The 57,671-nt window shown below is 57.9% G+C and carries 36 protein-coding genes, 1 tRNA gene and 2 pseudogenes (2 of these 39 running past the window's edge); 15 read left to right on the top strand and 24 right to left on the bottom strand.

Annotated features, from left to right (window positions below; all coding sequences use genetic code 11):
- Positions 1–781 carry the 5' portion of an MBL fold metallo-hydrolase gene (locus TBK1r_RS02365; protein WP_145207353.1) on the bottom strand. The gene continues 32 nt to the left of window position 1, outside the view, so the window shows 781 of its 813 coding nt (coding positions 1–781); its start codon is at positions 779–781; its stop codon lies off the left edge, out of view.
- A gap of 356 nt (positions 782–1,137) precedes the next feature.
- Here TBK1r_RS02365 and TBK1r_RS02370 point away from each other — a divergent pair, with 356 nt between their 5' ends.
- From TBK1r_RS02370 to TBK1r_RS02400, 7 genes are all read left to right on the top strand, one after another.
- Entirely contained in the window at positions 1,138–1,722 is a 585-nt protein-coding gene (locus TBK1r_RS02370) for a 50S ribosomal protein L25 (RefSeq protein WP_145207354.1), read from the top strand.
- A gap of 50 nt (positions 1,723–1,772) precedes the next feature.
- Positions 1,773–2,420 carry an aminoacyl-tRNA hydrolase gene (gene pth, locus TBK1r_RS02375; RefSeq protein WP_145207355.1) on the top strand — a complete coding sequence of 216 codons (648 nt, stop codon included), beginning with the start codon at positions 1,773–1,775 and terminating at the stop codon, positions 2,418–2,420.
- A 97-nt stretch (positions 2,421–2,517) separates the two neighbouring features.
- Positions 2,518–2,934, top strand: coding sequence for a 30S ribosomal protein S6 (gene rpsF, locus TBK1r_RS02380; protein ID WP_145207356.1), 417 nt, complete (start codon positions 2,518–2,520; stop codon positions 2,932–2,934).
- 150 nt (positions 2,935–3,084) lie between these two features.
- The gene (gene ssb / locus TBK1r_RS02385) at positions 3,085–3,594 is read left to right on the top strand and encodes a single-stranded DNA-binding protein (RefSeq protein WP_145207357.1); all 510 of its coding nucleotides are present in this window, start codon (positions 3,085–3,087) and stop codon (positions 3,592–3,594) included.
- Between the two features lie 98 nt (positions 3,595–3,692).
- Entirely contained in the window at positions 3,693–4,226 is a 534-nt protein-coding gene (gene rplI, locus TBK1r_RS02390; protein ID WP_095738695.1) for a 50S ribosomal protein L9, read from the top strand.
- A gap of 104 nt (positions 4,227–4,330) precedes the next feature.
- A tRNA-Leu gene (locus tag TBK1r_RS02395) sits at positions 4,331–4,412 on the top strand.
- 321 nt (positions 4,413–4,733) lie between these two features.
- Positions 4,734–5,060, top strand: coding sequence for a hypothetical protein (locus tag TBK1r_RS02400; protein ID WP_145207358.1), 327 nt, complete (start codon positions 4,734–4,736; stop codon positions 5,058–5,060).
- Between the two features lie 28 nt (positions 5,061–5,088).
- Here TBK1r_RS02400 and TBK1r_RS02405 read toward each other — a convergent pair whose 3' ends face one another.
- The 3 genes and pseudogenes from TBK1r_RS02405 to TBK1r_RS38150 form a co-directional block, all read right to left on the bottom strand.
- The gene (locus TBK1r_RS02405) at positions 5,089–5,553 is read right to left on the bottom strand and encodes a hypothetical protein (protein ID WP_145207359.1); all 465 of its coding nucleotides are present in this window, start codon (positions 5,551–5,553) and stop codon (positions 5,089–5,091) included.
- 789 nt (positions 5,554–6,342) lie between these two features.
- Positions 6,343–7,308: a transposase gene (locus tag TBK1r_RS38145; protein ID WP_419581516.1), complete on the bottom strand. Its 966-nt coding sequence runs from the start codon at positions 7,306–7,308 to the stop codon at positions 6,343–6,345.
- A 54-nt stretch (positions 7,309–7,362) separates the two neighbouring features.
- Positions 7,363–7,908 (bottom strand): annotated as a pseudogene (locus TBK1r_RS38150) (IS110 family transposase); the annotation flags it as partial.
- A gap of 146 nt (positions 7,909–8,054) precedes the next feature.
- On the opposite strand from TBK1r_RS38150, the gene TBK1r_RS02415 reads away from it, so the two are divergent.
- The 3 genes and pseudogenes from TBK1r_RS02415 (at position 8,055) to TBK1r_RS38160 (ending at position 10,109) form a co-directional block, all read left to right on the top strand.
- On the top strand, positions 8,055–8,423 hold the full coding sequence (locus TBK1r_RS02415; RefSeq protein WP_145207361.1) for an endonuclease domain-containing protein: 369 nt from the start codon (positions 8,055–8,057) through the stop codon (positions 8,421–8,423).
- Positions 8,424–8,705: 282 nt separating this feature from the next.
- A pseudogene (locus TBK1r_RS38155) lies at positions 8,706–9,089 on the top strand (IS110 family transposase); the annotation flags it as partial.
- Between the two features lie 54 nt (positions 9,090–9,143).
- Complete coding sequence (locus TBK1r_RS38160) at positions 9,144–10,109, top strand: transposase (protein WP_419581516.1); 966 nt, start codon at positions 9,144–9,146, stop codon at positions 10,107–10,109.
- A gap of 685 nt (positions 10,110–10,794) precedes the next feature.
- Here TBK1r_RS38160 and TBK1r_RS02425 read toward each other — a convergent pair.
- The 5 genes from TBK1r_RS02425 to TBK1r_RS02445 all read right to left on the bottom strand — a co-directional run bounded on the left by TBK1r_RS02425 (position 10,795) and on the right by TBK1r_RS02445 (position 17,764).
- Positions 10,795–12,297 (bottom strand): HIRAN domain-containing protein, encoded by a 1,503-nt coding sequence (locus TBK1r_RS02425; protein ID WP_419580890.1) that lies wholly within the window; start codon positions 12,295–12,297, stop codon positions 10,795–10,797.
- A gap of 17 nt (positions 12,298–12,314) precedes the next feature.
- Positions 12,315–13,289: a YifB family Mg chelatase-like AAA ATPase gene (locus TBK1r_RS02430; RefSeq protein ID WP_419580891.1), complete on the bottom strand. Its 975-nt coding sequence runs from the start codon at positions 13,287–13,289 to the stop codon at positions 12,315–12,317.
- Between the two features lie 583 nt (positions 13,290–13,872).
- Positions 13,873–15,624, bottom strand: coding sequence for a sugar phosphorylase (locus TBK1r_RS02435; RefSeq protein WP_145207364.1), 1,752 nt, complete (start codon positions 15,622–15,624; stop codon positions 13,873–13,875).
- A 47-nt stretch (positions 15,625–15,671) separates the two neighbouring features.
- Complete coding sequence (locus TBK1r_RS02440) at positions 15,672–16,883, bottom strand: glycosyltransferase family protein (protein WP_145207365.1); 1,212 nt, start codon at positions 16,881–16,883, stop codon at positions 15,672–15,674.
- Positions 16,884–16,897: 14 nt separating this feature from the next.
- The gene (locus tag TBK1r_RS02445; RefSeq protein WP_145207366.1) at positions 16,898–17,764 is read right to left on the bottom strand and encodes an HAD-IIB family hydrolase; all 867 of its coding nucleotides are present in this window, start codon (positions 17,762–17,764) and stop codon (positions 16,898–16,900) included.
- A 278-nt stretch (positions 17,765–18,042) separates the two neighbouring features.
- Here TBK1r_RS02445 and TBK1r_RS02450 point away from each other — a divergent pair, with 278 nt between their 5' ends.
- Entirely contained in the window at positions 18,043–18,348 is a 306-nt protein-coding gene (locus TBK1r_RS02450; RefSeq protein WP_145207367.1) for a hypothetical protein, read from the top strand.
- Between the two features lie 41 nt (positions 18,349–18,389).
- On the opposite strand, the gene TBK1r_RS02455 is transcribed toward TBK1r_RS02450, so the two are convergent.
- From TBK1r_RS02455 to ggt, 7 genes are all read right to left on the bottom strand, one after another.
- Positions 18,390–18,974 (bottom strand): DUF922 domain-containing protein, encoded by a 585-nt coding sequence (locus TBK1r_RS02455; protein WP_145207368.1) that lies wholly within the window; start codon positions 18,972–18,974, stop codon positions 18,390–18,392.
- 113 nt (positions 18,975–19,087) lie between these two features.
- Positions 19,088–20,482, bottom strand: a complete 1,395-nt coding sequence (locus TBK1r_RS02460) for a serine hydrolase domain-containing protein (RefSeq protein ID WP_145207369.1) — start codon at positions 20,480–20,482, stop codon at positions 19,088–19,090.
- Between the two features lie 69 nt (positions 20,483–20,551).
- Positions 20,552–21,301 (bottom strand): carbohydrate-binding family 9-like protein, encoded by a 750-nt coding sequence (locus TBK1r_RS02465; RefSeq protein ID WP_145207370.1) that lies wholly within the window; start codon positions 21,299–21,301, stop codon positions 20,552–20,554.
- A gap of 723 nt (positions 21,302–22,024) precedes the next feature.
- The gene (locus tag TBK1r_RS02470) at positions 22,025–23,473 is read right to left on the bottom strand and encodes a DUF1501 domain-containing protein (RefSeq protein WP_145207371.1); all 1,449 of its coding nucleotides are present in this window, start codon (positions 23,471–23,473) and stop codon (positions 22,025–22,027) included.
- 39 nt (positions 23,474–23,512) lie between these two features.
- Positions 23,513–26,401 (bottom strand): PSD1 and planctomycete cytochrome C domain-containing protein, encoded by a 2,889-nt coding sequence (locus TBK1r_RS02475; protein WP_419580892.1) that lies wholly within the window; start codon positions 26,399–26,401, stop codon positions 23,513–23,515.
- 244 nt (positions 26,402–26,645) lie between these two features.
- A complete protein-coding gene (locus TBK1r_RS02480) occupies positions 26,646–27,692 on the bottom strand; it encodes an alkaline phosphatase D family protein (protein WP_145207373.1) in 1,047 nt (348 codons plus the stop codon).
- Positions 27,693–27,892: 200 nt separating this feature from the next.
- Positions 27,893–29,599, bottom strand: a complete 1,707-nt coding sequence (ggt, locus tag TBK1r_RS02485; protein WP_419580893.1) for a gamma-glutamyltransferase — start codon at positions 29,597–29,599, stop codon at positions 27,893–27,895.
- 403 nt (positions 29,600–30,002) lie between these two features.
- On the opposite strand from ggt, the gene TBK1r_RS02490 reads away from it, so the two are divergent.
- A complete protein-coding gene (locus TBK1r_RS02490) occupies positions 30,003–31,409 on the top strand; it encodes a N,N-dimethylformamidase beta subunit family domain-containing protein (RefSeq protein WP_419580894.1) in 1,407 nt (468 codons plus the stop codon).
- Between the two features lie 243 nt (positions 31,410–31,652).
- Here TBK1r_RS02490 and TBK1r_RS02495 read toward each other — a convergent pair whose 3' ends face one another.
- Positions 31,653–32,831: a DUF3592 domain-containing protein gene (locus TBK1r_RS02495; RefSeq protein ID WP_145207375.1), complete on the bottom strand. Its 1,179-nt coding sequence runs from the start codon at positions 32,829–32,831 to the stop codon at positions 31,653–31,655.
- On the bottom strand, positions 32,828–42,253 hold the full coding sequence (locus tag TBK1r_RS02500) for a DUF1583 domain-containing protein (protein ID WP_145207376.1): 9,426 nt from the start codon (positions 42,251–42,253) through the stop codon (positions 32,828–32,830). Before TBK1r_RS02500 ends, TBK1r_RS02495 begins: the two co-directional genes overlap by 4 nt.
- A 376-nt stretch (positions 42,254–42,629) precedes the next feature.
- On the opposite strand from TBK1r_RS02500, the gene TBK1r_RS02505 reads away from it, so the two are divergent.
- A complete protein-coding gene (locus TBK1r_RS02505; RefSeq protein WP_145207377.1) occupies positions 42,630–45,992 on the top strand; it encodes a protein kinase domain-containing protein in 3,363 nt (1,120 codons plus the stop codon).
- Here the strand turns inward: TBK1r_RS02505 and TBK1r_RS02510 are convergent.
- The 4 genes from TBK1r_RS02510 to TBK1r_RS02525 form a co-directional block, all read right to left on the bottom strand.
- A complete protein-coding gene (locus TBK1r_RS02510; RefSeq protein ID WP_419580895.1) occupies positions 45,957–47,171 on the bottom strand; it encodes a hypothetical protein in 1,215 nt (404 codons plus the stop codon). The two genes, TBK1r_RS02505 and TBK1r_RS02510, sit on opposite strands and share 36 nt — an antisense overlap.
- Entirely contained in the window at positions 47,168–48,535 is a 1,368-nt protein-coding gene (locus tag TBK1r_RS02515) for a DUF1552 domain-containing protein (RefSeq protein WP_145207378.1), read from the bottom strand. The genes TBK1r_RS02510 and TBK1r_RS02515 overlap by 4 nt, the downstream gene beginning before the upstream one ends.
- A gap of 9 nt (positions 48,536–48,544) precedes the next feature.
- Positions 48,545–50,986, bottom strand: coding sequence for a DUF1592 domain-containing protein (locus TBK1r_RS02520; RefSeq protein ID WP_145207379.1), 2,442 nt, complete (start codon positions 50,984–50,986; stop codon positions 48,545–48,547).
- Between the two features lie 443 nt (positions 50,987–51,429).
- On the bottom strand, positions 51,430–52,074 hold the full coding sequence (locus TBK1r_RS02525; RefSeq protein ID WP_145207380.1) for a hypothetical protein: 645 nt from the start codon (positions 52,072–52,074) through the stop codon (positions 51,430–51,432).
- A gap of 240 nt (positions 52,075–52,314) precedes the next feature.
- Here TBK1r_RS02525 and fae point away from each other — a divergent pair, with 240 nt between their 5' ends.
- Positions 52,315–52,863, top strand: coding sequence for a formaldehyde-activating enzyme (fae, locus tag TBK1r_RS02530; RefSeq protein WP_095738669.1), 549 nt, complete (start codon positions 52,315–52,317; stop codon positions 52,861–52,863).
- A 213-nt stretch (positions 52,864–53,076) separates the two neighbouring features.
- Here fae and TBK1r_RS02535 read toward each other — a convergent pair whose 3' ends face one another.
- Complete coding sequence (locus tag TBK1r_RS02535) at positions 53,077–53,454, bottom strand: hypothetical protein (protein ID WP_145207381.1); 378 nt, start codon at positions 53,452–53,454, stop codon at positions 53,077–53,079.
- 398 nt (positions 53,455–53,852) lie between these two features.
- On the opposite strand from TBK1r_RS02535, the gene TBK1r_RS02540 reads away from it, so the two are divergent.
- Positions 53,853–54,164 carry a hypothetical protein gene (locus TBK1r_RS02540; RefSeq protein WP_145207382.1) on the top strand — a complete coding sequence of 104 codons (312 nt, stop codon included), beginning with the start codon at positions 53,853–53,855 and terminating at the stop codon, positions 54,162–54,164.
- A 151-nt stretch (positions 54,165–54,315) separates the two neighbouring features.
- Here TBK1r_RS02540 and TBK1r_RS38165 read toward each other — a convergent pair whose 3' ends face one another.
- On the bottom strand, positions 54,316–57,671 hold the 3' portion of the coding sequence (locus tag TBK1r_RS38165; RefSeq protein WP_419580896.1) for a family 78 glycoside hydrolase catalytic domain. 1,435 nt of this gene lie beyond the right edge of the window; only the last 3,356 of its 4,791 coding nucleotides appear in the window; its start codon lies off the right edge, out of view; it ends in the stop codon at positions 54,316–54,318.

The following is a 57,671-nucleotide window of genomic DNA, read 5'->3' on the forward strand; positions in this document are numbered from 1 at the left end:
AGGCCATGTCGATTCCCTCGGGCAGCCAGTCGCAGGTTTTGTGGTAGTCGAGTTGATGGCCGGTGTGGGTCAGCAGCGTGCGTTCGGCACCCACCGCGCGGGCCACATCGATGGCTTCCTGCAAATTAAAATGAGTCGGATGGGGCTCCATCCGAAGGGCGCCGACGACGAGGGTTTTCACGCCCTGGAGTCGTTCCAGGGAGGTCGGCGGGATGAAGTTGGTGTCGGTGCAGTAGGCGAAATCCCCGATGCGAAATCCGAGCACCTTGAAATGCGGGCCGTGCTTCATCGGGATCGGAATGAATGTCGTCCCCAAGACGTCAAACGGCGCCTCGTCGATGCGAGTGAACTCCAGCTTCGGAGTCGCTCCCGGGTGCGTGTCTTCTCGATCGGCGAAGGCGTAGGCGTAGGCCCGGCGGATGTTCGATTCGACCGTCTCGTTACAGAACAACGGAACCGCATGGCCGAGCCGAAACGGGATCAAACGCAGGTCGTCGAGTCCGAAAATATGGTCGGCGTGCTCGTGGGTGTAGACGACCGCGTGGACCAGCCGGATCCGTTCGCGGATCAGCTGGACCCTCAGATCCGGAGGGGTGTCGATCAGCACCGTGCCACCGGGCAGCCGGACCGTGATCGCGCAGCGGGTTCGATTGTTCCGCGGATCGCTGCTTTGACAAACCTCGCAATCGCATCCGATCGCCGGGACGCCGACGCTGGTCCCGGTACCCAGGAAGGTGACCAGGCCTTGGTGGGGACCGCTGGATTCGGGGACAAACGGCATGGATGCGGATCAAATCGGGGGCGGATCGGGCGGGGGACAACAGACAGCGAGCCGGCATCCTACGACAGCGGTGATGACGATGCGAGAGGCGGGAAACGCCGCGATGCCGTTCAAATCGGCTGGTCGACGCCCCCGCGGTGAGGCCGGCAGCGGGCCGGTCGGTGGCTGTATCCGACGTCTGTTCAGGCTCCGGTTTGCTCGCAACGCCTGTTTGGGCTTGCAGAGATCGTCCGCCCTGACATACTTACCCGCTTCGCCGTAAACGTATCGGCGTGCCAAACGCACCCCAAATGAGAATTTTGGTGGCGTTTGAGGGAACAAAACACAAGAAATTAACGACGTCAGGGTGATCCGCAATGGCGGAAGTGGTACAGGTCCAGAAACGTGATGGCAGCCTAGGAACGGCAGCGTCACGCCGGTTACGAAAGACGGGCTCCGTCCCGGCCGTTTTGTACGGGCACAAGCAAGAGAACCAGCATCTCGCGATCTCGCAAAAGACAGTCGAGTCGATCTTGCGACATCACAGCAGGATCGTCGAGCTGCAAGGCGATGTGGTCGAGACCGCGATGGTCAGCGATCTGCAATTCGATCCGCTGGGGATCGAGGTGTTGCACATCGACCTGCAGCGAGTCGACATGAACGAAAAGGTCACCGTGACGGTGCCGATTCGATTCAAAGGCGAGCCGATCGGTGGCAAGCAAGGCGGGATCGTGATCGAAAACGCTCACGAGGTCGAGGTCGAGTGCCCCGTGGTGGCGATCCCCGACTTTGTCGAATTGAACGTCACTAGCGTCGGCTTGGGCGAACACCGCTCGGCGTCGGACGTCAAGCTGCCGGAAAATGTCGTCTTGGTCACCCCCGGCGAAACCGTGGTTTACCACGTCGAAAAAGTGAAGGGTGAGGAAGTCGACGAGACCGAGGAAGAGGGCGAAGAAGCGTAGTCTGCGGACTCAGCGACAAGGCCAACCGGTCTTGGCCCTTCGACAGTGCGATGAAGCTAATCGTTGGACTGGGGAACCCCGGTCGAAAATACGAACAGACTCGACACAATGTCGGTTTCATCGTGGCCGAAAAGGTTGCCGTCCTGACCCGCGCCGGAACGCCGAAGATTAAATTCGAAGGCGAACTGGCAGAGTCTTCGATCGGCGGGGAGAAAGTCGTGATTCTTTGTCCCCACACGTACATGAATGCGAGTGGACAAAGTGTCCGCAAAGCGTTCGACTTTTATAAGTTGGAGTTGAGCGATATCCTGGTCGTCTGTGATGATTTGAATCTCGACAGCGGCCGGTTAAGGATCAGGCCATCGGGCAGTGCCGGTGGCCAAAACGGGATAAAGGATATCATCCGGCATCTCGGTTCGGAGTCGTTTCCGCGGCTTCGCGTCGGCATCGGACGGCCTCCGGCAGGTTGGACGGTGACCGATTATGTCTTGGGGAAATTCTCCAAGAGCGAAAGCGAGACATTCGAAGCGGCGACAACCCGCGCGGCACACGCCGTGATCAGCTTTGTCACCGATGGAGTGGATCGCACGATGAGTCAGTTCAACGGTGACCCGGCGGCTGACTCGAAACCGAAACAAAACAAAAAGTCCGATCGGTCCCAAAGCGATCCGCGATCCGTCGGCCAGCAGCAACCCTAATTCAAGTCATCGTCCCCGTTTCATAGCACCGCCTGCCCGATCGCGTTTCGCAATTCGGGCCGGAGCCAACCGTAGCAAGTAGAAAAGTAGAACAGTCGTGGCCAAAAACACTTACGAAACACTCTGCATCCTCGACAGCAACCACTACGCCCGCGACCCCGGCGGAGTGAGCAAGCAAATCGAAGATCTGATCACCGAAGCCGGCGGAAAAGTCGAAGTCAATCGTTTGTGGATGGAGCAAAAGCTCGCCTATCCGATCGACGGTCACCAAAAGGGCACCTACTGGTTGACCTACTTCGAAATGGAAGGCAGCGAAGTTCCCAAGCTGGATCGTGCTTTCCACCTGTGCGAGCCCGTGCTGCGTCAAATGACCCTGAAACTGGATCCCCGATTGGTCGAGCCGATCCTGGCCAACGCCCGCGGTGCGACGCCCGTCGTCAGCAAGGACGCCGCCGCCGAAGCCGACGATTCCGGCGAAGCGAGCACCGACAGCGACAGCGACTCGGATTCCTGATCGAGCTTTCCTGAGCGGGCTTTCCCAATCGGGGCCTCCCCTGTCAGGCGGTTGGTCCCTGGCCAGTGGCCGCGGTTTGCCTACAATGAATCCCACGGCGACGCAGCCGTTTGACCTCCTTTCACTTTCCCAGCAACTCACAGGACAACGATGGCCAGCTACAACCGCGTCATTCTGGTTGGGAATTTGACGCGTGATATCGAATTGCGTTACATCCCCAGCGGTCAAGCCGTTTCGGACGTGACCGTCGCGGTGAACGATCGCCGCAAGACCGCCAACGGTGAATGGGTCGATGAACCCACGTTTGTCGATGTCACCTTGTGGGGACGAAACGCCGAAGTGGCCAGCGAATTCCTGTCCAAGGGATCGCCGGTGCTGATCGAAGGCCGCTTGAAACTCGATCGCTGGGAAACCGACGGTCAGAAACGAAGCAAGTTGCGTGTGATCTGCGAAAAAATGCAGATGCTCGGCGGGCGTTCCGGCGGATCCGAACAACGCGGCGACCAACGTCCTGCCCAACGGTCCGGCGGACAGACCGCTGAAAACCAAGTCAGCTACGATGCGCAATCCGTGGAAGACTATTCCGCCGATTCGGGGGCACGCGATGCCCAGCCGACCGGGAAGGGTGCCGGTTACGAAGACCCCAATATTCCGTTTTAAACAAAACAACAGTATCGTAGACGTCCCCGGGCATTGACGCCCCGGTTCGTCCTCTTTTGTCAACAACCATCCACTTAAACAATCGCCAGAGCACAACGATGTCACGCAACGGCCGAACCATTAAACGACCCTACAAACGATTGCCCAAAGGCGAACACGGTGGGATCCAGCTCCTGTTGATTCACAACGTCGAACACCTCGGCAAGCAAGGCGACATTGTCGAAGTCAAAGCCGGCTACGCACGCAACTACCTGTTGCCCCACGGCATGGCGACGATCGCGACCGATCACCACAAGCGAATGGTCGAAAAGCACCGCGAAAAATTGCGTGCGATCGAACTGGAAAAACTCAAGAGCTACCGCGATCTGGCGGACGAACTCGGCAAGCAATCGATCACGATCGAAGCCAACGCCAACGACGAAGGCCACCTGTACGGCAGCGTCGGACCGCACGAGATCACCGCGGCACTCAAAGAAGCCGGCTTCAGCCTGGCCAACGACCAGATCCGCTTGGACGGTCCGCTGCGTGAACTCGGTCTGTACACCGTTCGCGTCTACTTGCACAGCGAAGTCGAAGCGAGCCTGAAGGTTTGGGTCGTGCCCACCGCCGCCGAAGACGCCGCGGTTTCCTGATCCCAGCCGCAGCGAGACGAAGGTCGCCAAGGCCTTCGTCCGACGGCACCCAACCATCGCCGCCCACACCCGGCGGCCGATGCCACGACGTAGATTCCTCAATCGGGGCTGTGGCGGAACTGGCAGACGCGCTGGATTTAGGTTCCAGTTTCTTCGGAAGTGCAGGTTCGACTCCTGTCAGCCCTATCGTGACTCAAATCGATTGAACGCGACCCTGAGGCGGTGCCGTGGTCACCAGCACGTGGCGTTAGCCAGTGACGCGTGTCTGTCGTCGATCCAACCTCTTCACGCGACGCTCGCTCACGCTTCCCGCTGGTATTCAAACGCTGCTATCACACGCACCCACCCCGGATACCCCGGTGCCTCAAGTTGCGTCGGAACTGCCTATCAGCAAAAATGCCGCGAGTGTTTTCACCGCGCGATGCGTACACGGTGGCGACCCGTCGTAATTGACTGACGAAACTTGTCTCGTCTTCCACGGCCTCTCTGAGACAACACGATCCTGCGATGCGTCCACCTGGCGGAGAACTGACGTTTTACACGGCGCTGGGGATGCTTTACGGAATTGGCGCAACAATCGCGGGATTTGTGTTTGCGTTGCCAGGCTACTTTGCCTTTGCCGCCGTCATTGGCCTGCCATCGCTCGGCGTCTGGTTCGAGCAGCGATGGGCTGGCCTGTTGCTTGCTGTCGTTATCGCACTTTCCATTCCTCTCGCGTTGATGGCGTTGGTTTTTCTCGATGTCACGCTGGCCGAACGCGCAGTGCGGGTACTTCGGATTGTCATCGGCTGCCACTTCGCGTTTGTGGCGTATCAGTGGTCCCAAGATGACTAGCCGTCTCGCGCGAGCGTACGGGCGCCCCTCAATGGAACGAGGGCGAGATCAACGCGACGCGAAGCAGCGTGGCATCACGCACCGTGATCATCCCGCTCCGTCTGGCCTCACGAGACGCCTTGATCACCGCCCGCCGAAACCCATCCGACGCCTCCGTCTCGATCAAGCCCTCCGCCGCATCAAACGGCATTGCCCCCGCCGCCGGCGCTACAAGCGCCGGGGTTCGAGTCCGCGAAACCACCTGCGGCGATGGTGTAGCAAACACCACCGGAGCCGCGGCCACGGGAACCGATTCGCCGACAACCCACGGCGACGTTTCCGTCAATTGCGCCGCCGGGGTGCTCGCACAATTCGACCCGGTACAAACGTTCCGTTCCACCTGCCGAGAAACAGACGAGTTACGAAATAGCAGCCGCCTGATCGGCCCATCGGGGAAACCGACGGCACCGAAGACGACAACGACAAGCAGGACACCGCAGAGAGCCCGACGCATAATGTTGGCCTGAAGATTCAAAGAGAGAGAGGCTTACCAAAGTCACATCTCCCGAATCCTACAAAACCCACCCCGCCCCCTACGCGTCAGCACGCGGAGAGCGATTTTGTTGGAAATAGGGCACAAGCCAAGGTATCGTGGAGCAGCCGTCTATGGAGCAAATGCCAGGAAACTGGGACGCCCCAGAAATGCTCCGGAGTCGGCCACCGGAGCGCTGGTGGCGGTGCGGCGGAAACGCGCGCCGTTCTCGGGCAGCGAATGCATTTGGCGACACCCACAACTGCGCGAGGATGGTCCAACCGAAGCGGTGAACGAACGTTCGAGACTGCCTTCGGTTTCAGATGGAGTACAAAATTGCAGCTCCAATCCGTGGCCTGCCTACTCTACACTGGCTCCCTTCTCCCCCTGCAATGAAAGCGAGTCGTGCTCGCTTTCATTGCAGGGGGAGAAGCACTGTCATGGCCGAACTTGATTTAGCTCGCATTGGCGAGGTGCGCGCGAACGCCTAGCGGCATTACCTTACGGTAACTTTTTTTAGTCTTAAAGTCCAATGGCTTGTCGGCTTGCTGAGCACGTCTCAGTCAGCATGAATGGTTCAGTCTCGCCACCCTGGTAGATATCCGAAGCTTAGGAGCCTCACACTGTCTTATCCGGCGTTTGAACCGCTGACAGAGCATCACACTTCTTCCACGGGCTTGTTGACTGCAGCTTCGAGAAGCCGCGTCTGCCCTCGGGCTGTAGACGATGTTATCAGTGTGCAAGTGAAAGCACGACAAGTCAACGCGGGCCCTAAGCTTCGGACGAGTTTGATTCTACCTTAGATGCCTGACGAACTCCAAGTCGAACCAGAAGAGGAATGAGCAGATCGCCGATCGATACGGCTCCGCGGCGTTTTTTATTTGCCAGCTTGGCGAAGGGTTTTGCTTCTTCGCTATAGACCGACTTGGGAAGCCACTTGAGAGCTTCATTCATATCAGCAACCGTTTGATCAAGCGGCGTGCCGTGTTCGATATAAAACTTCCATAGCTTTTTCAGCAGGCACTCCCGGTCGACGTGCTTACCTCGCCACACTTGGCGTCCGCTGACGATCTGGAAAACCATTCGGTTAGCTCGGTTAGCCATTCGACACTGGCGATCGAGCGTGCAGATATCTTTGCTCTTCCACAAAGCAGCCAAGCCACGGTAGTACGGATGGCATTTGATCAAGTTCTTTGCAACGAGAATGCAAGCGGAACGCAGTCGACGATTGCAGTTTTTGGCGACGGAACCGCTTCGGTCAATTTCATCACTTTGGTATCGAGCAGGGTAAAGCCCGGCGCGTCCGTTGATCGCAATGGCAGTTGCATAGTGCTCGATCGGTCCAGCTTCGCCCGCATACTCACCTGCGGAAACAACGTTGATCCCAGTGACAGAGAGAAGCAATATATATGGCGTTTTCACGAGAAAATGCGCCGTTTCTTGTTCAATCTGGCTGATCTGTTCGTTGAGCAATTCGCGTATCTCATTTAGCTGTTTCCATTGCTTGGTCAACAACGGGTACAACGGATCGGGTTGAACTGCCTGAGCACTCCACGCAAAGATCTTGTCGAGTGTTGTTTTTTGAACTCGAGTCTTGTTCTTGCGAAGGTACTTTGCCATGCCGGTTTGCTTCGCTTTTTTGATCGCCTCGTCAGACGGGAATTGTTTCGCGATGATCATCGCAATCGATCCGTTGAAGAGTTTGTCATCATCCCAAAGATCCGCGTAGCCAGGCATGGATTGATGCAATAACGCTCGCAACTGTACTTGCACCCGTGCGCGTTGCTTGACCAAATTGCGACGCTGCCGACAAAGACGTTGCAGTGACAGGTGGGTTTCATCAACGGGCAAGATCGCCAATCCGTATCCGTTGATGGCGGCGTGAAAAATCGCTTCGAGATCGTTAGGGTCAGTCTTATTGTTGGGGTGAAGCGTCTCTCGATAGTGCGAAGACGCGAAGGGGTGAACCGTCCTTGTGTCGTACCCCGCTTTGCGAAACGCTTGCTGCACGGGTTTGTGGTAGACACCGGTCATCTCGACGGCGACAATGGAGTCGAGGATCCCTTCGGCTTGACAAGCTGCATCAACGAGTTGGACCATTGCTGCGAGAGCGCCAGCACTGTGCTCGACCGAAGTTGGTTCGACAATGACACGACCAAAGAAGTCACAGAGCATCCAGATCGACCGTCGCTTGGCACAGTCCACCGAAACGATACCGAATTTCTGAGGGCCTGCCTGTTGGACTCGTTCCTGGATGACACCGGATGGCTTTCCGATGTAGCGTCGCTTGGTAGCCTTGCAGGCGGATTTTCGACTAGATTTTTTCGTAACGGCCATTTGAGTTCTCTACAAATTGGAAGTGTTGAAAAGTTCTTCCAATTGAGCACTCGAATGGTCTTTGTCTAGATTTTTCACGATCTAGGGGCATACCAGGGTTGGGGATGAGGGGGCAAGCAGACGGCACCAACGAATCTTAGGGAAGCATGAATCGAAGACCTCGACGGGACCCAGAGGCAACTTCGTTCGCCCGCGAACAACGGGTTCGCGCGAACGAGTTTGCTCAGGATGTTTGGCAGATGTTGCGCAATCGTCGTTGTCGCAATCAGAAATTGCGGCGCGAACACCCAATTGCACCGTACACCGTTGACTTCTGTTGCGTGAACTTGAAGTTGATCGTTGAGGTCGATGGCAAGCAACATCAGACGGATGAAGGCCGCCAGTATGATCATCGCCGCGACCAGTTCTTGGCCGATCAAGGGTACCGAGTCGTGCGGATCCCGGGCTACGAGGTCGTGCGTAATCCGACTGCGGTGCGGCACCAGATCGAACAGGCAATTGATGCACGTCTGTAGTACATTGCCCCCTCATCCCCGGCCCTGGTATGCCCCTAGATCGTGAAAAATCTAGACAAAGACCATTCGAGTGCTCAATTGGAAGAACTTTTCAACACTTCCAATTTGTAGAGAACTCAAATGGCCGTTACGAAAAAATCTAGTCGAAAATCCGCCTGCAAGGCTACCAAGCGACGCTACATCGGAAAGCCATCCGGTGTCATCCAGGAACGAGTCCAACAGGCAGGCCCTCAGAAATTCGGTATCGTTTCGGTGGACTGTGCCAAGCGACGGTCGATCTGGATGCTCTGTGACTTCTTTGGTCGTGTCATTGTCGAACCAACTTCGGTCGAGCACAGTGCTGGCGCTCTCGCAGCAATGGTCCAACTCGTTGATGCAGCTTGTCAAGCCGAAGGGATCCTCGACTCCATTGTCGCCGTCGAGATGACCGGTGTCTACCACAAACCCGTGCAGCAAGCGTTTCGCAAAGCGGGGTACGACACAAGGACGGTTCACCCCTTCGCGTCTTCGCACTATCGAGAGACGCTTCACCCCAACAATAAGACTGACCCTAACGATCTCGAAGCGATTTTTCACGCCGCCATCAACGGATACGGATTGGCGATCTTGCCCGTTGATGAAACCCACCTGTCACTGCAACGTCTTTGTCGGCAGCGTCGCAATTTGGTCAAGCAACGCGCACGGGTGCAAGTACAGTTGCGAGCGTTATTGCATCAATCCATGCCTGGCTACGCGGATCTTTGGGATGATGACAAACTCTTCAACGGATCGATTGCGATGATCATCGCGAAACAATTCCCGTCTGACGAGGCGATCAAAAAAGCGAAGCAAACCGGCATGGCAAAGTACCTTCGCAAGAACAAGACTCGAGTTCAAAAAACAACACTCGACAAGATCTTTGCGTGGAGTGCTCAGGCAGTTCAACCCGATCCGTTGTACCCGTTGTTGACCAAGCAATGGAAACAGCTAAATGAGATACGCGAATTGCTCAACGAACAGATCAGCCAGATTGAACAAGAAACGGCGCATTTTCTCGTGAAAACGCCATATATATTGCTTCTCTCTGTCACTGGGATCAACGTTGTTTCCGCAGGTGAGTATGCGGGCGAAGCTGGACCGATCGAGCACTATGCAACTGCCATTGCGATCAACGGACGCGCCGGGCTTTACCCTGCTCGATACCAAAGTGATGAAATTGACCGAAGCGGTTCCGTCGCCAAAAACTGCAATCGTCGACTGCGTTCCGCTTGCATTCTCGTTGCAAAGAACTTGATCAAATGCCATCCGTACTACCGTGGCTTGGCTGCTTTGTGGAAGAGCAAAGATATCTGCACGCTCGATCGCCAGTGTCGAATGGCTAACCGAGCTAACCGAATGGTTTTCCAGATCGTCAGCGGACGCCAAGTGTGGCGAGGTAAGCACGTCGACCGGGAGTGCCTGCTGAAAAAGCTATGGAAGTTTTATATCGAACACGGCACGCCGCTTGATCAAACGGTTGCTGATATGAATGAAGCTCTCAAGTGGCTTCCCAAGTCGGTCTATAGCGAAGAAGCAAAACCCTTCGCCAAGCTGGCAAATAAAAAACGCCGCGGAGCCGTATCGATCGGCGATCTGCTCATTCCTCTTCTGGTTCGACTTGGAGTTCGTCAGGCATCTAAGGTAGAATCAAACTCGTCCGAAGCTTAGGGCCCGCGTTGACTTGTCGTGCTTTCACTTGCACACTGATAACATCGTCTACAGCCCGAGGGCAGACGCGGCTTCTCGAAGCTGCAGTCAACAAGCCCGTGGAAGAAGTGTGATGCTCTGTCAGCGGTTCAAACGCCGGATAAGACAGTGTGAGGCTCCTAAGCTTCGGATATCTACCAGGGTGGCGAGACTGAACCATTCATGCTGACTGAGACGTGCTCAGCAAGCCGACAAGCCATTGGACTTTAAGACTAAAAAAAGTTACCGTAAGGTAATGCCGCTAGGCGTTCGCGCGCACCTCGCCAATGCGAGCTAAATCAAGTTCGGCCATGACAGTGCTTCTCCCCCACGACGAGAGCGAGCACCACTCGCTCTCGTCGTGGGGGAGAAGGGAGCCATAATAAAGGAGTGCGATCACACCGAACAGAGAAAACGCGATTTCTTCGCGTTGGCGGTTGCATCGACTTCTCGCAGCTAGCGATTTCACCGACGCGCCGAATCACTGACGGAGATCGACACGCGGTTGCATCGAACGGAGCGTTTCACCGCGTGCTGCGGTGGCCGACGCCGGTTGATTGCAGATTTGTTTCAGTTTCAACGCCTGCGTGCACGTCTGCCAGGTTGTGCCTGCGACGGTGCATTTCACATCGACGCGGACTTTCCGTGATTGCGTAGTCGCCTTCGGTCATAGATATACTCCCACAATCAAGGACCCTTCCGACGAAAAGCAATGAACCTTTGCCGTTGTTTCTGGCTTTCGCCTCAGAAGGGGTGAGAACCAATAGGCGACATCGCGTTTGAGGTAGCCGAGTTGGTGATGTGCTGAATCATAGACTGCGACAGCGTGCGGATCGTGTTCGTTGGTTGGCTCTCGAACGAGCACAATCGGGGCCCCTGTGCGGAGCTTGCGGATGTAGGACTCGCGATTCCCGACGAAATCACCTACGACTCGAAACGTGTACCTGGGATCTGCACCCGATTGCTGGATCCTTTGTGACTGCTTGGGAACGGTCGCGCCGGCATCGACAGTGGCGGTCTTTGGAATGAATGCCGCCGATGGCATCACGCCAAGCACCGGTTCACCGCTGCATGCATGTTCGGCAATCAGTGCGAATCTCGCTGGTGCCTCGGAATCCATCGGCATTTTGACAAAGACACTTTTCCCAGAGGAGCGGTTGAACAAGACGCCGTCGGTGTATCGGGTGACGCGCTGCACCGATGACAACGTGAACTTCTTCGACTGGAGCGCACCGACCATCGAAACTTGTTTTGTGGTCAGGTAGGCAATACCAGATCCGATTTCTTTCAGGTAGTTGTCACCTCCCAGCGGAATGCCAGCTGGCCGCTTCAGCGTCACAACCTCGTGCCAGTGGACCTTGGATTGGGCCAAGAGTTCCTCCTTTGCTCCCATCTTGAACGGAGCTGAACCGGAATCTTGCGGCACAAAGTTCCCAGAATCCAATTCATAGGCCAAGCGACACACCGAGATTCGAAGTTCGTCCTCCTTTGCAAACTCCAGTTCAACGCCTAGCGATATCGCCAATTGGCTTAACTGTTGCTCTTCCCTCGGTTCCAGAATTCCGTCTTCCAGGGCTTCTTCAAACACCTCTCTGATAAGCTGTTTGCTTTGAGACGCAATAGTCTCCTGCACCTCGTCTTCGGGAATCCCCGCTGCCAATGCAAAGTTTTCGATCGCCTGTCGATGTTGCGATGAAATGCGGCCGGATTCAATCGCGGACCGAATCCCGCGTTTCAGCTTCGCACGGTTTTCTTGATCCGCCTTTTGCCGACGGATCTGCGCGTTCGCCCTTCGCTTCCTTTCGGCGTCACGTTGGTTGATTCTTTCGCTTACGACGACGAGTTTCAATTTGGAGACATCGACCCATTTTCCCTTGGTCAACTCGGGGCTCTTCACTTCATCGCCCGCAGCAATGTGCCCCTTTTTCACCATCTCGAGAAACTCAATGTCCGAGATTGGCCCAACATCCTCACGACCGCGGAGAAGCCGCATTCTTTGATAGAACCAGGAGCTCGACAAAGCGTCATCAACGACTTTGCTTTTGTTATCGACCAGCACAACAGGCTTTTCGCACTTCGGGCACTTGCCGCGACGCCCTTGTTGGGCCGCCTGATACCGAATCGCCTTTTCGCAATACGAGCAGATAAAGACCAGCATTTCCTCTGACATCGACGGATCCATCCTCGTTATTCCTGACCAAGCTTGATCATTAGCTTTTCTGCCTCCAAGACATCCGACGACTCGATTTGCGGGTGATCTTCGAGGTCGGCAATTGTCCTTGAGACCCGCGCGAGTCGGTCTGAAGTCCTGGTGGTCACGGAACTTTCTTCCAGTACCCTCTTGTATTCGGAGAATCCGTCTTCGGAAAACTCACAGTAATCCGCGACTGCACCACCTGGGATCGCCGCATTGCAGCTGATCGAAGTGTTTGCGAATCGTTTGGTTTGCTTGTCGCGAGCCGCTTGCACGATTGCCCGCAACCGCTTGGATTCACCCTCTTTCGTTTTGGCGAAACGCTCATCTGTCGTGAGGGGGCGCATCGCGACTTGCAAATCAATTCGGTCGAGTAGCGGCCCACTGATCTTTTGTTGGTACTTGTCGACTTCTTTGGCCGCACAGGTGCATCGTTCGCTGCCCGCGTATCCGCACGGGCAAGGGTTCATTGCGGCGACAAGTGTGAATTGGGCAGGGAATTCGAGGCTTGCTTGAACTCGAGTGATCTGAACGACTCCCGACTCAAGTGGTTGCCGCAGCGCTTCCAGGGTGCGGCGAGAGAATTCCGGAAGCTCGTCCAAGAATAGAACGCCATGATGCGCGAGCGTGATTTCGCCAGGACGAGGGACGCCAGAACCTCCACCGACCAGCGCGGGCATGGAGACGCTGTGGTGCACGTTTCGAATCGGTCGTCGCGTCACCGCATTGCCGTCGTCACCCAGCAAGCCGACCGCTGAATAGATCCGTGTCAGTTCAACCATTTCGGATTCCCGCAATCGGGGCAGGATACCGGGGATCGCTGACGCGAGCAGCGATTTCCCTTCGCCCGGCGGCCCGATCAGAAGCAAATTGTGCCCGCCGGCCGCTGAGATGACAGCTGCCCGTTTGGCTTCCTCTTGGCCACGGATCTTCCCGAAGTCGACGGGCCTAACCCCATCGAAAAACAAAGAGCCCCGAATTCTAGCATGGGGATTTGGGCGAATAAATCAGAGTGGTCCTTGTTGCCTGCCTGGGGCCACCAGAGTGAGTAGGTCGTTGGATTGGTACGTCACGAAACATAACGATGTTGTTTTAAAGGGCGTCGAACGAAACATGCACTATCCTCCAACCAAAACCGCTGGTCGTTCAAGCTGCTAAGGAGAATATCGCCGCGACCTTAGGAGTTGTGCCCTGTTTCGGACCTATTTCCGATGCACCAGAAACGCGATTTTGGTGGCGGATCATCGTTCCCGAAATACCGGAGGGCTCGCGCCCTACCGCTAAAAAAATGAGGTGTTAGCGGCAGGGCGCAAGCCCTCCGGTCCCTCATCGTTCCCGAAATACCGGAGGGCTCGCGCCCTACCGCTAAAAAATGAGGTGTTAGCGGCAGGGCGGAAGCCCTCCGGTCCCTCATCGTTCCCGAAACACCGGAGGGCTCGCGACCTGCCGCTCGCAGATCGGTATCCGCTTGACCGGATGGGCCGACCCTCGCTGCGAGTTGTCTTGTTCAGCTCCGTTGTGATTGCCGGCGTGCAGGTGCCACGATCTGGCTCATCGAGACGTGGGGCGATTGGTGATCCAGAGCGATTGGTAGGGTGCCACATTCAGCACTGCGTTTTGATCGTCGAAGCGGGTTCCTGAAATGGCGTCGTGCCAGGCGTCCATCGCGATCAGATTTAGATCGGATAGTCGTAGTTCCTGCACCGAATCGGTCATGTTGTGCACGCAGAACACGCTTTGGCTGCGGTCGGTGCTCTGGCGCCAAAACGCAAAGAACGGTTCGTGCAGCTGCAGGGTGAACTGCGTCGCGTTTGGGTGGAACGGTAGCATCTGACGACGTAAATCGATGCGGCGGATCAGTTCGTGGAACACCTGATGGTGCACCGACCCTTTGTCGCTCAGTTTCCGTTGCAGGTCCTGCCAATTCCATTTGTGGCGATTGATGCTGCGGTTGTGCTTGGTCGCGTCCACGCCGGCTTGATCGTTGGGGGTGGCCAGCAAGCTGTGAATGTAGAAGGCGGGGATGCCTTCGAGTGCCATCATCACGGTTTGCGAGCACAAGAAGCGTTCCACCTGCCAAGGGTCTTCACCTTTAACCGTTCCCCGCAACGCATCAAACAGCGCCACATTTAGTTCGTAAACGCGTTCGCCGCCGTCGGGCGTGCGGCGGGTCGACACGTGGCCGCCGAAGCGTCGCACGGTTTCCACCAGTTGCAATTGTTCTTCGTCGGACAACAAGCCTTCGGCCGGCCGCATGCCGATGCCGTCGTGCGAGGCGGTGAAGTTCAGGTAGGTGCAGCCCACCGGCGCCGGAGGCATCGTCATCATCCAACGCTTTAGGTATTCCGTTTTTCCGGTCAACAACGCGTGCACCAGCAGCGGCGCCAGGCTGAAGTTGTAGATCACGTGGGCTTCGTTGCGGTTGCCGAAGTACGTCAGGTTTTCGTGGTTGGGGACGTTGGTTTCGGTGATCAGCAAGGTTCCCGGCGCGAAGAAATCGGTGACCGTGCGGATCAGCTTGACGACTTCGTGCGTCTGAGGCAGGTGCATGCATGTGGTGCCCGGTTCCTTCCACAGAAACCCGACCGCGTCGAGCCGAAAGATACTGACGCCGTGCTCCAAGTACAGCCGGATGATTTTGAGAAACTCCATCAGCACTTGAGGATTGCGGAAATCCAGGTCGACTTGATCGTGGCTGAAGGTGCACCAGACGTGTTTCAGGCCGGCGGACGTTTCGGTCGGTCGCAGCAGTGACGATGCACGGGGGCGGACGACTTCGGAGAGATCGTCACCGGCGTTGGCTTCCATGATGTAGGAGGCACCGGGCTCGATCCCCTTGCGGTAATTCTCAAACCATTGACTTTCAGAAGACACATGGTTGATGACGATGTCGGCCATCAATCGATAATCATCGGCGATCTGCGAGATCTCCGACCAATCGCCCAGCTTGGGATTGACTTGGGTGTAATCGATGACGGCAAACCCGTCGTCGGAGCTGAACGGGCAAAACGGCAGCACGTGGACGGCCGAGATGGAGTCTTTGACGTGCTGTTTGAGAAACGCGTGCAGCGTTTCCAGCGGAACCGCGTTGCCATCGACGATCGAATCGCCGTAGGTGATCAACAGGCAATCTTCTTGCGACCACAATTGGTGAAGCGGCAGTGGGCGTTGTTCTTCGAGATGGTCGAAGATCGCGATGACCTCGTCGGCCAGTCGCTCGGCATTGGAGTCGGGGTAGAGGAAACCGAGGTGTTGAGCAAGTTGCGCGCGAACGGGCGAGTCGTCAGTGTCCGTTGAAGCCATGGAATCGATTGCTTGTAGCGGGATAATCGAGGTTAGAGAGAATCGTTTCAGGCATTGTCTGCCTCCACCGCGCCCAGAATCTGGTCATAGATGTCTGGCACCGCGCTGGTCACACGGGACCAGTTGTGAATGAAGGGGCTTTCGTCTGGACGATTGAGGAATTCGTCTCCCGCCGCAACGATGACACGGCTGAATAATTCAACCGTGGTTTCCTCTCGGTGTCGATCCAGGTTCAGCCCACTCATCACGGCGTCGTTGTGGTAATGGTCCACGACGTCGAGCGCTGTACGGTAGTAACAGGCTTTCAAAGTTCGCAGCATGCTGTTGCTGATCACGAATCCTTGAACGGCCAGTTTTCGAATGAAGGCTTTGCAGATATCGGTCGCCATGCGATGCAACCCGCTCGTGCGATCGTCTTCGGAAACCGGTTGATGTTTGTGATCGTAGGCGTCGGCGATGTCCACCTGACAGATCCGATTCAAGTTGCAATTGCGGTACATTTCCGACAGGGTGCCGATTTCCAGTCCCCAGTCGCTGGGGATCCGCAACGAAGTCACGATTTCGGAACGCATCGAAAACTCACCCGAAAGCGCGTAGCGAAAGCTTCCCATGTAGTCGAGATACTCGACGCGACCGAGCACGGTCTTGAGGGCTCGGATCAACGGAACGACCAGCAACCGAAAGACGCGGCCGTTGAGTTTGCCGTTGGCGGCGCGATAGTAATAGCCTTTACAGAACTGGTAATGGAACGACGGATGGGCCAGCGGGTACAGCAGTCGCGCGGGTATCGAACGATCGTAAGTCAGGATGTCACAGTCGTGCAGCGCGATCGCTTTGGATTGTCCCGATGCCAGGAAGTACCCCAGGCAATACCAGACGTTTCGCCCCTTGCCCGGGTCCATCGGCGCCAGCCCTTCGGCTTGCAGGGCGGCATCGACGTGTCGCAGTCGTGTGCCGTCATTCCAGAGCACGACATGGTTTTGCGGCAGTTTGTCGAAGAATCGTTTGGCGGCGTGGAATTGTTGTTCGTTGGCTCGATCGAGCCCGATGATGATTTCGCTCAGGTACGGAATCTTTGCCAAAGCCTCGACGATTGGTCCCATCGCCGGGCCTTCCAGTTCCGAGTACAGGCACGGCAACAGCAACGCCATCGGAGTCTCAGCGGAAAACTGCACCAATTCTGACTCAAGCTCGTCAGTGGAGCGATTTCGCAGGTTGTGAAGTGTTCCGATAATTCCGTTCTGCGAAAAGTCCGCCATGGTGTTCGCCTAAATCAGTGAAGGGGAGATTGGGAGGGAGGAGTCGCGTCGCGTTCCAGCCGTGTTAGCAGTTGCGAAACGGCTTCGGCCCAGCCGGCGGCTCCTTGCGCGGTGGCAACGATCCCCCGGCCGGCGGCCACGTGGACTCCCAGTCCGGAAGGAGTCGGGATGCCGATCGGCACATCGGCCAAATCCAGCATGCTCTGGTCGATCGGACTGTCACCGATCGCTGCGAGAATCGGTGGACCGGTGCGGTGCGACGATGGATCGGAGTGCGCCTCTTGATCGGAGTGTGACAGACGCTGTGCGACAGTCTGCATCGCCCGCCCCTTGCTGGTCTGGCCGGCGACGTGCCAAAAACGACCACCGCGGGTCAGGGTGAGCTGGTGATCACGCAACGCTTGTTCGAACTTGGCTCGCTGCTCGTCGCTGTCGTCCCAAAGCAGCGGCTCGGTTCCTTGACGCGCCAACGCCATGCGGGCGCTGTCTTCGGGCAATTGGGTTTCCGCAGCGACGCCGGCGAGCCCCAAGTCGGCAAACGAGCGGAAGCGATACTGGTGCTTCAGCGACTTCAGCACCTCCAGAATGTGATCTCGCGACGCACCGATGATTTCAACGTCGCCGGGCGTTGGGCCGGTTTCGCCGCCCCAGCAGATCACGGAGCCGTTTTCGGAGATAAACGGATAGTCGGCCAACCCCAGTTGCCGGGCCAGTTGGCTCATCTCCGGCACCGTCTTGCTGGAATTCATGACCACGGGGATCTGGCGATCTCGCAACGTTTGCAACGTCGCTGCCGCCGGGGACCAGTCGTAGTCGTGCTTGTTGAGCAAGCATCCATCGAGGTCCGTAAACAGAATCAGCGGTGACGCGGTTGGCAGCATGACGCCAAGTTTATGGAATCAGCGATGCCGTCGCCACCGCGTCTGCGGGCCGGGCGGGTTCGCTGACCTCGTGGAACGCTAAGGGGAAAGTTGTCCTTGCTGTGGCGGGAATCCGCCATCGTAAAAAAATCTCTGGCGGGTTTCGTGGCGACGTTTTGATCTACCAAGAGATCCCTTTCCGGAGCGGCGGACCGGTCGGGGAAACAGAAGATCGCTGCACCTTGGACGCACGCGATCCTGTTTTATTGACGCCAAATTGACGCCGAATCAGTTGGGCTATGTCGATCTACCATGTCATCGATTGTCGGAGAATTGAACGTGCCGCCGGCAGCGGATGTGTTGTCGCAATCATCAACTGGGACGATGGGCGATCCATCCTCGTCCGCCAGACGCTCGACGAGGACGGCGTCTATTCCTGGGACCGAATCATGATGTACGGCATTCGCTCGACCGATACGCTTGATTCGTTGATGCCGACCATCGATCGTTTCTTCGACAGCAGTGACGTGAATCGCCGGATGATGGTTTCTTCGGCACAGCTCAGGCATGAGCTGATTGTCGCGACCGGTCATCTGACGGGCTGAAGCTCGATCCAGCCAACTCGCTGTTGCCCCGACGGGCGACGTCAGGGTTTGATCCCATGCTTGGCCAAGACGTCCAGCAGCGGAATCTTGTAGGCTTTTCCGTCCGGGGCAAACACGGCGGGGCTACGCGGTGTCGTGAAGGCCTCCTTGATCATTCGATTCCACTTGTCCTGGCCCGTCGCGCTTTCCCCGTGGTCGGACTCGGTCGGCAAGTCGTACTTGTCCATCAACTTCTTTTCCACTCCGTTATACTTCGTGAGAATCGGGCGAACGTCGTTATTTAACTCCGCCTGGTTTTTGTAGGTATTCCCTTTCAGCTGCATCAAATCGATGAACAGGTCGCGGGCCAGCAAGGCGACAATGTCGTAGTGTCCCTGTTCGTGTTTCAAGATCTGGTCGGGCGTGCGATTCTTCTTCTGATTGATCTCGTCCATCTTCTTCCAGCTCTTCGATGCATTGAACGTGACCGTCACGTTGATGTTGTCGTGGACCAGTGACGAGAGCAGGATGTTCGGAACGGAAAACGAAGTGCTCGTGAACGCGAGGTGGTGGCTGCCGGCGTCTGGCGTGCCAACGAAATCGGACCACCTGAGAGTCTTGAAAAGGCCGGTAAGCTTTGACGGCATCGGAGTGTCTCCAATAGAGGGTTGCGGGTCGCGAATGCGACCGTCGCAGCTACGATTATCGTTCCGGCGGCAAAATAGTTGTGCGGAAAAGAGGACGGAAATTTCTGCCCAGGTCAGTCCGTCTGATCAGCCGGCCAGTCGGTCACTGCGTCGGCAGCCTGGTGCAGCAGCCGGTCGATCGCCGATCCCAGATGCGACGCAGAGGGGCTGACCCGGGCATTGAGCAACGCGATCAAGTTCTTGCCGTCATGGCGGCGGATCATGATCGTGGCGGTGCCGTCCAGCGAACCGGTGTGCCAGTGGTTTACCTTGCCGGGCCCCACCGTTCGGTTGCTCCATCCCAGCGAATAGTAACGCGACTTTTCCTTTCCGTCCGCATCGTTCCCCGCCAGTCCCGGCGGGCGCCGATCCATCCACTCGATCGATTCTCGGCTCAAGATCGGGCACTGGTCCGGATCGTCAAACGCGGCGGCAAACTTCGCCAAGTCGGACGCCGATGCGATCCATCCGCCATGTGAATCCATCGCCTGCAAATACCAAGCGCCGTAAGGCCACGGCACTTCTTCGCCGCGATCCGATGCGAACACCGACTTGCCGGTGCCGGGCTGATAGTACCGCACTTCGTTCTCAGCCCGCCCTTCCAGTCGCGTCGCCCCGATCCGCATGGACGTCACGCCGAGCGGAGCCAAAACGTGCTGTTGAACGTAGGCTTCGTAGCCCTGGTTGGTTAGCGTTTCGATCACCCGGCCCAGCAAGCAATAACCGAAATTAGAGTAGGCGTATCGCTGTCCGGGATCGAAGTCGAGCGGCTGGGACAGCATCGCTTTGATGACCGTTTGCTGATCCGCCGGTGGCTCCGTTCCGACTTGATCGGCGAACCCAGTGGATCGAAACATGGCGTCAAAGGACACATCGCGGTCCCAGCCGCCGCGATGTTCCAACAGATGGCGAATCGTGATCTCGCGCAGCCGCTCGTCGAATTCCTCCGTCGACGCGATGTCCGATTCAAAGTCCAGCACGTCAAAGACCTTGTCATCGAGCGTCACTTTTCCCTGCTCGATCAGTTGCAACACGGCGACGGCGGTGATCGGTTTCGACAAACTGGCGATTCGAAACAGACTGTCCGGTTGGACTGGCTGCTGCTGGGCGATGTCGGCGTAGCCGTAGCCTCGGGCAAAGACGACCTTGCCGCGATCGGTCACGGCGATCGAAGCTCCGGGGACGCGGTGCTCGGTCATGAAGTCACGCATCATTCGATCGTAGCTGGCGAACCGTTCGTCCGCCTCGCCTGACGCAACATTCGCCGGTGCCGCGGACGGGCGATACCCCGGTCCTCGCAGGAAGATCTTGCCGTCATCGATGCCGACATCCGCCTGGTACCACGGTGTTCCCGATCCGTCGACGATCTTGCCGTTCTTGATGACGATGTCGAATTCTGGTTCGTCGGCGCCGCCGACGGACAGCGTCGCGACGAAAAGTGCTGTGAACAGAGCCAATGATCGGGACATTCCGTTCGCCCATTCTCTCGGTGGCGGGTGGATTTCAAATGACAGATGACCGGGGCAGGTCAAGACGCCCTACTGGAAGACCAGCGTGCCGAACTTCTTGAACTCGTGAAAGCTTTCACCGACCCGGGCCCAATCCCATTGCGTGGTTTTTTGGCGGTCGTAATCGACGCGATAGAAGTTTGCCCGCCAACGGGTCCCCGGCTTCGGCGGCAGATTTCGTAGCGGCTTGAGCAACGCGTAGGGGATGAAGACCTCGGCGCGCCAGCCGGTGACAGTGGCCATCGACTCGTTTTTTCCGCCGCTGGCTGAAACGGCTTTCTGGATCTTTCGATCGCCCTCGTAGTGCCACGGTCGCCAGCCCAGAAAACGGCCGTCCAGGTTGGGAATCAATATCGGAAGCTCAAAGCCGAGCGGGGAGATTTCATACTCGAAATAAACCGGATCCTCTTCGTGGGGCCAAAAGAAACACTCGTAGACGTCTTCGTTCCAGAGGTCCATAAAGTCTTCGTTCATCGTTGCGGTCAGCGTCTGGTCGCTGCCGTCAAACAGCACGTAGACTCCGGTTGCGGAGTACAGCATTTTGATCCGCGACGTGTAGTCATGGCTTCCCTCCGCGCGACGGTTCAGGCTCACCCAGTCGGCCGAATCCCAAGCCGCCGCGTCGCCTTTGCCGTTGACGGTGAAGTCGTCACAGCGGTTGACGTTCATCGTTGGCGCCGGTTCGTCGGCGCGTGATGGGGGAGGCACCAGAACATGCAGCGCGGCGATCACGAGTAGCCAAATAGCTGGTGTGCAGGCGTTTCTATTCTTGAGGGTCATGCTGATTTCCGAAACAGGGACTGGAGTTTGTAAGTATCGATGAACGTTGTGTGTGACGTCCCCTGGTCGGCATTGTACGCGAAACGGATTCCGCAGCGCTGCAGCGCAACTCGGGACACCTCGCGACCCCGTAGGCGACAAGTGAAGGAGCGACCCTTCTTGAGAGGGGCGCTTACACCGAGTGGAGGGGCGTTGGTCGTCGCGGAGTGATCTTCCCCCTTGTTTCCGGGTCCAGCCAGGGAACACGCTGCCCATGGAGGCTCCTGCCTCCCGACCGCCTTCGACGTGTGGCGAGCGGTCACACCGGCCTCGCGTTCAAAGGTGGGGGACGGGACGTGAAAAGTATTGCTGATGCATCTTGCTCCCCTTGTCGCCATGGGAACACTCACCGACGCCAACCACGTCGCGGTTTCACGCCAGCCAAACCCCGGGGTGCGCTTCGCGACCCCGGGCTGTGTTGTGGCACCGCTCTGCGGTGTGGCGCCGATCGGCGCGAAGCGTATCAGTACTGTAGATTCCAGCGAGGGCAATCAATTGATATTGACCGGATAGAGCGCACTCCTCGTTGCTTTTCAAGCAATAGCGATTTGCGTTTACAGCAAAGAAATTGGTCAGCAATTCCTTTCACGTCCCGAGCCTTGGAACGAGTCCATTCCAACCGGATCTGACACGCAACAGAGGTGCAGACACCAACGCCCGCTGCAGTTGCGTCGCCGAAACCCACTACGCAATGATGTCTTGGACGACTTTACCGTGGACATCGGTCAGTCGAAAATCGCGGCCGGCGTAGCGGTAGGTCAGCCGTTCATGATCGAATCCCAGCAGGTGCAAGATGGTGGCATGCAGATCATGGACATGCACTCGGTCCTCGACCGCCTGGAAACCGAACTCATCGGTCGCGCCGTGCACGTGACCTCCTTTCACTCCGCCACCGGCCAACCACATCGTGAACCCATAATGATTGTGATCGCGACCACTGTTGGTTCCGGCATTGGCGCCCGGCTTGGGCAGTTCGACCGTCGGCGTGCGTCCGAATTCGCCGCCCCAGACCACCAGAGTGTCGTCCAACAACGAGCGCTGCTTTAGATCTTTCAACAAGGCGCCGATCGCTTGAGAACACTCGCCGGCGAGTCGACGATGGTTGTCTTCGATCTTGTCGTGACTATCCCAGGGCTGTCCCGCGCCGTGCCAGAGCTGGATGTACCGCACGCCCCGTTCGACCAATCGTCGGGCGATCAAGATCTGCCTGGCCTGGATCGAATCACCATACATGTCGCGAATGGATTGGGGTTCGCTGCTGATGTCAAACGCATCGGTCGCCTCGATCTGCATCCGGTAGGCAAGCTCGAAACTTTGCACGCGTGATTCCAACTCGGCATCCTGCTGGCGAGCCTGTTGGTGACGCTCGTTCAGCTTTTGCAGCAGGTCCAGTTGCCGACGCTGTTCGTCGCGGGGCAGGCCGGCCGCATTGCGGATGTTCGCGAGCAGTTTTTCGATTTCCTGGTGTTTGCTGTCGATGTACGTCGCCTGATACGCACCGGGAAGAAATCCGGCTTGCCAGTTTTCGGCACCCTTGATCGGATAACCGCTGGGGCACATTGAGATGAAGCCCGGCAAGTTTTGGTTTTCGCTGCCCAGTCCGTACGTGACCCACGATCCGACCGAGGGACGCACCAACTGGCCGTTGCCGCAGTTCATCAGCATCAACGAGGGTTCATGATTGGGCACGTCGGCGTGCATGGATCGCACCACGCAAACCTCGTCGATCATCTCGCCCACGTGCGAAAACAACTCGCTGACTTCGATCCCGCTTTCGCCGTACTTTTTGAACTTGAATGGCGATCGATAGGCGGCCCCGGTTTCACGTTCGGTGCGCAGATTCAACGGAATTGATTTGCCGTGGTACTCCTCGAGCGCCGGCTTGGGATCAAACGTGTCGACTTGCGACGGACCACCGTTGAGGAACAAGTGAATCACCGCTTTGGCTTTTGGTGCAAAGTGCGGCGTCTTGGGAGCCATCGGGTTTGTCGCATTCGCAGCGTGCAACAGGCTGGACGTGTCGTCGGCCATGACGCCCGCCAAGGCAAGCGATCCGAGACCGATCCCGCTGCGACGCAGAAAGTCGCGGCGGGTGTGGGGCAGTTGGTTCAGTTGGGAAATGAAATCGGACATCGTGTGATCCAAATTGGAATTCGCTTCCAGGCTGGTGGCTTAATCGACAAACGCAAATTCATTGCTCAGCAGCAAGACTTGCGCGAGTTGAACCCAGGGATCCAACGTGGCGGCCGATTCAGGTGTGACAAACTCAATCGCTACGTCTAATTCGGCCGGGGCCGGGTCGCGTGCGAGGGCCAGATGATACAGCTGCTTGATCCGCTCGGCCGCTGCTTTGTTTGAGGCGTCATCGCCACCGCCGGCTGGCGGGGATTCGGGTTCGCTGCGAGCCGCCAACGCTTTGGCCTGCTCGATGACGAATCCGGAATTCATCAGGTAGAGCGCCTGCTGGGGAACGGTTGTTTTGGCGCGTTTGGCTTGACTGGCATCGGGGCTGGGAAGGTCGAAACTGGCCAGCAGACCGGGCAGATCTTCGCGATCGATGTAGGCGTACAGGGCGCGTCGCGTGGCGTCCTGGTGGATCATGACGGAACGACCGCCCACCGATTCGTCCAATCGTCCGGCGACCGCCAACAAACGATCACGCAGTGGTTCGAATTCCATCCGCCGTCGTGGCATGTGCCATAGCAGTCGGTTTTCGGGATCGGTCTCGATCGCGTCTGGGCGTGTGTGGCTGGATTGTTGCCAGGTTGCTGAGAGCATGATGCGACGTTGCAGCCGTTTGATGGACCAGCCATCGGCGATCAGCTCTGCGGCGAGGTGGTCGAGCAGTTCCGGGTGTGTCGGAAGTTCACCGCGAATCCCAAAGTCGCTTGGCGTGCGAACCAGGCCTTCGCCGAATTGGTGTTGCCAGACGCGGTTGACAATTACCCGAGCGGTCAACGGATTCTCGGGATCGGCAATCGCTTGGGCCAATTCCAGTCGACCGCTGCCGTGTTGAAAGGGTTTGCCGCCATCGACGTGCGACAAGACCTGTAGAAATCGTCGTGGGACGCGGTCGCCCCGATTGCCGGGCACACCGCGTCGAAAGATCACCGGTTCGACCGGATTGGACTTGTCCACCATCACCATGCCACGCCCCGGTGCGCCCGGATGTGTGACGCTGACTCCGTTGACGCCGTTGAGCAACTGGTTGTATTTGCCACGTTCGGCCTGATCCAAATGCGCGATCGCTTGGCCGGTATCCAGGGTCGTCGGTGCGTTGGCGGACCACAGCACCTGTCGCAACGTTTCGTCATCGGCGTCGGGCATCTGTTCCAGACTCTCGTCTTTCTTGCGGGCTTCAAGCCACCGTCCGTAAACCGCTTCCAATTGATCGCCCACGACTTGCGCGGCATCCGGCAAGGATTTCGGCTGGGCCTCTCGCAACGCCTTCAACAACCGCTCGGGCACCGCCGGCTTGGCTTGTTGGTAGACCGCTGCTGCTTCGTTGGCGAATGTTTCGGGCGGCAGCGCGGCCAACTGGCGAAGCAGTTCCCAGACGGGCAGCGACGACTCGGACGGTTTAAGCAAGTAATCTTGCCAGCGTCGGACCGCCGGCAAACGCAACGCCCCTCGCTTCCCTTGGGGCTGTACCTTGCCTTTGCTGTACTGGGGCAGTGACTTGGCGATGTAAACCAGATAATCGGCGACGCGTGAACGCAACTCGTTTTCGATTCCCTGGCGGCGTTCTTCGACCCACTGGTCGACTTCTTGTTGTTTTTCGGCTTTGGCTTTGAGGAAAGCGTCGTATTGCGGCGAGGGTTCGGGATCGCCCAACAACGGCAGCATTGCAGGTTCTTCCGAGCTGGCAAACACGCCGTAGAGTGAGTAGTAGTCGGCCGTCGGGATCGCATCGTACTTGTGGTCGTGGCATCGGGCACAGGCGACGCTCATGCCGAGGAACCCACGGGTGACCACGTCGATTTGGTCGTCAATGATGTCGTGTTGACGGTTCATGAATCGCCGACCGACGGTCAAGAACCCCATCGCGGCCAGCGCGCTGCGTGCGTCATCGGCCAAGTTTAATTGGTCGGCGGCAAGCTGCTCGATCACGAATTGGTCAAAGGGCTTGTCGCTGTTGAAGGCATCGATCACATAATCGCGATAGGTGAACGCATACGGGTAACGCGTTTCCATGTTTCCGGCCAAGTAGCCTTTCGTGTCTCCGTAGCGGGCGATGTCCAACCAGTGCCGCGCCCAGCGTTCTCCGTAGTGTGGATTGTCCAACAGACGGTCGACGAGCCGGGCAAAGGCGTCGGGCTGCTCATCGGCGACGAACGCCTCGACCTGTTCATAGGTCGGCGGCAATCCCAGCAGCGTGTGGTAGGCCCGATGAATCAGCGTGCGGCGATCGGCTCGCGGGTTCGGCGCCAGCCCGCCCTCGGCCAACCGAGCCAGCACGAATCGGTCGATCGTCGTCATGCCGTCGCCACCAAACGCGTCCAGCTGCTCTTGCCCCACACGCGTCGCCAGCTCCGCAATCGTCGGTGGGTCGGTGGGTGAAATCGGTTGGTAGGACCAATGCGATTGACGTTGCGCCTCGAGGTGCTCTTGCGGCGATAGATTGACGGTCGGTTGTGTCTCCGTCGCTTCCTCCGGCCAATACGCTCCCCTGCGAACCCATTCGGAAAGAACATGAATCGCTTCCTCGGGCAACTTGCTGTCCGGCGGCATTTGCAAGTCGTTGTCTTGATAGCCGATCGCACGAATCAGTCGACTCGCGTTGACATCGCCCGGAACCACAACCGGTCCGCTGCCGCCGCCTCGCTTGAAATGGTCGTGGCGATCGAGTCGCAATTCACCCGACTGATCATCCGGCCCGTGGCACTCGACACAGTGCTGCACCAATAGAGGACGCACCTCGTTCTCAAAGTACTTCTCTTGTTCGGCTGAGGTTGCGGTCTTGTCTTGGGGGGTGGCGGTAGAAACGCCGAAGGGCGCGGTGACAAACAACAACACGACGGCCAGCGGTCTGGCGGCAAGAAACCGGCGACGAGGAGACACGGCAGGCATCGTTTCTCGGGGGACCCAAGGGGAAAGGCGGGAAAACACGGTGGAAAACCGGGAGGCTTTCACGCGGGTTTCGATTGGGGGGAAGGCGGGCGGGTTCTATTCTACGCGACAATGCGGGTCAGAGCGAGTCTTGATCGTCGCGGAAGCCGCCAACGGTTTGTCGTTTGTATCGGCCGTTTGACACCAAATGGGGTAGTTATTGTTAGCGTCAGGCCGCGAGCCGCCCTGCCCCGCCTCACCGACCACGCAGGTCGGAAAGTTTTCGCGTTTGTTCGATCACTGAATCTCCCTCGATGTCGCGGATCTCGAAGCTCAGCGTCGGATCGGCTGATTCCCAATCGATCGTCAGTAGGCCGTAGTTCTCTTGATGGTACGTCGACTTGCTGACGCGAAAGACGTTGTCGGTGGGAGTGCCCCGCGGGTGCAACTGGTTCAGACTGCTGCACGTGATGTCGTAGATCGGATATGGCGTCTTCTCGACCAATGCCGACACCTCGGACCAATGACGGTCGCCGCTGATGAAGACGACTCCGTTAGCATTGGTGTCGCGGATCAAATTCAACATGCGTTCTCGCTCCAGCGGCAGATTCGCCCAGCATTCCTGGCCCGCGTCCTGGGCGACGAATTGAATGCTGGAAACGATCAGACGTACCTCGGCGGGCCGGCGCAGTTGTTCATCAAGCCACCGCCACTGGGAGTCACCGAGCATCGTCTTTTGGGTATCTGCATCAGGGTAATAAGGACCGCCGACACGTCGTTCGCCCTTCTTCAACGGAGACCGAAAGAATCGCGTGTCCAGCATGATGACTTGCAACCGTTTCCCTTCCGGCCCGAAGATTCTCGCGTCATAGATGCCCGGCCGTTGGCGGAGCGGCGAGTTGGCCGGGACGTTCCAAAAGTCGAGGAATTCCCGCTGTGATGCCTCGCGTTGGGGATAGTCGGCGCCTCCATCGTTGACACCAAAATCGTGATCGTCCCAAGTGGCCATGACCGTGCAAGTATCGACCAGCGATGCAAAACCGGGGTTGTCCGACAATGTCTGGTACTTGTTCCGCATCACCGTCATGTCATCGGTGTCGGCATAGATGTTGTCGCCGGTGAACAGCAGCAGCTGAGCTCGCTCGGCGGCCATGGCGGAAAAGATCGGCGTGGGTTGATCCTGTTTGATGCAGGAACCAAACACGACCCGCGTGACTGCCGAGGAGTGGATTGGATCCGCAGCAAGGGCGGACGCCGCCGCAGGTATCAAGAGCGAGGCGGCGAGAAGGAGGGTTTTTAACATGATGGGGGAGGAACGGTGGGGGCAAGACGATGGGGGCAAGACGATGGGGGCAAGACGATGGGGGCAAAACGATGGAAGGCAGTAGGAGGGAAGGCAGAATGATACGGGGCAGAATAATGGGGCGGCAGGTGGATGGGGTGGCAGGTGGATGGGGCGGTCGATCGCTGACGTTGGGAGGGGGAATGCCGCGGGGGAAGAGTTTAATAACCCAATGCGATGCCGTCCTTGCGAGCTTCGGTGGCTCCATGCAAGACGTTGTGTTGCCAATCAATGAGAATTCCTTGGTATCCACCATAGCTGCTTCGTTCACGCGAAACGCTATGCCCCTTCGCTTCCAACTCTGCCACCGCCTCGTCGGTGATTCCTGATTCGACATGCAGCACTCCGGCTCCTTCGGCTGGCGTTCCCGTCGGGCGGGCACTTCCGACGTGTCGCACGCGGGCGGCGTCACCGGCGGCTTGAACGTTCATCCCGAAGTCGATCAAGTTGACGAGGAGTTGGACGTGCCCCTGCGGTTGCATGTCACCGCCCATCACGCCGAAACAGAAATAGGGTCGATCGTCTCGCGTCACCATGGCCGGAATGATCGTGTGAAACGGACGCTTGCCAGGTTCAAGTCGATTCAAATGGTCCTCGTCGAGTGCGAACAGGGCGCCGCGATTTTGCATTGCAAATCCCAGGTCACCGACGGTCATCTGGCTGCCGAACCCGTAATAGATGCTTTGGATCAACGAACAGCAATTCCGATCCTTGTCGACCACCGTCAGATAGACGGTATCGCCGGAGATCAATTTCGGATCGCCGGCGGGAACATCCGCGAGCGATCGGTTGGGATTGATTCGAGCCGCTTGCCGGCGGCCGTATTGCTTGGAGATCAGTTGATCGACCGGGACATCGGCAAAGTCCATGTCGGCATAGAATTTGGCTCGATCGGCGAAGGCAAGTTTTTTGGCTTCGGTCAACCAGTGCAGGTATTCGGGGTGTCCCGGGGAATACTTGGAGAGGTCGACGGTTTCCAGAACGTTCAGCATTTGCAATGCCGCGATGCCTTGACCGTTGGGCGGTAACTCCCAAACACGATAGCCCCGGTAGTCGGTCGAAACCGGATCGACCCACTCGGCGCTATGGTCACGCAAATCGGCTTCGTCAAGAAAGCCTTCGTTGCGTTTGCTGAACGCGGCAATCTCATCGGCGACTTCACCACGGTAAAACGCATTGCCGTGTGTGTCGGCAAGTTTCTGATACGTCGCTGCTAGATTCGGATTGCGGAAGATTTCACCGGCCTTCGGCGCACGCTTTCCATCGATCAAATAGGTCGCGGCGCTGTCGGGGTACTTGAGCAGGGATTCGACCGAATTCGCCCAACCGCCGGCGATGATTTCCGTGACCGGAAAACCCGCTCGAGCCGTTTCGATGCTTGGCGCGAGCAAACGGGATAGATCCCGCGTCCCGAACCGTGATCGCAATGCTTGCCAGCCGCTGACACAGCCCGGCACGCTCCACGACAACGGACCTTCGATGGGGATTTCGTCCAGCCCGCGATCGACGAAGACCTGCCGGTTGATGCGTTTGGGGCTACGACCGCTGGCGTTGAGTCCATAAAGTTGTTTCGTCTTGGCATCCCAGACAATTGCGAACAGATCACCGCCGATCCCACAGCTCATCGGCTCCACTACGCCCAGCATCGCGTTGGCCGCGATCGCGGCGTCGACGGCGTTTCCGCCTTCACGCAAAACATCCAGTCCGGCCTGGCTCGCCAACGGATGACTGGTCGCCACCATGCCGTGCTTGGCAACCGTTTCGCTGCGGCTTTGGTGCGCAAAACCGTGTGGACGATCGTATCCGCCGATCTCGGAACTCGCGTTTGAATCACCCGGCGTTTCCGCTCCGGCTACCACGGCGAACATTGTGACCGCTGAGACAGTGATCAGAAATCGAATGCAAATGGAGTGGGAGCGCATCGTGCAGACTCGACAGATGGGATGGGGTTCGGTGGGACTATCATAACCGGTTCTCGGTGAAGGACGTGGTGCTTGGAGGCGGCGAAACGAGGCAGTGTCAAACGATCGGTGCAGAATGCGGGGAGGCAGAATGATGCGGGGCAGAATAATGGGGGGCAAAACGATGGGGGCAAAACGATAAGAGGAAGAAGATGCGTGAGGCATCCGTGGGTCAGCTGTGCCATCCGTGGGTTTTCCTTTTTTTCGACGGGTGACCACCGATTGAGACGTCCGTGCGGTGCGTTGCCCGTCGCTGCAAGAGGGCGATACACTGGGCTCGACACACTTCAATTCACAACGAGAGAAACAAATGGTCAAGATGACTTTGCGAATGATGATGCTGGCGATGATCATCGTCGGGCTGCGTGATCACAGCAACGCGGAACAGCTTCCGCCCGCCGGTCCGTACGTGTTCGGTTACACCGATCAACTCAGCTACGTTCCCGGCGATACGGTTGCGTTTCACCTCTCGTCCAATCAGCCAACGGTCGATTTGACGATTTCTCGGGTCGGTGCACAAACCGAACAAGTCCATCAGGAAGTCGGCGTGGCCTGTGCGGCCCATCCCATTGCTGATCGGGCGTCGTCGGATGGTTGTGACTGGCCGGTTGCCTGGACGATGCCGATCCCCAGTGACTGGAAGAGTGGCTACTACGAGGTCACGGTGAAGGCCGGTGGAGATGCCGGCGCGCAAGGCTCATTGTTCTTCGTCGTCCGCGCCGGCGATTCGCAGCCGAAATCAAACATCTTGCTGCAACTGTCAACGAATACCTACAACGCGTACACAAACTGGGGCGGACACAGCCTATACAGCTACCACGACCGCGACGGTTTGCAGGGCCATCAGGTTTCGTTCGATCGCCCGATCGGTTCACAATTCGGTAAGTGGGAATTGCCGTTCGTGCGTTGGGCGGAAACGAATGGGTATTCGATCGACTACGCGGTCAACAGCGATTTGGAGTTTCACCCCGAGATCCTGGCCGATTACCGGCTGGTCTTGAGCGTCGGGCACGACGAATATTGGTCTTCACCGATGCGCGATCATCTGGAGCGTTTTATCCGTGAGGGCGGTAATGTTGCGTTCTTCAGTGGCAATACCTGTTGTTGGCAGGTGCGCAGCGGAAACAACGGGCGAACGTTGACCTCATGGAAACAGACGCCCAACATGGACCCGTTGTATCGCACGGGCGACCATCGTTTGCTAAGCACGGCGTGGAGCCACCACCTGGTCGGACGACCCGAAAATGAATTGACCGGAGTTGGTTTCTTGTGGGGCGGCTACCATCGCAGTCACGGCCAGTTCATGGAGGGTTCGGGCGCGTTTACCGTCCATCGCCCCGATCATTGGTTGTTCCAGGGAACAGGATTGAAACAAGGCGATGCGTTCGGTGGAAAGGACAGTATCGTCGGCTACGAGTGTGACGGATGCGAAATGAAGTGGATCGACGGAGTTCCCGTTCCCACACACAACGACGGGACGCCCAAGACGTTCCAAATCCTGGGGACCTGCGAAGCGCGATGGGCACCGGGCGACAGCTATTGGTACGATCGGTTTCCGACCGATCGAGTGGGTGCGGCTGTCTTGGGATCGTACACGTCCGCCGGCGGTGGCACGGTGGTGACGACCGGCACAACCGATTGGGCGCACGGGTTGCGCGGCGGCGACGCCGCGGTGATTCAGATCACGAAGAACATTTTGGATCGATTGTCGCAGTAGCGTGCGTTACGTGAAGACCATGCGTGTCGGCATTTCAGCGGGACGCGTAAGCGAGCGGCGCGTAGTGTGTTTCGGTCACGCGCCACTGGCTGACGCCACGTGCTGGCAGTGTGTGTCGGCATTTCAGCGGGACGCGTAAGCGAGCGGCGCGTGGTGTGTTTCGGTCACGCGCCACTGGCTAACGCCACGTGCTGACGCCACTGGCTGACGCCACGTGCTGGCGCCACATGTCGGCAGCTTCCCTCACGTGATCAAGAGTGAATCGACGCACAGGACGTGCTTTTCGTCGTTGGGATCCAATAGGACGCGCACCGGAGCGTTTTGGTCGGCGAGCGATTTCGCCCGCTCGATCCCTGAATAAACATTGGCGGTCGTTTTCCGCGTCTGCCCGCCGATGTCGTAGCTGATGTGCAGCACGTAGCGACGTCGACTGTTGATTTCTGTGTTGGTCCGCTCGACACGCTCAATCCTGCCCGTTTGGACGGTGCCTTGGCGAAGCAGCCGATGTTTCCGCTTGCCGTGCCGAATCGACAAGAACAACATCAAGCCACCGGCAAGCAAGAACATTGCGGCGAAGGGAATGGCGAAGAGACGGTCGTTCCCTTGCAGCACCAAAAAAATTAAGACAGGGACGACAACACCGGCGACAGAAAACACGACTCCCATCGCAATCAGCATCTTCACATCTGGAATCACTTGGCGTTGCATCCCGGCGGGGATGTCGAGTCGCGGGACCGGTTGGGCAAGGAACTGTTGGACTTCGTCGCTGGACAACGCGATCCGATCGAGTTCCTTGCGGAGAATCCGCCCGGCGATTCCGCCCATGTTTTCCGCGGCCGCATAGGCGTCTTGAACCTGGGCTTCACGATTGATTTCGGGGTGCCGGTCAAGTTCCTTTTCGCCCGCTTGCAACAGCCGAAAGATCTCGACCGAGGTGTTCAGGAATTCATCCAATTCCTCGCTCTTGCAGACGTGCCCCTGCTGGAAGACGGCGATGCAACTCCGGTTACCACGCGCGCTCCAGCCGGCGTGTCGGGAAAAGTATTCACGCAGCTCTGGTGTGAACAGGATGCGGACCGCCTTTTCATTCCAAGCATGGAGCATGTAGTCGGCGGAGAATTTTGGCGAGTCGTTGAAGTTGACATCGTTCATCGCCCCGATGGCTGAAAAGACCATTCCGGCGATCCCCTTCCAATGTGGGAACAGCGCGAATTGGGGGACATTGATGTCCTCGTCCAGCACGGTCACCGTCTGACGGACGCGCTTTGACGACTGGGAATCGGAACCGGAAGTCCGATAACTGATCTCCGCGAGAATGAGCTTCACGCCGTCCAGTTCGCGAGACTCCCGATGTTTGACAGCGACGTTTTCGCAAAACAACTCTGAAAGCGCTTCGGCCAGCGATTCGGCGTGTCGATTCATTGGGACTTTGAAGGACTGGGAAACGAAAGGAGCGACTCCGGAACCTGTTCGGGCCATGGTCCGCTGATTCTAACGTTTCTGATCCGCGCCGATGTCTGTTCGCGGTTGTGGAAGAAACCGAACACCATGTCGCCGACTTGCGTTTGTGGTTCTTGGTCAAACACCGATTCACCGTTCAGCATGATTTCGAGTCGGGTTCCCCGGCGTGTCAATTCCACTCGGTTCCATTGCGAGTCCTTTAACGGCAACGCCTTGGGTTCTGCACCGGGCAGGGGGACTTCGAACCCTTTGGGAATCGTCCATGCCGTGTGTGGGGCGCTCATCCAATGCAGATGCAAAGCTGTCGGCCGCATCATGTAGGCAATCCGCCCGATCGTGGGGTGGGCTTCCGTTTTTCCTGCTTCATAGAAAAAATCATAGGAGATCGTTTCTCCATCACCGAGTGGACGTTCATAGTGGATGCTGTTCTGTCCATTGAAGCTTTGTGGCAGGACCTTACCGCTTTGCAATTCGCCGTTTTGGACCGTCCAGGCAAGATCAGCAATCCGGTCCGGTTTGGGTGCCGATCGATAACGTTGGGGAGCATTTCCATCTTTGTCCTGTTGATCCAGATTCACGTCAGCGGTTGGCAGTTTGGCGCCGAAATACTGTCCCGACCAACCCCGAAGCGTGTCGTCGGGAATCAGGTCCACGTGACGAGGAATTTGGGGGTCTCCGGTGATCTTGATGTTTCGGACGGAGGTGCGTTTATCCCCGGCCAGCATCATCGCGATCCAGGGGGAATGGTTTTTCCGGGGCTCACGGTAGATCAACGTGTCGTTGACGTGATAGCTGAGCGATTCGTCATCCAGCGTCACGCTGCAACGATTGAATTCGTTTTGTTTGGTTGCGTCGGAGTAGAAACGCACCCAGTCGTTGCTGTTTTGCGATTTCACATAGACACTCTTGTTGTGTGCCAGCGCGGCGAACTGAAGCCCGTCAAACACCAGTTCCGATTCTCTCCATCCGCCGTCTCGTGTTTCGACCTCAATGGTGAAATTGCCTTGTAGCGGATAACGGAACCACAGAAAGTCGCTGCCAAAGCCACACACATGATGGACTTGATTCTGGCCGTCCGACACCCAGATCGGCGGCGTTTTTCCTTCCGAAAAATCTTTGGCGCTGGCGTGCGTCGCACGAAGCCAGTGCGCCAGGTCATCGGCCGAACGCAGGGGCGACGTCTCCGCCCAGCCTCGCGCGTGTTCATAGCGCGCCACCCACGGCATCAAGTAGCCGCGTGATTGTGTGTGCGTGTGACCGATCAGGGCCTTTGTCACCTTCTGGGAGAACTCCTTGTGTGTCGGGTCGGCCGCCAAGATTGATGCGAGTTGAAGTTCCGCCAGCGGTGCCTGTGATGCCGGCGTTCCTTCACCCGGCTGAATCGAATCCAGATGCGTCGTGATATCGAACAGGAGGTTCGGTTCGACGGGTTGCTTCATCGCAGCCAGACAGATTGCCATCGCCGTGTGTGCTCCGGCACGCCCGTCCGATTGTGCTTTTTGCAATCGTTTCAAAAGATCATCTTTCGCATCGATCTCCATCGCCAGTCGAGCAAGCGAGTAGTAGTTCGTCGCGATCGGGAGCGACAGATCAGGAACGGGCGGAAACGGCGGGTAATAACCACCGACCGACGGGGGAATCCAGGTCGGCAACGGTTCACGTCGGGTCAGCGTCCGGATCGAATTTAGCGGGCCATCGCCCTGGAAGGTCCAATCGGCCAGGATCTGGTAGGCCGCATTGCGATCCGGAAGGGCTTGAATGGACTCCAATGCCCAGCAACCGACCCAGTCATTATCACGGTCGAAGCCTTGGGCGAAGCCGCTTTGACGCATCGCCAGGTACGTCAACGCTTGATCGAGTCGTCCTTTGGGCAGCAACAACTGGGCGACTTTTTCCAATTGGCTCAAACGTCGCGTGACGCGGCTGCTGATTCCGCTATAGCGGTCGTTGTCGTGCTCGGTCAATTCAAGGTAGCTGTTGATCGATGCGGCGACATACTCTTGCTTCATTCCATGATCCAGCGCCTGTTTGGCCAGGTGCAAAGACAACGTATCAAACGGTTCGATGTTGGCGTATCGCTGGGACGGCCGGTTTTGGTCGATCAGTGCCAGCCCCAACTCGATCGCACGCTCGCGGCAGTGTGAGTCCTGCAGTGCCATCAGCAACGATTGGATGACCAATTCTTTAGGGAGCGTGTTGAGTGCCGTGGTGTCAACGGCTTCGTATCGTGGCAGTGCTGCTTCGCTCCGTTTGTCATGCAGCAGAACCAGCCCGGCCAAAAGATGCGTTTCGGTATCATCGCCGGGCAGCAACGCCATCAGTTTGTCCGTGCGTTTTGACCAGCTTGCCCGGCGTGCCAATCGATCAAAAACGCTATGGATGACGATTCGATCATCCGCCTTGATCGACACCGGTGTGCACAACGTTCGCTTTCGAGAGCCGGGTTTTCCGAGCGTCAACTCAACGAGTGGGTCGAAAACGAAGTTGGTGTACAGCTTGTTGACCCGCCAGGCTTCATCGAGATCCAAGATGCGTTGTGCCAGTCGGACTTCGTCTGGATCGAGATCGTTGGTTGAAGAATTCGACGAGGTGGTTTGTCGAGGGCGAGCGCTGCCGAGCAACTGTCCCAAAGAGCTTGCCGAGGTGTCTTCCGATTCATCAATCTCGATCGGGCCGGCGGGTGCCGTCACGGCCGTGGCGAATGCGGATGCCGAGATCTCGGGCATGGCGGCTTCGATCGCCGCGTGTGATAGATCCAACAACATCCATTGGCTTGCTGCCAATCCAATCGCCCGTTGCCACAACCGCTGCGCGGTTTCCTGGTCACTTCGCGCGAGTGCCTGTTTGCCCAACGCGGCGATGAAACAGGTTTGTTCGACTTGACTGGCGCCCGGAATGGAATCGAGATCCAACTCCGTAATCTTCTTTCGTGTCGAAATCGTATCCTCGTCGTCAGAGGTTTCGCGGTCGGCTCGCAGCATCAGAGCCATCAGCAACCGCCCCCGTAGGCGATGATTCGTCACCTCGGGGACGTCGGGTGAGTCGCCGGTCCAGCGGTCGATCAGATCATGCAGCGGATGTTGGCGTCCGGCGACATGAGAGACGATGGCGTGGGCGGCGGCGGCGGTATCATCGAGTGGACGCTTCTCGACGAGCGTTTTCATTTGATCGGCCAACTCATTGAGCGAATCCGCGTTCTTCGGATCATCCGCCGCATCCTCCAGCATTTCGATCCACAGCGATGACACCGCGAGTTCGGTAAACGGTTGATCGCCCAGCGTGATCGCAAAATCAACGGCGTTGAGGCCGTCGGTGGTTTCGTTGACCATCGACTTGACGGTTGCCAACCCGCCCAGTTCTCGAACCTGTTCTAGCAAGGCATTTTGCTTCTTTTCAAATTCCTCCTCGCGCCCCGATTGGTAGCGGCCGGATTTCGCGAACAGGGATTTGTCGAATTCGCGAGCGACCCGAAGGGCGTCGGTGGGATAGTCGATTTTCGATAAGAAATCCATCATGGACAGCGTCGATTGGATCTTCTGATAGGCTTCGTACTCGGGGTTGCCGTACTGTTGGCCCGGGGTGCTTTTTGCATTCTCGATCGCTTCGAGCGCCAGTTCACGCGCCCGTGCGTTGTTGCCGATGTCTGCCATGAAATTGCAGATCCGACCCTTCAAGGAATATTTAAAGTCGCGGTTGTTGCGATCGGTCGTGTTTTCCAAAGCGTACTCATAGATCCGTTCGGCCAGCGGCTGCATCGGCGGGTGGCTATCGATCAAGCTGCCGACCAGCCAGAGGACATCGTGCGTCGGTAGGGGATTCAGCTTTTTCTGGACCAGGGGTTCGAGCAATTCGTTGGCTTCGTCGTATTCTTTGTTCGTCGTCAACACCAGCGCGAGCCAAACCTTGCCTTCGAGCCAATCTTCATTCTCTTGCAGCTTGGTCCTCAAAAGCTGCTCGACGGCTTCGACATTTTCCTGGTCTTGAGAGACATGGCGGACAAAGTAGGTCGTCACATTATTGTGCCGGCCGTCACTGCTGGTGGAATAGCCGTTGAAAAGCGTGCCCCATGAATTTCCGTTACCGGACGCATCGATCATGTAACGCGCCGTTCGCATCACGAGATCCCGGTCGGTCAAAATCTTGCTGGCCGACCCCATGATGTTGCTCATCGAGTACATCGAATTGGTGGACGTCGCTGGAATATCGAGCATGGCTGAAAAAAGCGCGCGAGCCTTGTCGACACCATTCGACTCGCGAATCAAATCTCCGCAGATTTCCGAGACACGATGGTCGGTAAACTTCTGCACGCCGACTTCGATCATCAAATCGGCCAGATCACCGAGTCGTTGTTGGGCATCGAAAGGGCGTTTGATTTCGTAAAAGTTTTGGTTGAAGGAATCTTGTTTGCGTCGCAAAAGCTTCAAATAGGCGTCGCAGGCTTCGTCCATTTTGCCGGCCGCCACCAGTTGCTCGGCGGTTGACTCCAGGGCTCGCGCGCTGTTGACGTCGGTCAGTTCCATGTCGCCGAGCAGCTCCTGCGATTTTGCCGTTTTGCCGGCGGCGACGTACAGTTCGGCCAGCTCGGATCGGATCCGTTGACTCTTGGGGGCCTTTTCGAGTTTTTCTTCGGTCGCCGTGATCAGCGACGTCAATCGTCCCGTCGTCGAGAGCGTTTGCAGGGCGTTTCGACGTCTGACTTGATTGGTCGTCGTGTACCGGTTGCCGGTGCGGCGTGAGGGGGCACTGCGACGCAACAACTCCATCGCCACCTCGGCGGCTTGATCGTTTTCGCCTTGCGCGACGAAGTAGGTCATCAACGATTGCAACTGGTCGGTATTGCTGCCGCCGCGGCTGCGCAGGCGACGGACCAGATCAGAGGCGAGCTGGCGCATGTCCAGTTTTCGCATCAGTTTGGCCAGTTCAATCTGTGCGTCGGTATTGAGTCGAACGCCGAACAATCGCCGCGCCGCCATTTGCGCCCTGTCGCGGTCGCCGATCGCGGCGGCTAATCGTGCCGCGGCGAATTCGCGAACGGCCATCGTGTTCTGGTCATAGACGGTCAACGCATCAATTGCATCGAGAGCCTCGCGTTTGCGGTCTTGTCGCAGCAGCAAATCGGCGGACATCAGACGCAATTCGGGTTCCATCTGGGGCAACTGGGAGGTTGCCAAACGGTTCGCCTGTTCCAATTGATCGATCGCTTCGTCGACACGTTTTTCCCAATACAGCACCGATGCCGTGGCGACGTGACGGTGGATCGCTTCGAGCGGAGACTCGGACGCGTCGATGCCCGCTCGCAGTGAGTCGATCCACTCGTCGATGTGATCGTCCATGCGCTCCCAGACGCTGTGTTGGGCGAACACGAATTGATCGTCCGGACCGAGCCCGGTCGGTGGGAATTCAATACTGATTTGGACATAGCGACCCGCCACCACACGCCCCTGATTCCTGGGGCCACCAATTCCCGTCAATCGAATCGCGCGTCGTTGCAGAGGCTTGGCCGCTTGCTCCTTGAGCACTTCGTCCATTAGGGAAAAGACACGTTGGCGATAGGTTGCATCGCTGGGACCTTTGGACAATCCATCCTCGACGCGTTTGTCGGCGGTGAACAACGAGAGCAATTGAGCCACGGGCGCGTACCCGTAGGACCGTTGGATCTCTTGTCGACGTTCCATCGCTTTTTGCAGCAGCGGCCAGAGTTGTTCATCGGTGCCGTAGGTCGACGTGTGTTGGATCGCCGCGACCAAGCCGTCCGAGTCAGCGTTTTCGATAACCGTTTTGAGATGTTGTTGAAAGTATTGATCCGCGTCGTCCTCTCTGCCCGCGATCCGAAGTTCGGAACCATAAATCATCTGCCACGACACGCCACGGCCATACTGGTCGGCGAGGGACTCGTCCGGTGAATCCGCTTTCGATTTCAGCCAATCCATCCGGTCATCAGCGAGTGTTTGTAATTCGATGTCGCTCCGTTGGGCGTAGCTCATGCGATTGATGAACAGACTGGCCAGCTGCGACATCCCGATCTCTTGGTCGACTTCGGCCAAACGCCAGATCGGCGTCCACTCGGTGGGATTTTGGGGACTCATAAACGAGGTTTGCTGGACCGATGCCGCGATGGTGGCGGTTTCGTACCAGGTCCAAACTTGATCGGTCGTTGCATCGCCGGCCATCGCGGTTTTTTCAAGCGTTGCGAGGTGGTCCTTGATGGCCGACCCTTGGGTGGCCATGTGTTTCAGTTGGCAATAGCGTGCCATCAATTTTGCGTGGCCGAAATCCATCGGTTGGGGCAGCGACATCGTCGATTGGTAACCGTATCGATCATCAACGATCTGATAGAACTGATACATGTTCTGAAGTCGCCCGACTTGAATCGACGGTCGGGTGTAGGTCTGGCCTGTGCCGGTTCGCACCGTCCGCTCGTACGGTTTTCCGCCGTCGGGCAGCGTGGTGTCATCGAGGTCCATGGCGATCAAGCGGTCGGCGGTCTGTGCGGCGGTCTCCCATTCACCTTCGTCGGCTTGCAGCACCATCAGCCGGAACCGAGTTTCCCAGTCGTCATTTTGCCGATCGAGAATCTGGGTGGCGAGCTTGATCGCCGTTTCGATTTCGCCGGCCGCGTAGAGACGATTGATGTTGCGCGCCAGTTGCGTGGGATCCGAGCTGGTCTCGGTCATGCGAAACCACAACGTCTGTGCTTCGTCGACTTCGCCGATATCGATCAGCAGCGACGCGAGTCGGGCTTCGTTCTTGCGATCGGGGGCTAAACGCGTCAGTTGCCGTTGCAGTGCGACCGCCTGGTCGTACTCGCCGGCTTGTTCGGCCAGTGACACCAAGCGTTCCAACAGCAACGTGTCGCGACCGTCTTCGGCCAGCAGTCCTTCGAGGGCCTGGCGTGCCAGTCCCAGGTCGCCTGCTTGTTGGTGTGCCGTCGAGATCAGGTCGATCGTGGTGCGTCGATCGCCGGACTCCCGCCCGCGTATTTCCAGCCGGGTGATCAATTGATCCAGCCGATTGGTCCGCAGGTACAGATCGGTCAGCGTGGTAACGATGTTGCGTCGATCATCGAGGTCGTCGGCGCTGTCCAGCATCTTCCAATACAGCTCGATCGCCTGATCGGTCTTGAAATCCTCGGCCAGTTGGCTGGCGAGCATTTGTTGAGCCTCGTTGCTGCGTGGATTCAGCCGCGCGCAGCGTCGCAGCGTGTCCAGACGTTGATCGACCCGTCCGATCTTGCCGCACAAGTCGGCATAGAACCGATAGGCTTCGATGGAACCCGATGAGGCCGCCAACAACTCTTTGCCGACGGCGACGGCTTGGTCGGTTTCACCGACTCGCAAATGCAGCGAAGAGAGTTTCTGCAGGTGTCCGTTGCGAAATTTCGAATCGGTTTCGGCCAGCAAGCGACGCTTTTCGATCGCCAAGGGAAGCCGCCCGGAGTCCTCGTACATTCGCGCCGCGATTTCCAACGCATCGATCGAGTTGGGGGCGCGATCGAGTGCGTTTTCAATCGCTTCAAGCGCCTCGGGGATTTTTCCGGCGGCGTTGAACAGGATGGCCAGACGTCGCCAAGCGTCACTGTCACTGCCTTCGGCCTCGGCTTCGGCGCGGGCTTGCTCGATCCGCTGCTCCAGTTTGCCCGAGGCTTGATAGGTCTTCAACTCGGCGGCGAACACCCGCTCGCGTTCGTCAACATTTTCGGTCGCAGCGGCGGCCAAGGCGATTTGTCCCAATGCCGCATCGTATTGTTCGGCATCACGCAGCCATTCAGAATACCGCAGGCGATCTTCAATCGTGGGGTCCAACGCACAGGCTTCGGACATCACCTTCAAGGCTTCGGTCGGTTTGTCAAATTGGTGGTAAACCTCAGCCAATCGGATCAAATTGTTTTGATTGCGGAGCTCACCTTCGACCAGCGACCGCCAAACCTCCATCGCTTCGTCTTCGCGTTTGAGCCCGTGCAGGTATTCGCCGAGATACTCTTTGTATTGCGGTTGGCTGGGGGCGAGCGTGATGGCGGCTTGGTACTGCGCGATGGCGTCATCGACCAATTCTGCGCCACGCAACAGATCGGCGACCTGGGACTGAACAACGGCATCGTCAGAGCGGGATTTCGCCAATCGTTTCCAAACGTCGGCGGCCGCTTTTGTGCGAGCTTGTTTGGGTTGTTTGCGGTTTTCGATCAGGATTTGGCCCCACCGCACGAAGTGATCCGGGTTGTTCGGTTCCAACTTGATCAGCGTTTCGTATTGTTGGGCCGCATCGACGTAGTTTTCTGCGGCGACGTGAGCGTTGATCAATGCCAATCGTGGCGCGGGATCGCTGGGCGCGAGTTCGATCGCTTTTTCGAACCAGGACAAGGCTTCGGGGCCACGGCCTTGGATCGACAGCGTTCGTGCGAGCCGAATGACCGCACCCAGATCTTCGGGATGGTCGTCGACCCACGTTTGGTAATACTCCGCCAGACCGGCATAGTCACCGCTGGACAGGAACGTGGCTTCGATTCGACGGCGAGCTTCGTCGTACAGGTAGCTGCCCGGACGAAGTTTCCCGAGCAGCGTTTCGAATTGGCCGATCGCGGTCGCGCGGTCACCTGATTGGGCGCGAAGATCGGCGGCGCGCATCGCAAACACGATTTTGTCATTCGGCGTGCGGGCGTCTTTCGCCAGGGCGTCATACCGTGCCAGCGCACCTTGCACGTCGCCTTCTTCGATCATCACACGGGCGATCCGTTGTCGAACGCCATCGTCGCCCGGAAAACTTTCCTCCAGTTGCGTCCAGATCCGCAACGCATCGTCCGTTTTTCCGGCGCGTTGGTACAAGCGACCGAGTTGACCGGCGAACTTCAGATGGTCTTGTCGGGACGGTTTCAAATCGATCGCCCGCTGCATCGCTGCGGTCGCCTCGTCCGTGCGACCGACCATCAACAGGGCTTGTCCGTGGTAGTAGGCGGCCAGCGGGTTGTCGGGCAATTTTGCTTCCGCTGCAGCCAAAGCTTCGATCGCAGCGGCGTCTTCGCTGCGTTGCAGTTGCAGCAACCCCGCGACCATCCAGTGACGGCCGGACTCATCCTCGTCGGTCGCGGCTTCGGCCTTGTCGGTCAAGCGGTCAATCAACTCGCCGATGTCACCGACGCCGATGTGGTACCCGAACACGCGGTCCAGCGCGGTTCCCGTGTTGGGCCGTCGCAACAACACTTCCAAGAACTTTTCCGCGGTGATCCGTTCACGCTGTTCTTCCGCCGAAAGTGCGGGCTCTTGGGCGGGGCACTGGACCGTGAAACAGGCACCGGACAAGAGCAATACCAAGCAGAGGACGGTGTGCTTCCATTGCCCGCCGCTCCTGGCGACGAGGTGTTTGACAGCGTTGGCTGTAAGGCAAAGCATCCGATAGGTCTCCTGGCTCAATGAGATCGTGGGTCGTCGCCGTTCTGGGAACCACCTTGTAGAGCTACAGGCTATCACAGACCGAGGGCCGGAATGGGGCAGCGGGAATTGAAACGACAAGAAAATCGGGGGCAAGAGAATCCAAGGCGGGAAAAGAAAAAACGCCGCGAGCCCGATGCCGCTAAATCGGGATCAATGGAGATCCCTGGATGCGGGGGCGAATCGGTTGATATCAAATCCGATCCGTCATCGGATTAAATCAACGTGCCGCATGCGCGTCGCATCGGTGCAACGCTATACTGGATTCTGGACGCACGCGTCACGCTAACTCATAGCCACTTTTCTTCGCATTCCGGTTGTCGCGGAGCTATTCCGTTTGTCGAACTCCTTCGAAGACTCCTCGACGCGTTCTTATCGTGAAGATGAGTTTATCATCTCGGATGAACTGCAGGCTTTGCTCGATCGCTGGGAAGCGATGGTGGCCGAGGGGATCGACGTCACGACCGAGCAATTGTGTGACGGTGACCATCATCTCACACAGCAATTGCGGGACTACGTCGCTTGGCTGGAGGTGTCTTCTCGCTTTGAACGTCCTGCTGCGGCACCCGTACCCGAATCGATCGGCCGCTACAAGATTCTGTCGGAAACCTCCCGTGGCGTGTACTCGGTGGTTTATCAGGCCGAGCAGCGGTTTCCGGCGCGGAAGGTCGCACTCAAGCTGCTGCACGACATCACCGCTCGACCGAGAATCAAATCGCGATTTCAATTGGAAGTCGAAATGCTGGGGACGCTTCGCCACCCCAACATCGCCAAGATTTTTGACGCCGGTGTCGCGGAGGTGTTTGGCGCACCGCGGCTGTACTTTACGATGGAATGGGTCGAGGGGACGGATGTCCTGCGTTTCGTTCAGTCCAAACAGATGACGTCGGATTGGTCGCACCATGACACCATCGCACTTTGTCTGAAGTATTGTGAAGCCTTGTCAGAAGCCCATGCCGAAGGGATTGTGCATCGGGACTTAAAGCCGTCCAATCTGTTGGTCACCCATGACGGTGTTCCAAAATTAATCGATTTCGGATTGGCACGTCTGCGTCGAGACAATGCGGACGAACGTGGCCACGAGTCGACGACCGAGGCTTGGATCGGGACTCGCAGCTACATGAGTCCCGAGCAGTTCAATGCGCAGCCGTCACAGATCGATGCTCGGACCGATGTTTACGGTTTCGCCGTCGTGCTCTATCAACTTTTATCGGGGCAGCTTCCCTACCCGATCGCCAAGAAGTCGATGTGGGAGACGGCGCAGGTCGTCAAAAGTGAGGCGCCCCTGCCGATCGGCCGTCTCGACCGTCGCTTCCGCGGCGATCTTGAGCTGATTCTCGAGACCGCGTTGGCGAAAGAGCCGGCGGAGCGTTACGCCTCGATCGATGCGTTCGCCGGCGACTTGCGAAACTACCTGGAAGGCAAACCGATTTTGGCCCGGCGTCAGAGCGCCGGCGACGCGTTGTGGAAGTGGTGTTTGCGTCACCGCAGGGCGGCTTCGTTGTCAGTCATCGCGTTGGCGTTGTTGGTCACGTTGGCCGTCACCGCCGGCGTCGCCGCCAGCGTTGCCAACCAACGGGCTCGTGACGTCCGCCAAGCGAATCTGATTCTCGAAGCAAACAAAAAGGCTTTGGAGCGGGCGAACGGGCGTATATCCGATTCCGTTGTCCAGCTTCGACGCACCGCATTGAATCAGACGTTGTTGCGACTGGGGGCGATGTCCCAGCGCGAACCCGACCATGTTGCCGAACAGTTGGCCGACGAAACGATCTGTCCTCCAGATCTTCGTGGCTTTGTTTGGGGGCTGCTGTACGATTCGACGGCCAATGCGATTTCAGGATGGAACGCCGACGACCGAGGGTTGTTGGACGTGGCCATCTCCGATGACGCTTCATGGTTGGTGACCAGCGGGCCGTCGGGCGTCTGTGCCTGGGAAACGACGACGGGTAAGCGGATCGCATCGATCTCAGGACAAATCGAGTCGCCGGCGGTTCGCTTGGCGCTGGATCGTGACACCCGCAGCGTGCTGTTCACTCGGCGCGACGGCAAAGCGGTCTGGTTTGATGTCGATTCCAATCAAACGCAAGTGCTGGAACCATCGTCAACGCATCGAGTGACTGCCCTGGCGACCGTTTCGGGATCAGACGCCTACTTGGTTGGCGATGAAACCGGGCGGTTGGCTTCTTTCAATCGTTTGGGTGGCGAGCAAATCTGGGAACGTCAACTCGATGAATCAGCGATCATCGGCTTGACGGTTGCCGAGGATGGTGATCGGGTCGGCGCGGTGTCGCAGTCCGGTGTGCTGACCATCTGTGACTTGCATCGTGGTGAGCCGATCGAACGTCAACACGCGATCCTGTCCGAAAAGCAGACCGAGCCGTTCTTTCGCGGGCGATACTCGTCCGATTTGCGACTGGCCAGCCTCAGCCGTCGTCTCCACAGCGTCGGCATTTGGGACCTCGCCGCGGACCAGCCGTATCGGATGTGGAGCGATCAGATTTTTCTTCCCGATCTGGACTTCGTCGGAAACGCATCGGGGGCTCCGCGGCCGAGGTTTGTGCAGGCCGGACGCGGGCGTGTCGATCTATGGGGCAGCGACGAAAAACTCGTCACGATCTATCGAAGTGATCGCGCCGGCAGAGTTGGCAACCGCGTGGCGGTGTCCGATCAGCGGCAGCGTGTGGATCTGGAACCATTTACCGTGGATGCCTCGCTGGACGGTGGCAAGGTGGCGATCGGACTGCGGGGAGGAGGGGTTCTGGTTGCGTCGGTCACCCCACCGAAGCTCTACCGAACCTGGACGTCGCTGGGAAGCGTGGTGAGACGACTGGCGTTTTCGCCTGACGGAATGCTGCTGGCGACCTATAGCCCCAACGGAAGGATCGGGATCTATGAAACGGATTCGGGAAACCTGCAGCGACAATGGGACACCGGCACCAAGGAAACCTGTCAACTCATGTTCGCCGGATCGGGCGGCTGTTTGATCACCCGGCAACGAGGACGCAATGTCAAGGTTTGGGATGTCGGCAACGGTCGGCAAATCGATTCCCCCAATACTCCCGGCGGTACGCGAGAGGTCATGCTGGATGAAGACCGATTGCTACTCGGATTCAGCGACGGCAAACCGCTCTGGCAACCATTGGTGCAAACCGACGGAATACTGCGTCTGGAACCTTCCGACGTCAACGTCGAATCGAGACTCTTCCTTTCGGTCAAAGACCGTGCGTCTGGATTGATCGCCACTGCCGACGAAAACAACCTGATCACGCTGTGGCGGGAATCGGAACTTGGCCATTGTGAACGGTTGGCACAACGGCAACTGGCCGACCTGAAGACGATGAAATTCCAGCCCGGCGGCAAGGCGTTGGTCACCGGCACGCTGGCCGGAATGATCTCCGTTTGGTCGATTCCCGAGTTGCAGGAAGTGACGCGTCGTCAACCCAATCCCTCCCAGTTGGGCGAAATCGATTTCGCCCCCGATGGGAAGGTGATGGCGAGCGGCCACTTCGACGGCGAAGTGTTGTTTTGGGACACCGAAACGTGGGAGAACCAATTGGTCGTGCAAACCGACGTCGCACCCATTCGCGATCTGCAGTTCTCACCGACCGGAGATCGACTCGCCGTCGGTGGCAAGGGAGATCACCTCGTGCTGTTTGACGCAGGTTCACTCGCGGCCGAAGAACTGCTCTTCCGACGGTAGGGCGACAAATTCCCAACTGGCCGGGAAAAAGCGAACGATCTCACCCGGGCGGTAGCCTTCCAACAGCAGGCCGCACTGAAGCTGAATCTGCACGCCGCAACAGCCCGGCACCACCGGGACCTGATTTGTTTTCAGGATGTTGCCGCCCTTGCGATCGTTGAGCGGCTCGTAGGTCATCAGCGTCGAGCGGGCGACGGCGAGCGTCCCTTTCGGTTTCTCGTCATCTTTCGCACCGCCGGAGGTTGGCCAACCCAGCGGCTCGGGCACGATGTCATCCAAGCTTTCCAGCAGGCTAATGTCGATGCCATCGAAAAACGTCACGGTGACGGTCGAAGCCTCGTCATCCACCGCGTCGACCCATCCCGGGATGCCGCGTTGGCGAATGTGGTCGTGATGACGCCGTCGCTGGCGGTCGCGCGCCAACTCGCGACTCTCCGGGTCCAACCAGATGTGAAACACACGGCCTGGGCCGTACAGGGTGGCCCAGGTGAGGTTCATTTGCACCTGCTGACCGGGTTGAATGCTTGCCAGCGTGCCGAATCCATGTCCCTGGTAGACCACCGTGCTCTCAAGCAGACCGAACCGCTTGGCATTGTCTTCCGGTTGACCGTCGACCAATAGCGTTGCCGTCAGTTGCATCGTCTGGTGGTCGACGTCCTCCACTCTCCAGACCTGATTTCGCCGGGTGTGGAAACTGAAGTCATCCTCGATTCGAGTGCATTGCCGAAAGTTCGCTTCCGGAGAAATTCGTTGGTGACGCCTGGCAATCGGCGGACGCTTGTCATCCGGATCGGTCGGGTAACACCAGGTATGAAGATGGGTGCCCAGGGGAATGTCCTGTAGCGCCGCGGGCTGGCCGTTGTATTCGATCGAACCGTAGGGCAACATCGTCAGCAACAGCGGCAGATCTTGGACTCCGGCGCCCTGTGAATCATCTCGATCCACGCGAAGGTGTAGCTCGCGTTCGGCGTGATCGACCCAGATCAGCTCTCCTTTGATGCAATGCGCCGAACCTTCGGGCGGAAACTCGCCCTTGACCGGCTGATACCACGGCAGGCTCTTGTCCTGGTTTTCATCGGTGCGGAATCGGATGGCCGCATCACCCGCCAACGCGGCCGTTGAAACCGCCAACGCAACGACCGCCGCAAACAGCAACTCAATCGTCCGCACAAACCTCATGCCACGATCTCCGAGATCGTGCCCAGGCTATCCTGAAACTGATCCACTTCGACGTCCACACGGTGCAACATCGTCAGGAACAGATTGCTGAGGAGCGCCTTGCTGTCGACCGGCCGACCGCAGATCTTGTAGTGGGCGCCGGCGTCAGCGACGTTGTATTGACCGATGACGGGCAGGTTGAAGTCGAGGTGCTGGCCGTGTTTCCAACCGAGCTTGCGTCCGCCGGCCAGGATTGTGGGCAGGTTGGCGTTGCCGTGGCTGTGGCCGTACGACATGCCGCTGCCCCAGAGCACCTGCGTGGTGTCCAACAACGTGCCGTCGCCGTCTTGGTGAGATTTCAACTGGTCCAGGAAATAGCTCAATTGCTCGACGAGAAACGTGTCGGTCTGCGTGAGTCGACGTAGTTGTTCGGGGTCGCCGTTGTGATGCGACAAACCGTGCCGGGTCTGCGAGATCCCGATGTCGGGAATCGCACCACCATTGGATTCACTGCAGATCATGCAGGTGATGACGCGTGTCATGTCGGTTCGCAGCACCAACACCATCAGGTCAAAGAAGATTCGGTGGTACTCTTGGACCCGGCTGATGTCCAGCTTGGCGGTAAAGCGGTTTGCGGCGTCGCTCGGCAGTCCGGGGCGGGGGACGTCCAGCCAGGCATCGGCCCGATCGGTGCGGATTTCCACCTGGCGAACGGCGGTCAAGTACTCGTCCAGTTTGCTGCGATCGGCTGAGCCCATTTTCTGGTTCACCCGCCGGGCGTCGTCCATGACCGCATCAAGAATACTGCCGCGCCGATTCAGTCGCCGGCGAACGACGTCCTTGCCACCTTGTTCCCCCACGAACAGGCGTTCAAAAACCGTCTTGACGTTGCGATCGGCCGGCAGCTGAATGCCGTCGCGTGACCAGGCCAGTGAGTGGCCTTCGATTGCGAGTTCAAGGGAAGGGAATCGAGTCGACGCGCCTTGCACTTCGGCCATCAACTGGTCGACCGAAACGGTGTTGCGAAACGATCCGCCGCTGGACGGAACGTCGGCACCGGTGAGCCACACTTTGTCACAGTTGTGATGTTTCCCCAGCACCATCGGATGGTGCAGGCCACTGATCGGTGTGACATCTTGACGATGTCGTTGGAGCGAGGCGAGCGGCGAGGTGAATTCGAAATCCGCGCCGGCCTTTTCAATCTGCCAGGTCAGCGTGTTGACGCCGTTGGGGATGTAAAGAAAGACACTGCGTTTGGGTTCGGTCGCCGCCGGCAGACCTGCACCGTCCGCCATGCAATCAAGCAGCGGTAGACCGATGCTGGCACCGATTCCCCGCAGCACGTGGCGGCGGTCGAGACGCCAGTTTTTCGTCTGGATGTTCATAGAGTCTTTCTATCGTTGTTGAAAGAGATCGGAGAGTACGAACGCCTCAAGGATCGCTCGTACCTGGTAGTCCTTTTCACGGCTGATCTCGGCGATCGCACTTAATCTCTCGCGATCGTCAATCGTCATCGTGCGTCGCATGCCGTAGATGGCCAGTTTTTCGATGAAGGTTCGGTTGAACGCATCCAGGTCTGCCAGCAACAGTTGCTGAAACTCTTTTGCGTTGGCAAACGTCCGGCCGTCAGGCAATTCGCCACTGGCATCGACGGTCGGATCCTCGCCGGTTCCTTCGACCTTTTCGTGCGTGCGCCACTGTCCGATGGCATTGTAGTGATCGAATGCCAGCCCGAGTGGATCGATTTTTTGGTGGCACGAGGCGCAATTCGGATCGCGCTTGTGGGCCTCCAATTTCATTCGCAACGTCGCCTTGGGGGCGTCCGTCGGAGTCGGCTCAATCGGGTCGACATTGGCCGGAGGAGGCGGAGGTTCTTTGCCCAGAAAAACTTCCGACAGCCACGCGCCACGATGCACCGGACGGTGCCGCGAGCCGTCCGAAGTCAGCGACAGAACCGACGCGTGCGTCAACAGGCCGCCCCGATGATTCTGCGGTTGCAGCGCGACGCGTTGAAAGCGATCGTCGACCACGCCGGGAATGCCATAGAACCGAGCCAGCCGCGGATTGAGCATCGTCCAGTCGGAATCGATGAACTCGCGCAGCGTCAGGTCGTGCCGCAACACTTCGGTAAAAAATGCCTGACTCTCGCCGACCATGCTTTGTTCCAAGTAGTCGTCGTAGTTCGGGTAGAGGTTTCTGTCCGGCGGGAACATTCCCACCTTGCGCAGGTTCAGCCACTGGGACGAGAACGAACGCATGAATCGCTCGGCACGCGGATCGGCAAGCATGCGGTTGAACTGCTCCTGTAAGACCGCTCGATCGCTGAGTTGGCGATTCTCGGCCAAAGCAAACAGTTCGTCATCCGGCATCGTGCTCCAAAGCAAGTAGGACAGCCGCGTTGCCAGTTCCCAGTCGTTCAATTCGTTCCGTTCTGCCTCTTCGTCTCCCTCGGCGATGAACAGAAAACTTTTGGAAGAGAGGATTGCCACCATGCCTGTTTTGACGGCATTGCGAAACGACTCGCCGGCTTCCAACTCGCCGCGGACGATTTCGAGATAGGTTTCCAGTTCCCTGTCGTAGAGCGGCCGCCGGAAGGCACGACGCGCGAACCGGGAGAGGCTTTCGCTGACGGTGTCCAGCGATGTCTCGGTTGCCAAATACTCGTCGCGGCGCCGTTGCTCCTGCTTCGTCACCATCGGACCGCGCATGGTGATCGAATCGATGATCAGGATCGGATACCGCGGGCTTCCGTCCTGGTTGGTGATCTTCATCTGCCAGGGCGCGCGGCGATGCTTGGTCGTGATGAACGGAATCCCGCTTGTCGCGTTGGTCCGCGGATGATTCGGGACCTTATTCGCGTTCGTCACGTAGATCTTCGGCGGGCGGCCCGGCGGATTCGAAAAATGAGCCTGAAACGTCACAGTGACCGGATCGTCTTCCGGCGCGATGATGTCTCGTTCAAACAACACGCGATCGAGATCGGGCTCGGTCACCTTCATCCGCGGCGCAATGCCCTGGTCCGGTTTCAATCCGCTGACGGTGTAGCTGATCTCATACACACCGGGGCCGGGAAACTTCAGGTCAGGCGATCGCCATGGATTGGAATAGCGATAGATCTGGCCCGATGTCGTCAGTGGGGCTCTTACCTTGTCCAGCATACCTTCCGCTTTGAGTCGCTGGAAATGATGGTGGGTCTCCTTGATCTCCATCGCCCGCTTGCCGGCTTCGCGGTACTCGATCGGCTCGTCCGGATATGCTTCATCCAAGATCACTTCGGCCGCTTTGATGTATTTCTCGATATGCGATGGCGAGAGCGTCAGGACCGAACCGATCCGCTCAAATCCGTGCCATTGGGGATCTTCAAAAAGTCCGCCGGGATCGCTCGCGTCGTATTCCACCCCGATCAGATCGCGAACGGTGTACACGTATTCTTCGCGTGTGAGCCGCCGATAGGAAACTCGCTCGCGCTTCGCCAGACGCGCCGACTCACCTTCCTTCATCCGCGCCGCGATCCACTCGACGATATCGGCTCGCTGATCCGCGGTCGGTTGTTCGGCGGCATCGTCCGGAGGCATCTCGCCTGACTTGATCCGCTCCATGATCTCGACCCACCGCGGCGTGTCTTCGAAACCGACTTTCGGCGACAGATTGTCGACCCGGAAATCGCCGCTAGCGGCCTGCCGGTCATGGCATTCGATGCAGTGCGTTTCGATGAAGCCGCCGACGGTCGCATCGAGTTCCTTCGGGTCGAATTCCTTGGCATCGACTTCGTCGTCGCCCTGCGCTGCGGCGAGCGAACAACATGCAATCAGCCAGGCTGCAACAATCTGCTTCATGATAGGAAACTATGGATACACGATTCATGGCATATACATTTGTTTCGTCAAAGAACCTTGCCTGGTGTCACGAGACGTGACCAATCCGTCGACGGTTTGAAAGTATATCTATTTCCTCGCTTTCGAGGGGCGAGCTTTCTGCTTCTTAGATACAAATGAAACAGCTGCCAGAAAGAACCCAATTGATTTATCATTGGGCACACAGAGTGGGCAGAAAGTTCACTGCCAGACACAAGCGATTGCCGGTCGGACAGCGACCGGACGAGTGCGGGTTCAGCGCACCGTGATTAGATCGCGAGACCCGCCAAGCGTTCAGCGGGCAGGCGTACCGTCAGGATCGATGTCGACCAGGCAACGGCGACTCACACTGCATCGCTGTTTGATGCCTGAGATCTGCAGCGTCCAACGGGCGCGATTTGCTCTCTCTATTTTTAAGTCGCGGGTCAGCGTGCCAAGGTGGACGGAGTGTCATTGCCGTTGGTGGACGCGGTGCGAACCGGGGTGTCGTTGAGACTGTAGGTCGTCGACGCGGGGATGACTTCGGATTCCGACGCGAGCATCGGGGAAGCGGTTTCGCTTGGCTCATCACTCGGCGGTTCGATCGCCGCGTGGGCGATCGATGCTCCGGCGCTCAAGTCGGTGACGGCGTACTGTGACGGGACGTTGCCCTTGACGGTCTTGGGCAATTTGAACATCGATCCTGTCGCCCCGTCGACGGTCAATCCCGCGACTCCGCCCAATAGAATGTTGCCGGCGATCCAGGGATCCACGCCCGCTTTGATCTCGTGTTTCTCCGTCGCCGCCTCGCGCCCGGAATAGACGACCGAGTACTTGGCCGGCCAGAATGGAAACGCCTTGGCATCGAGGGTGACTTGCTGAGGCGTGATGCCTTGCTGAATCACTCGATTCTTGCGGTCATGCACGGAAAAGAACGTGGGCGCGGCCGGATTGTCGATCGTCACCGCGTAACGTTTTTCGCTTAAAACGGTCGCGCATCCACTGGAGGCCACCAACGTGCAAAGCAACAACCCGCAATCAAAGCAACGGGAGGCGTTCGCCCGTCGTGGCTGATCCAAAATCATTGTCATGAGAAACCCGCGTGAAACCGACTCCTGTTGAAAATTCCACCCACATTCTTGGGTGGATCCGAATTAGCACAAGCTTGTCGCATGCGTCAATCGCGATGCGCAAGAACAGCGCGGTGTGAAAAGTTTTCACACCGGGGCTTCGCGCCGATCCCTTACACTGTTCGGCTATCACGCGTGGTCGGCCTGACGCCTGGCCACGTCATCATTCGTTTTCAACCCTTCCCTCGATCTGTTGAACCCATGTCAGAACGTATCATTTTGCGGACCGGAGAGTCACTCGTCGCCGGCGGACCACCCTTTACCGCCGCGGAACCCGAAGTCGTCATCGGCGAGTTGGATGGCCCGGTGGGAACCGCGTTGGCAACGCTCACCGGCGATCAAACCAAGGGGCACACCAAGGTCTTTGCCATCCTGAATACAGATATCCAAGTTCGCCCGGTCACGTTGTGCGTCAGCAAGGTCACTGTCAAAGACAATCGCTACACCAATATTCTGATGGGGACGGTGCAAGCCGCGATCGCCAACGGCGTTTTGGATGCGGTGCGTGCCGGCGACATCCCCAAAGAGAAATGCAATGACCTGGGGATCATCTGCAGCGTCTGGTTGAACCCCGGTGTCGCGACCGCGGACAAGCTGGACCACAAAGCCCTGTTCGACATCCATCGCAAGGCCATGGCCCAGGCGATCCACAAAGCGATGGCCTGTGAACCTTCCATCGACTGGTTGCTCGAAAACCAGGACAAGATCACCCACAAGTATTACCAAATGGGATTGGACGGAAAAATCTAAGCCGCCGGTGGGGCCGTCTGAACGTGGCCGGTGGAGAGCAGCGACACCAGGCGGGATAGCAGAAAAATAGTGGGCAGGAAAATCGGCGGGGAGACGGCAAGACAGGAAAATAGGTGACAAGAAAATCGGTGGCTTGGGTAGGTGGCGTAAGCTTCCAGCTTGCGGTGCTGGGATCGCAAGCTGGAAGCTTACGCCACCTTATAAGACCGCCATTCATTCTATTGGCGGTCCGTCGAGCGCTGCTTGCTGAAAATCTTGCGCGAGTCGGGTGAGCAGTTCATCCAGTGGCGTTTCTTCGTCTTGGATCTCTCCGTCGATCGGGCCCGGTCCGATGTCTTTGACCAGGACTCCCTGGCCCTCTCCGTTGATGACGAACAATTCATCACCGTGCAGCCCGTCATCAGCGACAAAGAACAGCCGATCACCGACGGCGACAAACTGTTGAGCACCTGATGCCGGGGGTTGTGGGTTGAGATCCCGCAGAAGTGACGTTTCCAACAGCGCCGCAGCCAAGAGGTGCCGCTTTTCCAACGTCTCGATTCGAAGCCTTCTTCGACCCGAATGCCTGTGCCCCCATGTTTGACATTTCATCGCGAATTCTCGTGAAGCAAATTCTTGTCAATGGTCTGGGTGGGACCATTCTACCATACTGGTGGTGCTGTTGCGGAATTTGATTGATGCGGATCGGTTTGCCGGCGTGTGATCGCCATGTGTGTCTGTAACCTTCAGTGTCGAAACGGGTTGCGTCACGGCATTTAAAGAGGAACGGGCATGCGTCACATCACCGCATTGATTTCGCAATATCGATGACGTCAACCGGCCAGTCAGCAACCGGGGGGCGACGGTGTGTCCAGTGCGTCACCCGATCCGCCAGCTTGCTTTCTCGCCGTTGGCAGCGAACAATTGCGGGACAGATTCTCCGGGCGTGTCGCATCGACTGCCGACACGACATCGGGTTCCCCTCAAGACAAACGGTTTGGAGAAGACAGATGAAGGCCTTGATTGTCGGTTTGGCGCTGTTGGCGTCGGCGACGTTTGTTTCCAATGCCCAAGCGCAGTACGTGGGGATCGACATCTACACGCCGCGCTACGCCGTCCCGGTCGCTCGTCCCGTGTACGTGCCACCGGTGGTGTACCCCGCACCGATTGTCGTCCGCAGGCCCGTGGTTGCGCCGGTTGCACCGCTTCCACCGGTGGTCGTGCCGCGACCACGTTATCGGTTTTACACGCCGTACGGAGGTTCAGAGGTGAGAGTGCCAGGTCGACCGGTGGCAAACACCCTGCGCGCGATCATTCGCTGATCGATTGCGTCCGTGACTTGTTCTGCCGACAGATACAAGTGCTCCGTCAACTTTGAGATTTATGGTGCCGCGGAAAAGGGGTCAGGTACCAAAAATGCGAAGCACCCGTTGGGCCATTTGGTTTTTGCTACCTGACCCCTTTTCCGCTCTGTCAGCGCAGCCGGATGCGAACCGTTGTCCCCTCGCGGTGGAGGGTTGTCGTGACCGTTTCTGACAAGTCGCCGTAGCGGGCGGTGATCTGGTAGTCACCCAAGAAACCGCGTGTTCGGGTTTGTCCTTGCGCGTCGGTTGTCAGCGACTCGTCGGTCCACCACCGACTGGCGACCAGATCGACAAACACCTTGCCCGCCGGCTTCAGCGTCCAGTCTTCTCGCCACAGCGCGGCGGCGGGTTTCCAGTGCATCTTTTCCCAAAAGCCCCACTGGACGATCGCTTCCATGTTCGGATGGCTGAACGAAGCAATCAGGACGTCGCGGAAATAGTCCGCTTGCAATGCGTCATCGTCACCCGCATCGACATCGAATTCACTCAACTGCAGACGTGGCGCGATCTCGGCAAACTCGTCATAGACTTTCAACAGTTCTTCCGGCGGCGTCAACGTGGTCAGACCAAAGTGCCCCATGAATCCGACGATGTCGGGCGATTGGTTTTGCTCGTTCAAGTAGCGAATGATTTTTTTGTAAGGCTCGCGTTTGTAGCCATCGGGTAACACTTTCCCCTCATTGATCGCGTGCGATGCATCCGGAGCCAAGCGACGAGCTTCGGCCAGAATCTCGGCGTAGATTTTGGGTCCGCCGTATTCCATTTCGTAGGTGTGCTTGCCCCAGCCGATGATGTGGTTGATCGTGTCCCATTCGTTCACGTACTTGCTGGTTGCCGGAAGCACGTCAGCCATGTGGTTCCATAACCATTTGCGGTGACCTTCGGGGTTCCCGACAAACTGCTTTTCAACGCTATTGAAATCCATCGGCGCCCAGCCGATGTAGTGCCCGCGAGCGGCGATGTTGTTTTCGCGCAACCATGGCAGCGTTCGGTCCATCAGGATCGTTTTCCTGCGCTGCCAGACGGGATGGTTACTTTGCAGGCTCTGCCAGTTGTGGGGGCGAAGTTCCGATTCAAAGGTGACGCGGTCAAAGTACTTCTTGACCACCTGACGATACTGCTGAGCCTCGTCCCAGCTGACGACGATCTGCTTCTTGGGGTTGATCGGGAAGTCGCTTCGCGGAGCACCGAGAACTTCGGCGTTGACGGCGCTGCCGAATCCGAACGCATGTTTCTGCATCGCAACCGTTACCCGGGCGCCCGTGACCGGGCGGCCCTGCGCATCGACGACTTCGATCGTCAGATCACCTTTGCGGATGGTTTCGATGCGAGCCAGAGCGGCCTTGCGCCACGCCGCGTCTTTCTCGCGACCGGCATACATGACTGTCGTCTTGGGCAGCGTCGCGATGTCGCGATCGGTTCCATAATTGACAAGTCGCAGGTCCGCGATCTCCACGATCGTGCCCGCCTCGCCCATGTCGAACTGAACGACGTCGCTGGCAGGGTTGATGTCGCGTCCCGCGACGAATGAGCGAACCTGTTGATTCCACTCGCGATAGGCGGACAGCGTGTTCGCGTAAACTGCCGCGTCCGATTCGTCCGTGATTGAATAATAGATGTTGTTCGGTTGCCCGCCTGCGTTCGGCCGTCGGACCCAGAACGAAACGAGCACAACGTCTCCCTTTTTGATCGCTTGCGTGATCGGAATCTGAACACGCATGTTTGCCGGGTCGCTAAACCGCTGGTCCGATTCGATTCGGTACGAATGCTGGAACGGCATGTCACCGACTTCCGTCCACGTTGCGTCCGCCGTCACGTGATGAGATCGAAACTTCACTTCTTGCGTCGGACCAAATGACAGTACCTCCCGACCTCCCTCCGGTGGCGCGACAGCGTGTGGGGCCTGGGCGAGGTCGTCGTTGTTCAACACGAATTGATGGGTGCCGGGTTGCAGTTCAACCAGTAGCGTTCCGTTGGCCTTTTTTACGGAATCGTTGCGGAGCGGTGTTCCGTTCAGCGAGACACTTCCGATGCGATCGGTCGGCAAAATGGCGGTCGCGGTTGCGTTCGGCGGAACGATGGCGTCGATGACGAGGCCCGTTTTGGTGCGCGCCCATCCGCTCTTGGCGATGCCATAGGGTGTGTCCAACTCGGCGGCGGCCGACGAGAGCGGTTCGCCGATCAGCGGTCTGACGAAGAAGTGTTGGTAGCCTGGATGCGCCGGGTCCGGAGAGAGTCCCGCGACTCGCTCGTACATGAATTGACCGATCGCACCGTAGGCGTAATGGTTGAACGAGTTCATGCTCGCATCGCCGAATCCGTCGGCGTGGCTGTAGCTGTTCCAACGCTCCCACATCGTCGTGGCACCCTGATTGATCGAGTAGAACCACGAAGGATAGCTTTGTTTGAACAACAACTCGTAGCAAATGTCGCCGTGCCCGAGTGCGTCGAAAACAGGGGCCAACAGCGGCGTGCCGAGAAACCCGGTTTGAAGATGACGTCCGGCTTCCTCGTACTTCTTCAACAGAACGGATTCGACGTTTTCTCGTTGATCCGCGTCGATCAGGTCGTAACCGAGTCCCATCAGGCACGCGGTTTGCGTGTCCGCACCGGGACGCGGCTTGCCATCCGGAAAGTATCGAGCGGTGAACGCCGCGCGGATGTCGGCGTGCAGTTGTTTGTATCGCGCAGCATCCTCGGTCTCGGCCAACGCGGTAGCCGTCCAGGACAAAATCCGTGCGTCGCGACCGAAATACGCGGTGGCGATCAAGTCTTGAGCGGTGTCTCCCTTGCGATCGGATTTCGCATACGGCTGCAACCAATCGCCGAATCCGGTCAGGGTTGGGATCAGATCATTGGACCGACGCTCATAGACGCTCACCCAATTTTTCATCGCGTCATAGTTGTCTCTCAGAATCCTGATGTCACCGGTTCGTTCGTAGATCTCCCAAGGGGCGGTCACAATCACATCCGCCCAGCCGGGGCTCGAATAGCCGAAGTTGGTTGCGGGGACAGTATGTGGAATCTCGCCCTCTTCATTCTGTGCGTCTCGAACGCTTTGCAGCCAGCGAGCCCAGAACGAATGGACGTCCTTGTTAAAGAACGAGGTTGGCAAGAAGACTTGTGCGTCGCCGGTCCAACCCAAACGTTCGTCGCGCTGTGGGCAATCGGTGGGGATGTCAACGAAGTTGCTGATTTGTCCCCAGCGGATATTGCTTTGCAATTGGTTCAGTTTGGCATGCGACGACGTGAACCGCCCCTTGTCTCGGAAGTCCGTGTGGATCACGTTCGCGATCACTGACTCGGTAGTCAGTTTCTCTCCAGCGGACAGGCCGCTCAGTTCCAGATAGCGATATCCGAAGAAAGTCAACGTGGGTTGATAAGTGACTGTACCGCTTTCGGCAGCGACATAGGTGGCCTGTGATCGCGCGGTGCGGTAGTTTTCGGTGTACAGCGTGCCGTCGG

The organism is Stieleria magnilauensis (assembly GCA_007753675.1).
GTDB lineage: Bacteria > Planctomycetota > Planctomycetia > Pirellulales > Pirellulaceae > Stieleria > Stieleria magnilauensis.

Bases quoted from the DNA above. Each gene is read 5' to 3' on its own strand.
- TBK1r_RS02510 (WP_419580895.1), bottom strand. From the start codon at position 47,171: ATGAGGTTTGTGCGGACGATTGAGTTGCTGTTTGCGGCGGTCGTTGCG.
- TBK1r_RS02370 (WP_145207354.1), top strand. From the start codon at position 1,138: ATGGCGGAAGTGGTACAGGTCCAGAAACGTGATGGCAGCCTAGGAACG.
- TBK1r_RS02405 (WP_145207359.1), bottom strand. From the start codon at position 5,553: ATGCGTCGGGCTCTCTGCGGTGTCCTGCTTGTCGTTGTCGTCTTCGGT.
- TBK1r_RS02445 (WP_145207366.1), bottom strand. From the start codon at position 17,764: ATGCTGCCAACCGCGTCACCGCTGATTCTGTTTACGGACCTCGATGGA.
- ggt (WP_419580893.1), bottom strand. From the start codon at position 29,599: ATGTTCGCCGTGGTAGCCGGAGCGGAAACGCCGGGTGATTCAAACGCG.
- TBK1r_RS02435 (WP_145207364.1), bottom strand. From the start codon at position 15,624: ATGGCTTCAACGGACACTGACGACTCGCCCGTTCGCGCGCAACTTGCT.
- TBK1r_RS02450 (WP_145207367.1), top strand. From the start codon at position 18,043: ATGTCGATCTACCATGTCATCGATTGTCGGAGAATTGAACGTGCCGCC.
- TBK1r_RS02425 (WP_419580890.1), bottom strand. From the start codon at position 12,297: ATGTCAGAGGAAATGCTGGTCTTTATCTGCTCGTATTGCGAAAAGGCG.
- TBK1r_RS02470 (WP_145207371.1), bottom strand. From the start codon at position 23,473: ATGTCCGATTTCATTTCCCAACTGAACCAACTGCCCCACACCCGCCGC.
- pth (WP_145207355.1), top strand. From the start codon at position 1,773: ATGAAGCTAATCGTTGGACTGGGGAACCCCGGTCGAAAATACGAACAG.
- TBK1r_RS02535 (WP_145207381.1), bottom strand. From the start codon at position 53,454: ATGAAATGTCAAACATGGGGGCACAGGCATTCGGGTCGAAGAAGGCTT.
- TBK1r_RS02465 (WP_145207370.1), bottom strand. From the start codon at position 21,301: ATGACCCTCAAGAATAGAAACGCCTGCACACCAGCTATTTGGCTACTC.
- TBK1r_RS02480 (WP_145207373.1), bottom strand. From the start codon at position 27,692: ATGTTAAAAACCCTCCTTCTCGCCGCCTCGCTCTTGATACCTGCGGCG.
- TBK1r_RS02525 (WP_145207380.1), bottom strand. From the start codon at position 52,074: ATGACAATGATTTTGGATCAGCCACGACGGGCGAACGCCTCCCGTTGC.
- TBK1r_RS38160 (WP_419581516.1), top strand. From the start codon at position 9,144: ATGCCTGGCTACGCGGATCTTTGGGATGATGACAAACTCTTCAACGGA.
- TBK1r_RS02490 (WP_419580894.1), top strand. From the start codon at position 30,003: ATGGTCAAGATGACTTTGCGAATGATGATGCTGGCGATGATCATCGTC.
- TBK1r_RS02520 (WP_145207379.1), bottom strand. From the start codon at position 50,986: ATGAAGCAGATTGTTGCAGCCTGGCTGATTGCATGTTGTTCGCTCGCC.
- TBK1r_RS02415 (WP_145207361.1), top strand. From the start codon at position 8,055: ATGAATCGAAGACCTCGACGGGACCCAGAGGCAACTTCGTTCGCCCGC.
- fae (WP_095738669.1), top strand. From the start codon at position 52,315: ATGTCAGAACGTATCATTTTGCGGACCGGAGAGTCACTCGTCGCCGGC.
- TBK1r_RS38145 (WP_419581516.1), bottom strand. From the start codon at position 7,308: ATGCCTGGCTACGCGGATCTTTGGGATGATGACAAACTCTTCAACGGA.
- TBK1r_RS02460 (WP_145207369.1), bottom strand. From the start codon at position 20,482: ATGTCCCGATCATTGGCTCTGTTCACAGCACTTTTCGTCGCGACGCTG.
- TBK1r_RS02440 (WP_145207365.1), bottom strand. From the start codon at position 16,883: ATGGCGGACTTTTCGCAGAACGGAATTATCGGAACACTTCACAACCTG.
- TBK1r_RS02400 (WP_145207358.1), top strand. From the start codon at position 4,734: ATGCGTCCACCTGGCGGAGAACTGACGTTTTACACGGCGCTGGGGATG.
- TBK1r_RS02540 (WP_145207382.1), top strand. From the start codon at position 53,853: ATGAAGGCCTTGATTGTCGGTTTGGCGCTGTTGGCGTCGGCGACGTTT.
- TBK1r_RS02455 (WP_145207368.1), bottom strand. From the start codon at position 18,974: ATGCCGTCAAAGCTTACCGGCCTTTTCAAGACTCTCAGGTGGTCCGAT.
- TBK1r_RS02500 (WP_145207376.1), bottom strand. From the start codon at position 42,253: ATGCTTTGCCTTACAGCCAACGCTGTCAAACACCTCGTCGCCAGGAGC.
- TBK1r_RS02515 (WP_145207378.1), bottom strand. From the start codon at position 48,535: ATGAACATCCAGACGAAAAACTGGCGTCTCGACCGCCGCCACGTGCTG.
- TBK1r_RS02495 (WP_145207375.1), bottom strand. From the start codon at position 32,831: ATGAATCGACACGCCGAATCGCTGGCCGAAGCGCTTTCAGAGTTGTTT.
- rplI (WP_095738695.1), top strand. From the start codon at position 3,693: ATGTCACGCAACGGCCGAACCATTAAACGACCCTACAAACGATTGCCC.
- ssb (WP_145207357.1), top strand. From the start codon at position 3,085: ATGGCCAGCTACAACCGCGTCATTCTGGTTGGGAATTTGACGCGTGAT.